50 protein-coding genes and 2 pseudogenes (1 of these 52 cut by a window edge) are annotated in these 56,216 nt (G+C 67.4%); 30 read left to right on the forward strand and 22 right to left on the reverse strand.

Annotation, left to right across the window (positions count from 1 at the left end; all coding sequences use genetic code 11):
* The first annotated feature begins 152 nt into the window (after positions 1-152).
* Entirely contained in the window at positions 153-1,919 is a 1,767-nt protein-coding gene (locus AB4Y42_RS06435) for a SulP family inorganic anion transporter (protein WP_368693696.1), read from the forward strand.
* 59 nt (positions 1,920-1,978) lie between these two features.
* On the opposite strand, the gene AB4Y42_RS06440 is transcribed toward AB4Y42_RS06435, so the two are convergent.
* Entirely contained in the window at positions 1,979-2,998 is a 1,020-nt protein-coding gene (locus tag AB4Y42_RS06440; protein WP_368691770.1) for an alcohol dehydrogenase, read from the reverse strand.
* Between the two features lie 117 nt (positions 2,999-3,115).
* The gene (locus tag AB4Y42_RS06445) at positions 3,116-4,063 is read right to left on the reverse strand and encodes a LysR family transcriptional regulator (RefSeq protein WP_368693697.1); all 948 of its coding nucleotides are present in this window, start codon (positions 4,061-4,063) and stop codon (positions 3,116-3,118) included.
* A 171-nt stretch (positions 4,064-4,234) separates the two neighbouring features.
* Here AB4Y42_RS06445 and AB4Y42_RS06450 point away from each other — a divergent pair, with 171 nt between their 5' ends.
* The 4 genes from AB4Y42_RS06450 to AB4Y42_RS06465 all read left to right on the forward strand — a co-directional run bounded on the left by AB4Y42_RS06450 (position 4,235) and on the right by AB4Y42_RS06465 (position 6,903).
* Entirely contained in the window at positions 4,235-4,573 is a 339-nt protein-coding gene (locus AB4Y42_RS06450) for a hypothetical protein (RefSeq protein ID WP_368693698.1), read from the forward strand.
* 67 nt (positions 4,574-4,640) lie between these two features.
* A complete protein-coding gene (gene gstA, locus AB4Y42_RS06455) occupies positions 4,641-5,252 on the forward strand; it encodes a glutathione transferase GstA (RefSeq protein WP_368693699.1) in 612 nt (203 codons plus the stop codon).
* Positions 5,253-5,273: 21 nt separating this feature from the next.
* A complete protein-coding gene (locus AB4Y42_RS06460) occupies positions 5,274-6,242 on the forward strand; it encodes an MBL fold metallo-hydrolase (protein WP_368693700.1) in 969 nt (322 codons plus the stop codon).
* A 28-nt stretch (positions 6,243-6,270) separates the two neighbouring features.
* The gene (locus AB4Y42_RS06465; protein WP_368691765.1) at positions 6,271-6,903 is read left to right on the forward strand and encodes a LysE family translocator; all 633 of its coding nucleotides are present in this window, start codon (positions 6,271-6,273) and stop codon (positions 6,901-6,903) included.
* A 68-nt stretch (positions 6,904-6,971) separates the two neighbouring features.
* Here AB4Y42_RS06465 and AB4Y42_RS06470 read toward each other — a convergent pair whose 3' ends face one another.
* A complete protein-coding gene (locus AB4Y42_RS06470; protein ID WP_368693701.1) occupies positions 6,972-7,871 on the reverse strand; it encodes a LysR family transcriptional regulator in 900 nt (299 codons plus the stop codon).
* Positions 7,872-8,060: 189 nt separating this feature from the next.
* On the opposite strand from AB4Y42_RS06470, the gene AB4Y42_RS06475 reads away from it, so the two are divergent.
* Positions 8,061-8,837 (forward strand): SDR family NAD(P)-dependent oxidoreductase, encoded by a 777-nt coding sequence (locus AB4Y42_RS06475; protein WP_368693702.1) that lies wholly within the window; start codon positions 8,061-8,063, stop codon positions 8,835-8,837.
* Here AB4Y42_RS06475 and AB4Y42_RS06480 read toward each other — a convergent pair.
* On the reverse strand, positions 8,822-9,442 hold the full coding sequence (locus AB4Y42_RS06480; protein WP_368691762.1) for a TetR/AcrR family transcriptional regulator: 621 nt from the start codon (positions 9,440-9,442) through the stop codon (positions 8,822-8,824). The two genes, AB4Y42_RS06475 and AB4Y42_RS06480, sit on opposite strands and share 16 nt — an antisense overlap.
* A gap of 181 nt (positions 9,443-9,623) precedes the next feature.
* Between AB4Y42_RS06480 and AB4Y42_RS06485 the strand changes: the two genes are divergently transcribed.
* The 4 genes and pseudogenes from AB4Y42_RS06485 (at position 9,624) to AB4Y42_RS06500 (ending at position 12,382) form a co-directional block, all read left to right on the forward strand.
* Positions 9,624-10,394 carry an alpha/beta hydrolase gene (locus tag AB4Y42_RS06485; protein WP_368691761.1) on the forward strand — a complete coding sequence of 257 codons (771 nt, stop codon included), beginning with the start codon at positions 9,624-9,626 and terminating at the stop codon, positions 10,392-10,394.
* A 142-nt stretch (positions 10,395-10,536) separates the two neighbouring features.
* Positions 10,537-11,012, forward strand: a pseudogene (locus AB4Y42_RS06490) (carboxymuconolactone decarboxylase family protein).
* Positions 11,009-11,866, forward strand: a complete 858-nt coding sequence (locus AB4Y42_RS06495) for a sigma-70 family RNA polymerase sigma factor (RefSeq protein WP_368693703.1) — start codon at positions 11,009-11,011, stop codon at positions 11,864-11,866. The pseudogene AB4Y42_RS06490 and the gene AB4Y42_RS06495 overlap by 4 nt, the downstream one beginning before the upstream one ends.
* 108 nt (positions 11,867-11,974) lie before the next feature.
* Entirely contained in the window at positions 11,975-12,382 is a 408-nt protein-coding gene (locus tag AB4Y42_RS06500) for a DUF2000 domain-containing protein (protein ID WP_028202441.1), read from the forward strand.
* Positions 12,383-12,398: 16 nt separating this feature from the next.
* Here the strand turns inward: AB4Y42_RS06500 and AB4Y42_RS06505 are convergent, their stop codons facing one another.
* From AB4Y42_RS06505 to AB4Y42_RS06520, 4 genes are all read right to left on the reverse strand, one after another.
* The gene (locus AB4Y42_RS06505) at positions 12,399-14,201 is read right to left on the reverse strand and encodes a chloride channel protein (protein ID WP_368693704.1); all 1,803 of its coding nucleotides are present in this window, start codon (positions 14,199-14,201) and stop codon (positions 12,399-12,401) included.
* 3 nt (positions 14,202-14,204) lie between these two features.
* Complete coding sequence (locus AB4Y42_RS06510; RefSeq protein ID WP_324157888.1) at positions 14,205-14,618, reverse strand: MarR family transcriptional regulator; 414 nt, start codon at positions 14,616-14,618, stop codon at positions 14,205-14,207.
* A 109-nt stretch (positions 14,619-14,727) separates the two neighbouring features.
* Positions 14,728-15,885: an HPP family protein gene (locus tag AB4Y42_RS06515; RefSeq protein WP_368693705.1), complete on the reverse strand. Its 1,158-nt coding sequence runs from the start codon at positions 15,883-15,885 to the stop codon at positions 14,728-14,730.
* Positions 15,886-16,162: 277 nt separating this feature from the next.
* Positions 16,163-16,681 (reverse strand): hypothetical protein, encoded by a 519-nt coding sequence (locus tag AB4Y42_RS06520; protein WP_368693706.1) that lies wholly within the window; start codon positions 16,679-16,681, stop codon positions 16,163-16,165.
* A gap of 345 nt (positions 16,682-17,026) precedes the next feature.
* Between AB4Y42_RS06520 and AB4Y42_RS06525 the strand changes: the two genes are divergently transcribed.
* Entirely contained in the window at positions 17,027-20,605 is a 3,579-nt protein-coding gene (locus AB4Y42_RS06525; protein WP_368693707.1) for an indolepyruvate ferredoxin oxidoreductase family protein, read from the forward strand.
* 15 nt (positions 20,606-20,620) lie between these two features.
* Here the strand turns inward: AB4Y42_RS06525 and AB4Y42_RS06530 are convergent, their stop codons facing one another.
* The 3 genes from AB4Y42_RS06530 to AB4Y42_RS06540 form a co-directional block, all read right to left on the reverse strand.
* The gene (locus AB4Y42_RS06530; RefSeq protein ID WP_368691754.1) at positions 20,621-21,379 is read right to left on the reverse strand and encodes a glycosyltransferase family 2 protein; all 759 of its coding nucleotides are present in this window, start codon (positions 21,377-21,379) and stop codon (positions 20,621-20,623) included.
* Positions 21,380-21,619: 240 nt separating this feature from the next.
* Positions 21,620-22,336 (reverse strand): 3-oxoacyl-ACP reductase FabG, encoded by a 717-nt coding sequence (fabG, locus tag AB4Y42_RS06535; RefSeq protein ID WP_368691753.1) that lies wholly within the window; start codon positions 22,334-22,336, stop codon positions 21,620-21,622.
* Between the two features lie 71 nt (positions 22,337-22,407).
* Positions 22,408-22,668 (reverse strand): phosphopantetheine-binding protein, encoded by a 261-nt coding sequence (locus tag AB4Y42_RS06540; RefSeq protein ID WP_133186676.1) that lies wholly within the window; start codon positions 22,666-22,668, stop codon positions 22,408-22,410.
* A 527-nt stretch (positions 22,669-23,195) separates the two neighbouring features.
* Between AB4Y42_RS06540 and AB4Y42_RS06545 the strand changes: the two genes are divergently transcribed.
* From AB4Y42_RS06545 to acs, 14 genes and pseudogenes are all read left to right on the forward strand, one after another.
* Positions 23,196-23,852, forward strand: coding sequence for a hypothetical protein (locus tag AB4Y42_RS06545; RefSeq protein WP_368693708.1), 657 nt, complete (start codon positions 23,196-23,198; stop codon positions 23,850-23,852).
* Between the two features lie 68 nt (positions 23,853-23,920).
* Positions 23,921-25,705, forward strand: a complete 1,785-nt coding sequence (locus AB4Y42_RS06550; protein WP_368693981.1) for an AMP-binding protein — start codon at positions 23,921-23,923, stop codon at positions 25,703-25,705.
* A pseudogene (locus AB4Y42_RS06555) lies at positions 25,702-26,607 on the forward strand (acyl-CoA synthetase); the annotation flags it as partial. The gene AB4Y42_RS06550 and the pseudogene AB4Y42_RS06555, both read left to right, overlap by 4 nt.
* A 224-nt stretch (positions 26,608-26,831) precedes the next feature.
* Complete coding sequence (locus AB4Y42_RS06560; RefSeq protein ID WP_368693982.1) at positions 26,832-27,401, forward strand: outer membrane lipoprotein carrier protein LolA; 570 nt, start codon at positions 26,832-26,834, stop codon at positions 27,399-27,401.
* Positions 27,401-29,944: an MMPL family transporter gene (locus AB4Y42_RS06565; RefSeq protein WP_368693709.1), complete on the forward strand. Its 2,544-nt coding sequence runs from the start codon at positions 27,401-27,403 to the stop codon at positions 29,942-29,944. The genes AB4Y42_RS06560 and AB4Y42_RS06565 overlap by 1 nt, the downstream gene beginning before the upstream one ends.
* Complete coding sequence (locus AB4Y42_RS06570) at positions 29,941-30,801, forward strand: polysaccharide deacetylase family protein (RefSeq protein ID WP_368693710.1); 861 nt, start codon at positions 29,941-29,943, stop codon at positions 30,799-30,801. The genes AB4Y42_RS06565 and AB4Y42_RS06570 overlap by 4 nt, the downstream gene beginning before the upstream one ends.
* 31 nt (positions 30,802-30,832) lie before the next feature.
* Complete coding sequence (locus tag AB4Y42_RS06575) at positions 30,833-32,038, forward strand: beta-ketoacyl-[acyl-carrier-protein] synthase family protein (protein WP_368693711.1); 1,206 nt, start codon at positions 30,833-30,835, stop codon at positions 32,036-32,038.
* A gap of 5 nt (positions 32,039-32,043) precedes the next feature.
* Positions 32,044-32,871 carry a beta-ketoacyl synthase chain length factor gene (locus tag AB4Y42_RS06580; RefSeq protein ID WP_368693712.1) on the forward strand — a complete coding sequence of 276 codons (828 nt, stop codon included), beginning with the start codon at positions 32,044-32,046 and terminating at the stop codon, positions 32,869-32,871.
* Entirely contained in the window at positions 32,868-33,386 is a 519-nt protein-coding gene (locus tag AB4Y42_RS06585; RefSeq protein WP_368691747.1) for a hotdog family protein, read from the forward strand. Before AB4Y42_RS06580 ends, AB4Y42_RS06585 begins: the two co-directional genes overlap by 4 nt.
* A gap of 22 nt (positions 33,387-33,408) precedes the next feature.
* Positions 33,409-33,702, forward strand: coding sequence for a hypothetical protein (locus tag AB4Y42_RS06590; RefSeq protein WP_368691813.1), 294 nt, complete (start codon positions 33,409-33,411; stop codon positions 33,700-33,702).
* Between the two features lie 285 nt (positions 33,703-33,987).
* The gene (locus tag AB4Y42_RS06595) at positions 33,988-36,321 is read left to right on the forward strand and encodes a putative bifunctional diguanylate cyclase/phosphodiesterase (RefSeq protein ID WP_368693713.1); all 2,334 of its coding nucleotides are present in this window, start codon (positions 33,988-33,990) and stop codon (positions 36,319-36,321) included.
* Positions 36,322-36,444: 123 nt separating this feature from the next.
* Positions 36,445-37,410 carry a chemotaxis protein gene (locus tag AB4Y42_RS06600; protein WP_368691745.1) on the forward strand — a complete coding sequence of 322 codons (966 nt, stop codon included), beginning with the start codon at positions 36,445-36,447 and terminating at the stop codon, positions 37,408-37,410.
* Positions 37,411-37,636: 226 nt separating this feature from the next.
* Positions 37,637-38,215, forward strand: a complete 579-nt coding sequence (locus tag AB4Y42_RS06605; RefSeq protein WP_368691744.1) for an acetate uptake transporter — start codon at positions 37,637-37,639, stop codon at positions 38,213-38,215.
* A 60-nt stretch (positions 38,216-38,275) separates the two neighbouring features.
* Positions 38,276-40,216: an acetate--CoA ligase gene (gene acs / locus AB4Y42_RS06610; RefSeq protein ID WP_368691743.1), complete on the forward strand. Its 1,941-nt coding sequence runs from the start codon at positions 38,276-38,278 to the stop codon at positions 40,214-40,216.
* A 2-nt stretch (positions 40,217-40,218) separates the two neighbouring features.
* On the opposite strand, the gene AB4Y42_RS06615 is transcribed toward acs, so the two are convergent.
* Positions 40,219-41,007 (reverse strand): aspartate/glutamate racemase family protein, encoded by a 789-nt coding sequence (locus AB4Y42_RS06615; RefSeq protein ID WP_368693714.1) that lies wholly within the window; start codon positions 41,005-41,007, stop codon positions 40,219-40,221.
* Positions 41,004-42,248 (reverse strand): D-amino acid dehydrogenase, encoded by a 1,245-nt coding sequence (locus AB4Y42_RS06620; RefSeq protein WP_368693715.1) that lies wholly within the window; start codon positions 42,246-42,248, stop codon positions 41,004-41,006. The genes AB4Y42_RS06615 and AB4Y42_RS06620 overlap by 4 nt, the downstream gene beginning before the upstream one ends.
* Before the next feature lie 273 nt (positions 42,249-42,521).
* On the opposite strand from AB4Y42_RS06620, the gene AB4Y42_RS06625 reads away from it, so the two are divergent.
* The 5 genes from AB4Y42_RS06625 to AB4Y42_RS06645 all read left to right on the forward strand — a co-directional run bounded on the left by AB4Y42_RS06625 (position 42,522) and on the right by AB4Y42_RS06645 (position 48,184).
* Positions 42,522-43,688: a branched-chain amino acid ABC transporter substrate-binding protein gene (locus tag AB4Y42_RS06625; protein WP_368691740.1), complete on the forward strand. Its 1,167-nt coding sequence runs from the start codon at positions 42,522-42,524 to the stop codon at positions 43,686-43,688.
* 16 nt (positions 43,689-43,704) lie between these two features.
* Positions 43,705-44,604 (forward strand): branched-chain amino acid ABC transporter permease, encoded by a 900-nt coding sequence (locus tag AB4Y42_RS06630; RefSeq protein WP_342922971.1) that lies wholly within the window; start codon positions 43,705-43,707, stop codon positions 44,602-44,604.
* Between the two features lie 3 nt (positions 44,605-44,607).
* The gene (locus tag AB4Y42_RS06635) at positions 44,608-46,467 is read left to right on the forward strand and encodes an ATP-binding cassette domain-containing protein (RefSeq protein ID WP_368693716.1); all 1,860 of its coding nucleotides are present in this window, start codon (positions 44,608-44,610) and stop codon (positions 46,465-46,467) included.
* Positions 46,458-47,219 (forward strand): ABC transporter ATP-binding protein, encoded by a 762-nt coding sequence (locus AB4Y42_RS06640; RefSeq protein ID WP_368693717.1) that lies wholly within the window; start codon positions 46,458-46,460, stop codon positions 47,217-47,219. The genes AB4Y42_RS06635 and AB4Y42_RS06640 overlap by 10 nt, the downstream gene beginning before the upstream one ends.
* 236 nt (positions 47,220-47,455) lie before the next feature.
* A complete protein-coding gene (locus AB4Y42_RS06645; protein WP_368693718.1) occupies positions 47,456-48,184 on the forward strand; it encodes a helix-turn-helix domain-containing protein in 729 nt (242 codons plus the stop codon).
* A gap of 27 nt (positions 48,185-48,211) precedes the next feature.
* On the opposite strand, the gene AB4Y42_RS06650 is transcribed toward AB4Y42_RS06645, so the two are convergent.
* The 9 genes from AB4Y42_RS06650 to AB4Y42_RS06690 form a co-directional block, all read right to left on the reverse strand.
* Positions 48,212-49,111, reverse strand: coding sequence for a LytR/AlgR family response regulator transcription factor (locus AB4Y42_RS06650; RefSeq protein WP_368691736.1), 900 nt, complete (start codon positions 49,109-49,111; stop codon positions 48,212-48,214).
* On the reverse strand, positions 49,108-50,244 hold the full coding sequence (locus AB4Y42_RS06655; RefSeq protein ID WP_368691735.1) for a sensor histidine kinase: 1,137 nt from the start codon (positions 50,242-50,244) through the stop codon (positions 49,108-49,110). Before AB4Y42_RS06655 ends, AB4Y42_RS06650 begins: the two co-directional genes overlap by 4 nt.
* Complete coding sequence (locus AB4Y42_RS06660) at positions 50,241-50,618, reverse strand: DUF2306 domain-containing protein (RefSeq protein ID WP_368691734.1); 378 nt, start codon at positions 50,616-50,618, stop codon at positions 50,241-50,243. Before AB4Y42_RS06660 ends, AB4Y42_RS06655 begins: the two co-directional genes overlap by 4 nt.
* A gap of 154 nt (positions 50,619-50,772) precedes the next feature.
* On the reverse strand, positions 50,773-52,296 hold the full coding sequence (locus AB4Y42_RS06665) for a response regulator (protein WP_368691733.1): 1,524 nt from the start codon (positions 52,294-52,296) through the stop codon (positions 50,773-50,775).
* Positions 52,293-53,702, reverse strand: coding sequence for a sensor histidine kinase (locus tag AB4Y42_RS06670; protein ID WP_368693719.1), 1,410 nt, complete (start codon positions 53,700-53,702; stop codon positions 52,293-52,295). Before AB4Y42_RS06670 ends, AB4Y42_RS06665 begins: the two co-directional genes overlap by 4 nt.
* Entirely contained in the window at positions 53,695-54,819 is a 1,125-nt protein-coding gene (locus tag AB4Y42_RS06675) for an ATP-binding protein (protein ID WP_368693720.1), read from the reverse strand. The genes AB4Y42_RS06670 and AB4Y42_RS06675 overlap by 8 nt, the downstream gene beginning before the upstream one ends.
* Entirely contained in the window at positions 54,804-55,229 is a 426-nt protein-coding gene (locus AB4Y42_RS06680; RefSeq protein ID WP_342922961.1) for an anti-sigma regulatory factor, read from the reverse strand. Before AB4Y42_RS06680 ends, AB4Y42_RS06675 begins: the two co-directional genes overlap by 16 nt.
* Positions 55,230-55,271: 42 nt before the next feature.
* Positions 55,272-55,631, reverse strand: coding sequence for an STAS domain-containing protein (locus AB4Y42_RS06685; RefSeq protein WP_368691730.1), 360 nt, complete (start codon positions 55,629-55,631; stop codon positions 55,272-55,274).
* Positions 55,632-55,670: 39 nt separating this feature from the next.
* Positions 55,671-56,216, reverse strand: partial view of an STAS domain-containing protein gene (locus tag AB4Y42_RS06690; protein ID WP_368693721.1) — the 3' portion only. 321 nt of this gene lie beyond the right edge of the window; 546 of the gene's 867 nt are visible here — the last part of the coding sequence; its start codon lies beyond the right edge, outside the window; the stop codon is at positions 55,671-55,673.

Consider the following 56,216-nt stretch of genomic DNA (forward strand, 5'->3'; position numbering starts at 1 on the left):
GGTGTGAATTCGTGGTCAGGATTCCAGAGTCGGGACAGGCGCACGCGGCTTCTTTTGTGACACGCATATTTCACCTATTCTTTTTAGCGCACGCCGTCGGCTCCACGATTCCCAGCGCCAGCATTCTCATGACAATTAACCGGCCAATGGAAATGGAAAGACCTGCCTCTCCCAACGCACAGCCTGCCAGTGCAACCGCAAGCCAGCCCTGGCTGCGCTGGCTGCCCGGCGTCACGTTGCTCAAGACTTATCAACGCGCCTGGCTGCTCAACGATCTCGCTGCGGGACTGGTGCTGACCACCATGCTCGTGCCGGTCGGCATTGCCTACGCGGCGGCGTCCGGCGTGCCCGGTGTCTATGGCCTCTATGCCACGATCATTCCGTTGCTGGCCTACGCCATTTTCGGGCCCAGCCGCATTCTCGTGCTCGGCCCCGACTCCGCGCTTGCCGCGCCGATACTCGCTGTGGTGGTGCAGGTCGCGGGCGGCGACCCCGCACGCGCCATCGGTGTGGCGAGCATGATGGCGATCGTGTCCGGGCTCGTCTGTGTCGTCATGGGGCTGTTGCGTCTCGGCTTCATTACGGAGCTGCTGTCCAAGCCCATTCGATACGGCTACATGAACGGCATCGCGCTAGCCGTGCTCATTAGCCAGTTGCCGAAGCTCTTCGCCGTCTCCATCGACGAGCAGGGCCCGATGAGAGACCTGCTCAGCCTCGCTCAGGCGCTCGCGCGCGGCGAGGCGAACTGGTACAGCTTCGCCGTGGGTGCGGGAAGCCTCGTGCTGATCCTCGTGCTCAAGCGCTTCGACAAGGTGCCCGGCATCCTGATCGCCGTGATCGTGGCCACGCTCTCGGTCAGTCTCCTTCATCTCGACACCCTGGGTGTGAAAGTGCTGGGCACGATTCCCCAGGGCTTGCCTGGACTCTCGCTGCCGTGGGTCGCCAACGTGGACCTGGTCAAGATCGTGCTGGGCGGCGCAGCCGTCGCATTGATCGCTTTCGCCGATACGAGCGTGCTTTCGCGCACCTATGCGGCGCGCTTTCATGCGCGCGTCGACCCGAACCAGGAGATGGTGGGCCTCGGCGTGGCGAACTTCGCAGCCGGCTTGTTCCAGGGCTTTCCGATCAGCAGCAGCGCCTCGCGCACGCCGGTTGCCGAAGCCGCGGGCGCCCGCACACAGCTAACCGGCGTAGTCGGCGCGCTCGCCGTGGCGGCGCTGCTCATGGTCGCGCCCAATCTGTTGCGCTATTTGCCCAATAGCGCGCTCGCCGCCGTGGTGATCGCCGCCGCGCTCGGGCTGTTCGAAATCGCGGATCTCAAACGCATCTACCGGATTCAGCAGTGGGAGTTCTGGCTGTCGATCGGTTGCTTCGCGGCGGTCGCGGTTTTCGGGGCGATTCCCGGCATTGGCCTCGCTGTCCTGATCGCCGTGATCGAATTCCTCTGGGACGGCTGGCGGCCTCATTTCGCGGTGCTCGGCCGCGTGGAAGGGTTGCGCGGCTATCACGACATCGAGCGCTATCCCGAAGCCGTGCGCACGCCGGGGCTCGTGCTGTTTCGCTGGGACGCGCCGTTGTTCTTCGCGAATGCCGAGTTGTTCCAGCAGCGCCTGATGGAAGCGGTGGAAGCGTCGCCCACGCCCGTGCGCCGGGTCGTGGTGGCGGCGGAGCCCGTGACGAGTGTGGACGTCACGTCCGCCGACATGCTGCGCGAACTGACCCATGCGCTGCGCGAGCGCGGCATCGTGCTGCATTTCGCGGAGATGAAGGACCCGGTGCGCGACAAGCTCAAGCGCTTCGATTTGCTCGAAGACATCGGCCCGGACCGCTTCGATCCGACCGTGAGCAGTGCTGTCGATCGCTATGTCGACGAGACCGGCCTCGCGAAGGACGAAGCCGGGCCCCAAGCAGGACGGTAGTGAAAAGCCGATGCGGTGCCGGCCTCGTAGCGCCGCACCGCACTTCGCCTCGATGCCCGTCAGGCGCCGGGCTTGAGCACCACGCGAAAGCGCGCCTTGCCGCTCATCATCCGCTCATAGGCTTCTGCCGCGCGCGACAGCGGATATTCCTCGATCATCGGCTTCACGCCCGAGAGCGCGCTGAATGCCAGGGTATCCTGAGAATCGGCGGCGGTGCCCGAGGGCCAGCCCTGCACCGAGTGGCGGCCCATGATGAACTGCGTGATCGGCACTTCCACGGGCTCCTCCGACACGCCGATCATGATCAGCTTGCCGTTCAGGCCAAGCCCGCCCAGCGCAGCGCTCATGGCTTTGCCGCTCGTGGCCGTGGCGAGGATCACGCGCGCGCCGCCCAGCGCGAGCAACGCTTGCGCGACGTCCTGCGAGGAACTGTCGATGTAGTGATGCGCGCCGAGCTGTTTCGCGAGCGGCGCCTTGTCCTGGCCGCGCGCGATGGCCACGGTGACGAAGCCCATTCTGCGGGCGTACTGCACGCCGAGATGGCCGAGGCCGCCAATGCCGAGAATCGCCACGACATCGCCCGCGCGTGCGCCGCTGTGGCGCAGCGCGTTGAAGGTGGTGATGCCGGCGCACAGGAGCGGCGCGGCGTCGACGTCGGAGAGGTCGTCGGGCATGCGTGCGAGCGCCTCCTGCGGCGCCACCATGTAGTCGGCATAGCCGCCGTCGTAGCTGATGCCGGGAATCTGGCCGTTCTTGCAGAGCACGAAGTCGCCGTGGCGGCAGTGCTCGCAATGGCCGCAGTGGCCGCCGTGCCAGCCCACGCCGATGCGCTGCCCGACCTTCCATTCGTCGACGCGCGCGCCGAGCTTTTCGATCACGCCTGCAATCTCGTGGCCGGGCACGCGAGGAAACTGCAGCCCGGGCCACTGGCCTTCCTTCGTGAGCGAATCGCTGTGGCAGATCCCGCAGGCCTGCACCTTGACGAGGACGTGTCCCTCGGGCGGCTCGGGAATATCGCGCTCGACCAGTTCGAGAGGGGCCCCCGGTTTTGCTACCTGCACTACGTGCATCTTTGGCATCGTCTGCTCCTGGGAAAGTGAGGTTTCCGCCGATGATGTCGTGGCGACGTGTGGCTACTGCGACATTGTAGGACGATGGTGCGGGCGCTTCGCGCTGCGCGGCGTGGTGGATGTTTGTTAGCGTTTGGCTCCCGCTTTTACGCGGACTTTTCCATCGCCCGCCGTGCGGCTCTTCATATGATCGATGAACGCGCGCAGTTTCGGCATGACCTGTCGTCGGCCCGAATAGCAGAGAAACACCCCGGGCCTCACCGGCGCGTAGGCCTCCAGCACCTCGATCAGTTCACCCGCTCTCAACCCGACAGCGGCCAGCGGCTCGGGTACCTGGGCGAGGCCCAGTCCTTCTAACGCAGCGCCCAGCACGGTGGGAAAGTCACTGGCGATGAGGGGGCCGGATACGGCAATCTCGAGCGGCTGGTCTGCGTCGTTGAACGACCACAGGGCGAGCGCGCCGTTGGAGCGCCGCCATCGCAAGCAGGCATGCTGGCGCAGGTCGTTCGGGTGAGCGGGCGGGCTTGACCCGGCGAGGTAGGCAGGGCTGCCGACGACGATGAGACGGAATGGCGGCGTCATCGGCACCGCGACCATATCGGGAGCAACGAGATGCCCTTGCCGGATAGCGGCGTCGAAGCCTTCGGCGGCCAGGTCGGTCACCTCCTTGCTCGCAGCAAGCTCCACCTCGATCTCGGGATAAGCCTTGCAGAACGATGTGACCAACTCAAGCAGCGTGGGGATCACCGCGCGCGGCGCGGAGAGACGCAGCAATCCGGCCGGTCGCTGGCCGAGTCCACGCGCCACCTCACTGGCGGCGACCAGTTCCTCGAAGGCGGGCTTGGCGCGCGCGAAAAACTGTTCGCCGGCTTCGGTCAAGCCGACACTGCGCGAGTTGCGGATGAAGAGCGCTGCGCCAATGCGCGCTTCGAGGACACGCACCGTCTGGCTGATCGCCGAGGGCGTCACACCGAGTTCCGCGGCTGCCTTGCGAAAACTGCGATGCTCGGCAACGCGCAGGAACACCTCCACGCCGTCCAGCGCGCCCTGCCTGACTGTGAAGTTCTGCTTCATGGCCCGTCAACAATGTGATGAATAGGCGCTTGCGAATAGCGATGATACCTTGGCACCAGCCATTGGGCCGGAGCATCAGCGGCTCGCACCACGGTAACTGGCCGCTGAATGAAACGCCTTCTTCTCAATTTGACCATAGCCTCTGTGCTGGTCGCTTCTGCTGGAGTTTCCATGTCGCAAACCACGCCTATGCCCGCCACGCCAACCACGAAGATTCTGGCGATTGGCACTTTTCCGCCGGGCACGGACATGCAACTTGTCCAGCACACGCTTCCGACCGAAGTGCGCGAGACGGCGCAGCTCTACCTCGAGGGCAAGATTGACCAGTGGTATTCACTGCAAGACCGGGCCGGGGTGGCGTTCATCCTGAACGTAACGGACGTCGATCAAGCGCATGACATGCTCGAGGCACTGCCCTTGGGGAAAGCGCATTTGATGACGTTCTCGCTCTTCCCGATTGGCCCGCTCAAGCCGTTGAGCAAGCTCTTGAATCCGCCTTCGCCCCAGTAGCAAGCGCTGGAGCGTGCGGGGCTGCAGCGCCGTTGGTTAATGATTGAACTCGTTGTCGGGATCGAACATGAAGCTTTATTACTCGCCGGGAGCATGCTCGCTTGCGTCGCATATCGTCGCACGCGAAGCGGGGATCGCAATTGAACTCGAGAAGGTGGACATGGCGTCGAAGCGCACGCAAGGCGGAATCGACTTTCTCACCATCAATCCAAAGGGAAACGTGCCGGTGCTCGAGCTGGACGACGGAGCATGGCTTACGGAAGGTCCCGCCATCATGCAGTTTCTCGCGGACCTGAAGCCGGAACGCGATCTCGTTCCCCTTAACGGGACGATGGCGCGGTACCGTCTGCAGGAATGGCTTGGCTTCATTAATTCCGATTTGCACACGAGCTACGCGCCGCTCTTCAATCCCGCGATGCTCGGCCTGATCCGCAGCGAAAAGCGCGAAGCGCTCTTCAAATATTATGCGGTGGTAGAGCGATCCCTGACGCACCAGCCATGGTTGCTGGGAGAGCAATTCTCGGTTGCCGACGCCTATCTTTTCACCGTCACAAACTGGGCAAGGCACGTTGGCATGGATTTATCGCGGCTGCCCGCGATCAGCGCATTTCAGCAACGCGCGGCGGGTCGCCCGCAGGTCAGGGCAGCGCTGCTGGCGGAAGGTTTGCTGCGGGACTGATCGATACCAGGGAGTGTAGAGATGATTGAGCCAATCGACAGCCTGGAGATTACGGTCATCGTCGATAACGTGACCGACATCCTTTCATCGAATCCGGCGTACGTGGAAACAGAGCTTGCCGGAGCCTGGCGGCGCGGGATGAAATCGCTGGGTGGAGGATGTCTCTGTTGCGCCGCTCACGGCTTGTCCTGTCTGATTACTGCCCGAACGGGCGACACGTCGCGCTCAGTGCTGTTCGACACGGGGCCGGACGAGTGGGTATTCGAACGTAACGTCGGCAGGCTCGGCCTCGACCTCGGCACGGTCGGCGCGATGGTGCTTTCACATGGACATTGGGATCACGCCGCGGCAATGCCACGGGCATTGCAGATGATCACGCTGGCCAACGGTGGAAAGCCTGTCCCGACCTACCTGCACCCGGAGATGTTCGCGTCGCGAGCGGTCAGGAATGCGCAAGGCCGCATGATGCCAATGGAGGATATTCCAGGCCAGCAGGTGCTTGCCGGTAACGGGGCGGAACTCGTGATCACGAGAGTCGAACAGGCGGTTCTGTCGAAGTCGTTCTACGTCAGCGGAGAAATCCCGCGAGTGACGAGCTTCGAGCGCGGCATGCCCGGCCAGCACAGGCGTGGCCCCGACGGTGCATGGGAACTGGACGAAGTGCTCATGGATGAACGATATGTTGCCGTGCATATCGCTAACAAGGGTTTGTTCGTGTTTACAGCCTGTTCACACGCAGGTCTCATCAACGTTTTGACTCACGCGGGCAATCGCTTTCCTGATGTGCCGATCTACGGGGTGCTGGGCGGCTTCCATTTGTCAGGCGCAACGGAAAGCATCATTCCGGACACTGTCGAAGCGCTGGAACCGTTCAATCCTGCTTTGATCGCCCCCGCGCATTGCACTGGCTGGCGGGCAATCGGCGCACTGGCAACACGGTTCAAGGATCGGGTCGTCCCGTCGGCGGTAGGCAAGCGCTTCGTTCTTTGACTAACGATCTATTCTTCCTCTTCCACTCATGACTGGACACGCCTTCATCTCGACCAACCTGCTGCTTGCCTACACCGCGTATTTCGTCGGCACGGCGAGTCCCGGGCCGAGCAACCTTGCAATCTTGTCCATCGCGGCCAGTCACGGCCGTAAAGCGGCGATGACGTTCGCGCTCGGTGTCATCTCGGGATCGATGTTCTGGGCGACGGTGGCCGCGCTGGGCGTGTCGGCTGTCTTGATTGCCTGGTCTCAATTCATCGTTGCAATCAAGATCTTCGGTGGTCTCTATCTCCTGTGGCTCGCCTTCAAATCCGGACGCAATGCGCTTTCGAGCGCCGCCACCTCGGCAGTGGAGGTGGAACGCGCACCGACACTGACGAGCGTCTACCTCCGCGGCGTGACGCTCCATCTCACCAATCCCAAAGCGATCCTCGTGTGGGTTTCCATTGTCGCGCTGTCGTCGAACGGCACGGGGTCTGCCCATAGTGCGGTCATCGCAGGTTGTGCGGCCATCGGATGCCTGGTGTTCGGCGGTTATGCCGTCCTGTTTTCGACGGCTTCGGCTCGCAGGCTGTACGTGCGGACCCGTCGCGCGCTGGAAGGATGCCTGGCCGTGGTATTCGGGATCGCCGGAATCAAGCTTCTCTCGACGAGGATCTAGCTTCCAGTGTCGCTCGGGCCATTCGCTTTCGCGTTGAACCGACGTGCGTTCTTAGCGGCGCGCGCTCCCTACCCACGCAACGTCGCCAGCGGAAGTCTGGCGACCAGCTCGTCGAATACGACACGCACTCGCCTCGATACCGGGCCGCGTTGGGGACGGTAGACGTATAGCTTCCAGGGTTCGGGATCGAGGCGGGGTAGAAGCCGGACGAGCTGACCTCGCTGAACATAAGGCCGAATCAGATATTCGGTGCATTGGCTGAAGCCAATGCCCGCGCAAGCCGCTTCGATCTCCACGGAAGTGTCGTTGGTTACGAATGCGGGCGCAGCGGGCTGGAAGTGACGTTCTCCGCGGAACATCCATGGCCACGGTCGACCGCTTGCGGGGTCGATCAGGCACGTCACTGGTAGTGCTTCGAGGTCCTTCAGGTTTTTCGGTTCTCCCACCCGTTCGATCAATGCAGGTGAGGCGACGGTCCATACCGGTAGCGGACCGATCGCGCGCGCGACAAACCGGTTGTCGCCAATGGCGCCCACGCGCACGCCTACGTCGATCTGCTCGTCCACGACGGCCGAGGGGGCGTCCGCAAGTCTGAGGTCGGCAATCAGACCGAGATGGCGGGCCATCAATTCCATCAGGATCGGCTGTACGTAGTAGCGACCCAGGGCCGACGGCGCAGTAATGCGCACAATGCCCATGGCGTCGTCGCTCATGCTTGCCTCGCCGAACAGACCGTCGACGCCGGCTAACGCAGCCTGAGCGCGTGCGACGAACGACTGGCCGAACGTCGTGATCTGCACGCGCCGCGTATTCCGGTGGAACAGGGTTTCCCTCAGTTGCTCCTCGAGTTCACGCACCGCGCGCGTGACGACTTGCGGCGAAACGCCGAGTCGCGCGGCGGCTTCGCGAAAGCTCGTACACGATGAGGCGGCGAGGAAGATCCTCAGGAGATCAAGGCGATTGAGCATGATGATTCCTGCGCTGGGAACGATGCGTCATTGTCGTGGAAAATTCCCAAAGCAGGAATTGTGAATGCGCAATTATTCCATTCACCTTCGAGCGCTCGATATCCATACTTCGTTCCAGGCGTGAGGCAAGGTAGCCGTGAACAGCGCGCCAGACTCTGCGCAATATCCACTGGAACAAAGGACGACATCATGAACACGATCAGCACACAACGGCAGCTCGAAGGCAAGATTGCACTCGTGACCGGCGCCAGCTCCGGCATCGGCCGCGCTTCGGCCGTCGAACTCGCCCGCCGCGGCGCAAAGGTCGTCGTGGCGGCCCGCCGCAAGGACGAACTCGACCAGCTCGTGCAGCAAATTTCGGCCGAGGGTGGCGAAGCGTCGGCCTTCGTGGCGGACGTTTCGAAAGAAGCCGACATCAAGCGACTCGTCGACTACACGGTGCAGACCTATGGGCGGCTCGACATCGCCTTCAACAACGCGGGAACCGAGGGCGTCTTCGCGCCGCTCATCGAACAGGATTCCGAAAGATTCGACATGGTCTTCGAGCTGAACGTGCGCGGCGTGTTGAACTCGATGAAATACGAAGCGGAAGTCATGCTCGGGCAAGGCTCGGGCAGCATCATCAACAACGCCTCGATGGGCGGCCTGATCGGCTTCGCGAACGCGTCGGTGTATATCGCCAGCAAGCACGCGGTAGTCGGCATGACCAAATCGGCGTCGATCGAATGGTTCCGCCAAGGCATACGCGTGAACGCACTGTGCCCGGGGTTGATCGAGACGCCGTTCCATCATCGCGGCATCTGGCCATCGGCCGAAGTGCAGCAGCAGTTCGCCGCCGGCACGCCCGCCGGCCGCTGGGGCACCGCCCAGGAGATGGCGACGATCGTGGCGTTCCTCGCCTCCGACGACTCGAGCTACGTATCGGGCCAAGCTCTGGTGGCCGACGGCGGCTACTCGGTCGCCTGACCGGTGGAGCGTGCGCGTTTGCGCGGCTTCACCAGTCTTTCGACCGCACCCCCGGTCACCTGCTTGAACAGCTCGACGTTCGCATACGCGCGCGCAGCGAGCATGGCGCCGTAGACCAGCGAGACGAGCGTGGCCGCTTCGGCGTGAACCGACGAATCCAGTTTGAGGAGATCGCCCTTCACGCCGGCTTCGAGCACCCGTTCAAGCCACGCAGTCAGATGATCGAAGAACGTCTTCACCCCTTGAGCCACTTCTTCAGGCAGCGAAGGGAGCTCGGCGCCCAGCATGCCTGCGACACAGAACGGCGCCGTGTCGTCGGCAATGCAGCGCTCCCAATGGCCGATGTAGGCGCGCAACTGTGCGATGGCGTCCGCGCCGCTCGCCTCCAGCGCCGCCACATCGGCGTCGAGCGCTTCCTGCCACGCGTTGAGCACGGCAACGACGAGATCGGTCTTGGCGGGGAAGTGGTGGTGAATGCTCGCCTTGCGAATCTCGATTGCATCCGCGATGTCGGCATAGCTGAACCCGTTGTAGCCGCGCCGCATGATGAGCTGCCGTCCCGCCGCCATGATCCTGTCGGCCGTCAGTTCGCCGCTTACTGTCATTTTGCCTACCATCTAGTCGGTTGAATTACCGATAGCTTACGCGGAGCGGGGACCAATTTCCACCCCCGAGCCACCTCCAAAATTTTTCTTGCTTCTCAGCCATCCTACTAGTAGGATGGCTTCATCGAACAGGCGATGTCCTGTCGATTTCTCAAATCACCTCACGCCCTGGAGCATGAAAATGAAGATTTCCTCATACGTAACCCGCATCGCCGCCGCCGTTGCCCTTTCCGCCGCCGCGCTCGGCTCGCAGGCCGCCACGGCCGCGCCGGTCAAGAACATCGTGCTCGTGCACGGCTACTTCGCCGACGGTTCGGGCTGGCAGGCCGTGTCGAAGATCCTCACGCGCGATGGCTACAAGGTGTCCGTGGTGCAGGAGCCGGAAACGTCGTTCGACGACGACGTGAAGGCGACGACCCGTGTCGTCGATGCCCAGGACGGCCCGAGCATCCTCGTCGGCCATAGCTACGGCGGCGCGGTCGTGACCGAGGCCGGCAACGACGACAAGGTCGCGGGTCTCGTCTATGTGGCCGCGTTCCAGCTGGACACGGGAGAATCGCCGCTCGAACTGACGAAGAAGACGCCGCCGGCCACCCAGGCGATCAAGGCCACCGCCGACGGCCACCTCTATATCGACCCGGCCAATTTCCACGAGGATTTCGCCGCCGACCTGCCCGCCGCCGAGGCCCGTTTCATGGCCATCTCGCAGGTGACGCCCGCCGCGCAATCGTTCGGCGTTCCGATCACGCACGCCGCCTGGAGAACGAAGCCGAGCTGGGCCGTCGTGGCGACGGCGGACCGCGCGATCAATCCCGATCTGGAACGCTTCATGACCCAGCGTGCAGGGAGCAAGACGGTCGAGATCAATTCGAGCCACGTGGTCTACATGTCGCATCCGGCGGAAGTGGCGAAGGTCATCGAGCAAGCCGCAGCGCAGTCGGGCAAAGAGTGATGCTGCGTGACGAACCGCCTCCGGCTGCGCTACCGGCCGAGGCGGCTCAGTTGTCGCCGCCAAACTTTTTTTGCCCCAATGTCACACGCGGCCCAGGCTGTCTCGTCATGTCATGGCAACCCAACCGAAAGGAGATGTAACCATGACTGCCAAGCTCGACCTGTTCGCCGCCGCCCCGACCCTGATGAAGTCCTGGATGGGCACTTCGCTCGCCGTGTCCGGGAGCCTCGAGCCGAGCCTCATTGCGCTGGTGGAGGTGCGCGCGTCGCAAATCAACGGCTGCGCGAATTGTCTTAACATGCATACCGCCCACGCACGCGAGGAAGGCGAGACCGAACAGCGTCTCTACCTGCTTTCCGCGTGGAAAGAAGCGCCTTGCTACACCGACCGCGAACGCGCGGCGCTCGGCTGGACCGAGGCCCTCACGCGCCTGTGCGAAGGTCATGCACTGGAAGAAGCGCGCGCGGCGCTCGCCGGCCACTTACCGAGGAGGAGCAGGTGAAGCTCACGCTGATGATCAATGTGATCAACGGCTGGAACCGCCTTGCGGTCGGCTTCGGCTTGTGGGTCGATCCGGCGGCGGCGAAGGCCATGGCCAAACAGATGGTCGCCGCATGACGGACCCGGGCCTGAGGGACGCCGCAGCGAGTTTCGACCCGCTGCGGCGCAAGCTGATCCGCGTGGCGTACCGCATGCTCGGTTCGGTCGCCGACGCCGAGGACATCGTGCAGGACGCGTTCATCCGCTGGGCGGACGTGGAGCGCGACGACGTGCGCGTGCCCGAGGCCTTCCTGCGCCGCATGGTGATGCGCATGTGCCTCGACCAGCTCAAGTCGGCGCGGCATCAGCGCGAAACCTATATCGGTCCGTGGCTGCCGGACCCGGTCGTCGAAGAGGACGAGCAGGAGGACGTCACGCTGCCGCTCATGCTCGCGCTCGAACGTCTTTCGCCACTGGAGCGCGCGGCGTTCCTGCTGCACGACGTGTTCGGTCTCGAGTTCGACGAAGTCGCGGCCACGATCGGGCGCGAGGGCGCCGCCTGCCGCCAGCTCGCGGCGCGCGCCCGCGCTCACGTGAGAGAAGCGCGCCCGCGTTTTCATGTGGAGAAAGGGCGCGGCCTCGAACTGGCGCAGGCGTTCTTCGCGGCGTCGCGCAGTGGCGACATGAGCGCGCTGGGCGCCATGCTCGCCGACGACGTGAGCCTGCACGCGGACGGCGGCGGCAAGCGCCCGGCGCTCGGCCACCCGGTGTTCGGCTTCGAGAGTGTGATGAAGTTCCACGCGCAGCTAGCCGGCCTGTTCCGCAAGAATGGCTCGACTTTCGTGCGTGCGGGTTTCATCAACGGCCTGCCCGGCTTCGTCACGCGCGAGGCCGATGGCGAGTTGCAGACCACCGCGCTCGAGATCGAAGGCGGCAAGGTCACGGCCATTTATGTGATGCGCAATCCGGACAAGCTGCGGCATCTGCACTGAGATGTGCGGCTTCCGGGCGGCCCAGGCTGCCCCAAGCCGCCGTGCACAAACGTTCCAGACTTGCAGCCGCGTCTCGCGGATCATGACTGCCTCGAAAAAGGAGGCAGTATGTTCGATACGAAAGTCGCGCTGGTCGTGCGGGAAAACCTCGCGGTCTGGCAAAAGCTCAATGTGACCGCGTTTCTCGCCACGGGCATTGCGGCGGCGGTGCCCGAGGCGCTTGGCGAGCCCTACGAAGACGCGCGCGGGCAACGCTACGGCAGGATGCTGGGCCAGCCGATGATGATCTATGGCGCCGATGTCGAAGGTCTGCAGGCGGCGCTGCGGCGCGGCGTGTCGCGCGAACTCACGATCGTGCCGTATGTGCACGCCATGTTTTCGACGGGCCACGACGCGGCGAACCGCGAGGTCTTTCGCGCCGAGGACCCGGAGAATCCCGATCTGGTGGGAATCGCGCTATACGGCCCGAAAAACGCGGTCGACAAGGCCGTGAAGGGGTTGGCGCTGCATCAGTAGACGCGCGCCATTTTCATCACCCGGCCTTGCGCACCGGCGGAAAGCGCCGCTTGCTGTTGCCCACGGAAATGCGGCGGAAGCGCTCCTTCTTGTGCTCTTCCTCGAAGTGCGAGAGCGAGAGCTTGACGAGGTCGCTGCGCGAGACGATGCCCACGAGCTGCCGCGATTCGCGGTCGGCCACCACGGGCAGGCGCTCGAGCCCGTGAATCGCGAGGCGCGTGGCAACCTGCCGGCAGGTCTCCGCGGGCAGCGCCATGTCGGGGGAACGTTGCGCGAGCAACGAGCCGAGCGGCGTATCGAGGGCTTCGGTCGCGGCGCTCGCGCGCACGGCGTCGAGCATCGCGCGATCCACCACGCCGAGCACCGCGCCGTCGCGCAGCACCGGGAAGGCGCGGCGCTGCTGGGTCGAACCGAAATAGCGATCGAGGGCTTCGCGCACGGTGACGTTCGCGTCGATCGTATCGACGGTGCGAGTCATCACTTCATCGACGTAATGGCGCTCGAGCGGATCGACGCCGTACTCGCGATAGATGTGATAGCCGCGGCGCGCGATCTTTTCGGTCATGATCGAGCGCTTCATGACGACCGTCGCGAAGCCGTGCGCCACCAGCGTGGCCGTGAGCAGCGGCAGCAGCGCATTGGTGTCGTGCGTGAGGCCGAACGCGAACACGATGGCCGTGAGCGGCGCGCCGAGCGTGGCGCCGAGCGTCGCCGCCATGCACACGAGCGGCCACAGCGCCGGGTCGCTGCCGGGCAGCACGTGGCTCAGTACCGAGCCGAGCCCCGCGCCGAGCATGAGCAGCGGGGCGAGCACGCCACCCGAGGTGCCGGAGCCGAGCGCCACGACCCAGATCACGGCTTTCACCACCAGAATCGCGATGGCGACCTGAAGAACGATGTGCTGATGCAGCAGGTCGCCGATCACGTCGTAGCCCACGCCGAGCGCGCGCGGCTCGATGAAGCCGCCGATGCCCACCACGAGCCCGCCGATGGCCGGCCACCACGACCAGTGCAGCGGCAGATGGCCGAACAGGTCCTCGACCTTGTAGAGCGCCGCCGACAGCCCCGACGCGAGCGCGCCAGCCAGCAGCCCGGCGATGATGCACGAGAAGAGCGCCACGGCGTGCGGCGGCAGGGTCTGCATGGGGAACAGCGGCGCCGTGCCGAAGAACACGGAGCGCGCGAAGCCGGCCACCGCGCACGCGAGCGCGACGGGCAGGAAACTGCGCGGGCGCCATTCGAACAGCAGCAATTCGACGGCGAGCAGCACGGCCGCGACCGGCGTGCCGAACACGGCGGTCATGCCCGCGGCCGCGCCCGCCACGAGCAGCGTCTTGCGCTCGGCGGAAGTGACCCGCACGCACTGCGCGAGCAGCGAGCCGAGCGCGCCGCCCGTCATGATGATCGGGCCTTCCGCGCCGAACGGGCCGCCGCTGCCGATCACGATGCCCGACGAAAGCGGCTTGAGCACGGCCACCTTCGGCGACATCTTGCTCTTGCCGAACAGAATGGCTTCGATGGCTTCGGGAATGCCGTGGCCGCGAATTTTCTCGGAGCCGAAGCGCGCCATCATCCCGACGATCAGGCCGCCAATCACAGGCACGACGATGACCCACGGCCCCAGCGTGTTGAGCGCGGGCGAGCGGTCGGCGAACGAGAACTGGCCGAAGAAAAACAGGTTCGTGAACCAGTGGATCAGGCTCAGCAGCACGAACGCCGCGAGCGTGGCCAGTACGCCGATCACGGCGGCCAGCACGCTGATGCCGGGCAGGCGTGCGTTCGCCGAAAAGTCGCGCTTGTGGGAATCGTCGGAATGCATGGTTTAAAGATCGATATGCGGAATGGTGAATGCGCCGTCGAGCGATCTCAACTCGGCGCGATGCAGTTCGGCCAGGCGCGCGAGCAGCTTTTCGCCGGCGGCGAGCAGATGCACTTCCACCTGGCGGCGGTCGCGCTCGCTCACGCGGCGCTCGACGAGCTCGATCGCCTCGCAGCGCGAGACGAGCGCCACCACGCCGTGATGCTGCGCCTGCAAACGCTCGGCCAGCTCGCCGATGGTCGCCCACGTGCGGCCCGGGTAGCCTTTCACATGCAGCAGCAGCAGGTATTGCAGCGGCGTGATGCCCTCGGCCTGCGCGGCCTGCTCCGAGAAGCGCTCGAAGCGGCGCATCTGGTAGCGAAATTCGGACAGCTGTTCAAAGTCGACCTTGTCGAGGTCGCGCGCGTTTTTTTTCATCGGGAGTCCCTGGAACGGTGTAGTCTCCTAATATATCACGATGTGATATTTCGTCCCGAAAACGCCCGTCACATCAGCATCGCGGCCAGGTGTGTGGGCGCGAACCGGCTCAGGCCGGCGCCTGCTGCGGCGTCTTCGCCTGGTGATAGAGCCCCGAGATCAAGTCGGCCTGCGTGATGATGCCCGCGAGCCGGTGTTCGTGATCGACCACCGGCACATGATGGTGCCCGCGGCCCGCAAAAATACGCACGAGTTCGACGATCGGCGTCGTGTTCGCGACGGTCAGCACATGCGTGGTCATCAGCGTGGCGACGTTCTGGCCGGCCTCGGCGTGCGGCCGGAACAGGCGCGCGATCGCATAGAGCATGAGACGCAGCGGATGCCGCTCGCGCCCGTCGTCGGCGAGGTCCGCGCGCGTGACGATGCCCTTCACCTGGCGATGCGCGTCCACCACGGGCAGCGCCTTCACGTCGTGGCGCTTGAGCAGCGAGCGCGCTTCGCCCACGGTCGTCGCGGGCGTGATGCTCACCACATTGGCCGACATGACATCGGCGCAGGTCAGTTCGCCGAAGCTGCGCGCGTAGGCGCGGATCTCGGCGTCCTGCAGCACGGCTTCGAGGTCGTCGGTGTCGATGTCGAGCATCTCGTCGCGCTCGCGCAGCACCGCTTCGAGGTCGGCGCGCGTGAAACCGGCTTGCGCGGGGACGGGGCCGGCCACCCGCGGGCGTCGCGCGGCGTGCGGGTAGCGATGCCCCGTGGCGGCGTGATAGACGAGCGCGGCGCCGAGCAGCAGGAACGACTGCAGCGCGACGGGCACGAACACGAATTCATAGCCGAGCGCATGCACGGCCGGGCCGCCCAGCACCGCGGTCAGCGCGACCGCGCCCGAAGGCGGATGCACGCAGCGCAGCGTAAACATCGCGACGATGGCCACGGCGATGGCCACGGCGGCGGCCGGTACGGGGTCATGGATCCAGATCGCCGCGGTCACGCCCACGGTGGCGGACACGAGGTTGCCGCCGATGATCGACCAGGGCTGCGCGAGCGGGCTGGCGGGCACGCCGAACAGCAGCACGGCGGAGGCGCCCATCGGGGCGATCAGGTACGGGATGCTGGGATCGCCGCCGAGCAGCCGGTGCGCGAGCGCGCCCGTCAGCGCGATGCCGACCAGCGCGCCGCCGCCCGAGCGCAGGCGCTCGCGCCATGTGATGGTGACCCTGGAGGGGCTGAAGCGGGTGAGCCAGCGAAGGACCTTGAAGCGTGACACGATTCGGAACGGAAACGGGTGAGGAGCGCAGACGGCTCGGCGCCGCCCAAAGAAAAGGGATTATATCGCGATGTGATATATATCGCGACACTTAGTCGCGGCGGTGTTGGACCGAGGACGGGCTTCAGGCGGGAATTTTGGGGACGCAACCGTAGCCGCGCAGCGAGTGGCGGCAGGTGAGGCAAGGGAGGAAGCGCCGCCGCAGGCGGGCGGCGACGCCTTCGAGGCCGGCCAGCGAACGCTGGCGGACGGTTCGAACTTCAGGCCTTAGTTGGCATTAACCGGCATGCGGCGGCTGACCCGCGAAACGCGGCGCAGGCGCGGCGTTGGGATGGCCATCGGGGTGGCGGTGATGGCCGGCATTGGCATTCGCGCTGGCGTTCGCGTTGCGGTTCGGCGCAGGCGGCGGGCGATGCTGGGCGGTGTGCGCCGGCGGGTGCCCGCCCGGCTGCGGCCGGTAGCCATGCGGCGGCGTGCCGTGCGGCTGCATCGTCACGCGCACGCGCTGTGGCTCGGGCATGCGCGCGTGCTGCATCGGCAGATGGCCTTCGTTGTGCGCCATCACCACGCGCAGTTCCGCGCGGCGGTGCAGGACTTCGCCGCGCAGGTCGCCGCGGCCGTAGTAGCGGCGCTGGCGGTGGCCGTCCGGCCCCACGATCCAGATATAGGTGCTGCCGCCGGCGTAGACCACGTCGCGGTCGAGCACGACCGAAACATAGGCGTCGTACGGCTGCGGCACATAAACGGGTTGCGCGACGACGACAGGCGGGGGCGGCGGCGGGGCAGCGACAACCACTGTCGTGGGGCGCGCGGGTGCCGTGGCGACGCGGGGGCTGGAGGCGCAGCCGCTGATCAGCAGGGTTGCGGCCAGGGTTCCGAACAGGACAGATGCAGATGGCAGAGCGCGTGGTTTCGCGTGCAAGCGGGACTCCGGAATGAGTGGTTGCTGGTCCCGTGTGTTAACGGCAAATGGCCGAAGCGCTTGAGCAAGCGCCCCCCAATCCACGGTTTTCTACGCGCATAGCCATCCGTTTTTCGCATACCAGTGTTCCCAATTTGTGATTTTACGATGGCATATCGGCTTCCTATACTCGCCCGGAAAACGTACCGATGAAGTACCGATTCCGGAGACAGCCCCGCCATGAACGCCCCAGACCGTGCCGCCGTAGACGCCGCATCGCTAGCCGCATCCGTTTCGCTCGACGACAAATACACGCTGGAGAAAGGCCGCGTGTACATCAGCGGCACCCAGGCGCTGGTGCGCCTGCCCATGCTGCAAAAGGCGCGCGACCGCAAGGCCGGCCTGAATACCGCGGGCTTCGTCTCCGGCTATCGCGGCTCGCCGCTCGGCGCGCTCGACCAGTCGCTCTGGAAGGCGAAAAAGCATCTCCAGGCCCACGACGTCGTGTTCCAGCCCGGCGTGAACGAAGACCTCGCCGCCACCGCCGTGTGGGGCACGCAGCAGATCAATCTCTGGCCGGGCGCGCAGCGCGACGGCGTGTTCGGCATGTGGTACGGCAAGGGCCCCGGCGTCGACCGCACCGGCGACGTGTTCAAGCACGCCAACTCCGCCGGCAGCGACGCGCGCGGCGGCGTGCTCGTGCTCGCGGGCGACGACCACGCGGCGAAGTCGTCGTCGGTCGCGCACCAGTCCGAGCACGCGCTCATCGCGGCGGGCATTCCCGTGCTCTATCCCGCGAACGTGCAGGAATATCTCGACTACGGTCTGCACGGGTGGGCCATGAGCCGCTACTCGGGCCTGTGGGTCGCCATGAAGTGCGTGACCGACGTGATCGAGTCGACGGCGTCGATCGACCTCGACCCGGATCGCGTGGCAACCGTCACGCCCGCCGACTACACCATGCCCGAAGGCGGCCTCAATATCCGCTGGCCCGATACGCCCCTCGCCCAGGAAGCGCGTCTGCTCGACGAGAAGTGGTACGCCGCGCTCGCCTATGTGCGCGCGAACCGGCTGAACCGCGTGGTGATCGATTCGCCGCGCGCCCGCTTTGGCATCATGACCGCGGGCAAGGCGTATCTCGACGTGCGCCAGGCGCTCACCGACCTCGGCCTCGACGACGAGACCTGCGCGCAGATCGGCGTGCGCGTGCTCAAGGTGGGCTGTGTGTGGCCGCTCGACGCGCAGGACGCGCGCGGCTTCGCCACCGGGCTCGAAGAAATTCTCGTGGTGGAAGAAAAGCGCCAGATTCTCGAATACGCGCTCAAGGAAGAACTCTACAACTGGCGCGAAGACGTACGCCCCAAGATCTACGGCAAATTCGACGAGCGCGACAACGAAGGCGGCGAATGGTCGGTGCCGCGCGGCAACTGGCTGCTGCCCGCGCACTATGAACTCTCGCCCGCGCTGATCGCCAAGGCCATCGCGCGGCGTCTCGCGCGCGCCGACGTGCCCGAGGAGGTGCGTGCGCGCATGCTCGCGCGCGTGGCGATCATCGAGGCGAAGGAGCGCGAGGCGGCCAGGCCGCGCGTGACGGTGGAGCGCAAGCCGTGGTTCTGCTCGGGCTGTCCGCACAACACCTCGACGAATGTGCCCGAAGGCTCGCGTGCGCTGGCGGGGATCGGCTGCCACTACATGTCGATGTGGATGGACCGCAAGACCGAAACGTTCAGCCAGATGGGCGGCGAGGGCGTGGCGTGGCTCGGCCAGATGCACTTCTCGGGCGACAAGCACGTGTTCGTCAATCTCGGCGACGGCACCTACTTTCACTCAGGACTGCTGGCGATTCGCGCGGCCATCGCATCGAACGCCAACATCACCTACAAGATTCTCTACAACGACGCGGTGGCGATGACGGGCGGCCAGCCCGTGGACGGCGTGCTCACCGTGCCGCAGATCGCGCACCAGGTGCATGCCGAAGGGGCGAAGCGCATCGTCATCGTCACGGACGAGCCGCAGAAATACGCCGCGAAGATCGTATTGCCGCCAGGCGTGGACGTTCACCATCGCGACCAGCTCGATAGCGTGCAGCGCACCTTGCGCGAAATCGCCGGCACCACCGTGCTGATCTACGACCAGACCTGCGCCACCGAAAAGCGCCGTCGCCGCAAGCGCGGCGCCTATCCCGACCCGGCGCGCCGCGCGTTCATCAACGACGCCGTGTGCGAGGGCTGCGGCGACTGCTCGGTGCAATCGAATTGCCTGTCCGTCGAGCCGCTCGATACGCCGCTCGGCACGAAGCGCAAGATCAACCAGTCGTCGTGCAACAAGGACTTTTCGTGCGTGAAGGGCTTTTGCCCGAGCTTCGTGACGGCCGAGGGCGCGCAGTTGCGCAAGCCGCGCGCGGCAAATGTGTCCAGCGCCGCCTCGATCGATTTCGACGCGTTGCCCATGCCCGTGCTTCCGCAACTGGCGAAGCCTTACGGCATTCTCGTGACGGGCGTGGGCGGCACGGGTGTCGTGACCATCGGCGGCCTGATCGGCATGGCCGCGCATCTTGCGGGCAAGGGCGTGACCGTGCTCGACATGGCCGGGCTCGCGCAAAAGGGCGGCGCCGTGCTGAGCCACGTGCAGGTGGCGGCGACGCCCGCCGCCTTGCACGCCACGCGCATCGCCACGGGCGAGGCGCGCCTCGTGATCGGCTGCGATGCGATCGTCTCCGCTTCGGGCGACGTGCTCTCGCGCACCCAGCATGGCGTGACGGTCGCGGCGATCAACAGCGGCGCGACGCCGACTGCGGAATTCGTCAAGAATCCGAAGTGGACGTTCCCGGGCGCGCAAACCGAGACGGAACTGCGCGCGAGCATCGGCGAGGGCTGTGCGTTCGTGGACGCCAATGCTCTCGCGCTGGCCTTGCTCGGCGACACGATCTACAGCAATCCGCTGCTGCTGGGCTATGCGTGGCAAAAGGGCTGGCTGCCGCTCGAACTCGCGCATCTGCGCCGCGCGATCGAACTCAACGCCGTGGCCGTGGAGAAGAACCAGCAGGCGTTCAACTGGGGGCGCTACGTCGCGCATCATGGCGAAGCGGTCGTGCGCGCGCTCACCAAAACGCCGGCAGAACCGCAGGCCATCGTTCTGCGCATGCCCGAATCGCTCGACAAAGTGATTGCCGCGCGCGAAGCGTTGCTCACCGCGTATCAGAACGCCGCCTATGCGCAGCAATATCGCCGCGTGGTCGAGCACATTCGCGTGAAAGAGACGGCGCTTGGCGGCGACGCGAAGCTGCCGCTCACGCGCGCCGTCGCCGTGAATCTCGCGAAGCTGATGGCCTACAAGGACGAGTACGAGGTCGCGCGTCTGTATGCCGATCCTGCGTATCTGCAGAAGCTGCGCGAGCAGTTCGAAGGCGAGCCGGGACGCGACTACAAGCTGAACTTCTGGCTCGCGCCGCCGCTGCTCGCGAAGCGCGACGAGCACGGTCATCTCGTGAAGCGCCGTTTCGGTCCGTGGGTGCTGCCGGTGTTGCGCACGCTGGCCCGCATGAAGGGGCTGCGCGGCACCGCGTTCGACGTGTTCGGCAAGACCGAAGAGCGTCGCGACGAACGCCGCTCGATTGCGCAATACGTGGCGCTCGTGGACGAATTCTGCGCGAGCCTCGACGCGCAGCGCCTGCCGGTCGCGCTGCAGCTGGCGGCGCTGCCCGACGAGATTCGCGGCTTCGGCCACGTCAAGGCGCGCAATCTCGCGGCGGCCGGCAAAAAACAGGAGCGCTTGCTGGCCGACTACCGCACGCCTGCTGCGCAGCGCGCCACGGCGTAACAAGCCAACCAGCGATCAGGGCAACAGGCGCCTGCCGAGCAAGCGCGGCAGGCGCAGCGCGAACCCGCTCACGAGCCGCAGATGCATGCCCGCGAGCAGCAGGTTGTCGCGCACGTAGTTGAAATGCGAGACCCCGCCTTCATCGGCGCCGAAGTAACGCACCGGCGCTTCGATCTGGATGGGCCGCACGCCGGCCCAGCACAGGCGCACGGCCGCTTCGGGATCGAAGTCGAAGCGGCGCATCCACGTCTGGCGGTGCATGATCGCCTTGAGCGGCGCGATCGGGTACACGCGAAAGCCGTACAGCGAATCGCCGATGCCGGCCCACAGCGTCTCGAAGTCGGCGAAGAAGTTCGACAGGCGCCGTCCCTGCACGCGCAATTGCGGCGCGCTCGCGTCGAACTTCGGCAGGCCCAGCACCATGGCTTCGGGCGCGGCCTGCGAGGCGGCCATGAATTCGGGAATCAGCGCGGCGGGGTGCTGGCCGTCGGAGTCCATCGTCAGCACGTGGGTGAATCCGCGCGCCGCGGCGGCTTCGAGCCCCGCGAGCACCGCGCCGCCCTTGCCCCGGTTGTCGGGCAGCACGATGACGTGCAGGCCGGGGTCGTCGTTGGCCATGGCCTGCAAGCGCGCGGCGCTGCCGTCCGTGCTGCCGTCCACCACGACCCACACGGGGTTCCATTGCGCGCGTGCGCCGCGCACGGTCTCGTCGAGCTTGGCGCCCGGGTTGTAGCTCGGGATCAGGACGAGATGCGTGGACGAAGGCGTGGCCATGGCAGCGGGGGCTTCGACAGCGTGAGACCCTGAAAAAATTCTAGGTCGCGCCGCTGCGCGCGCATAACCGCCTGGGCGGACGTCCGGCGCATCGTGCGCGGGGACGTCGTATCCGGATGCTTCGGCGCTCGCGCCCGTGCTGGTGCCGGGCGCGGAGCGCGACTGCCGCTTTGCGTCGAAGGGTTGCACAGACACTCGTATTTCCTCAGAGGATGCAGCAGCGGAAAACGCGCCGCGTGTTCAGGCCAGGCCGCCGTTGATCGAGAGCACTTGCCCTGTCACATAGGCGGCCGCATCGGACACCAGGTATGCCACCATGCCCGCGACTTCCGCCGGCTGGCCGGCGCGCTGTGCGGGCACGAGCTGCTTGATGCGCTCGGCGGGAAACGCGTGCTCCGCCATCGGCGAAGCGATGATGCCGGGCGCCACGGCGTTCACCGTGATGCCGCGCGAGGCCAGCTCCAGCGAGAGCGATTTCGTCGCGCCGATCAGCCCGGCCTTCGCGGCCGCGTAGTTCGCCTGGCCGCGATTGCCCATCACACCCGCGAGCGAGGCGATGTTGACGATGCGCCCGTGGCGCGTGCGGATCATCGGCATGAGCAGCGGCTGCGTCACGTTGAAAAAGCCGTTGAGCGAGACGTCGATCACGCGGCGCCATTGCTCCCGCCGCATGCCGACTAGCGGCGCGTCGTCGTGAATGCCCGCGTTGTTCACCAGGATCTGCACGGGCGCGTCTTCCACGAGCCGCGCGAGGGCGGCTTCGGCCGCGTCGGCGTCGGTCACGTCGAAGGCGATGGCGTGTGCGCTGCCGCCCGCCGCGGCGATGCGCTGCGCGACGGCCTCGGCTTCGGCCAGACGCCGGTTCGCGTGCACCCAGACCTCGTGGCCCGCCTGCGCGAGCGCCACGCTGATGGCCTGCCCGAGTGCGCCGCTGCCGCCTGTCACGAGTGCACGCATGGGTGTTCCTCCCTCAATCCTGGCCAGGTGCTGGCCGGCGCCGGCAGTCATGGCACCGTGCGCCGCGCACGTCAGCGCACGCGGTGCGCCGCGACATAGGCGGCCAGCGAGCCGAGCGTCGCGAAGATCTTTTCGTTTTCCGGATTGTCCGAGCGCAGCTCGAAGCCGTACTTCTTCGAGATCAGCAGCGCAATTTCCAGAATGTCGATCGAGTCGAGCCCGAAGCCTTCGCCGTAGAGCGGAGTGTCGGCACTCACTTCGTCGAGCGAGACATCTTCGAGATTCAGCTCTTTCACGATCTGCGTGGCGAGCTCTTGTTCCAGTGCGTTCATCATGCGTGGGCTCTCCGGGCGTGCGGGCCGAAAGCGCCGGCCACCCGTTTTTAGGGTTCGTTTGATGTAAAAGTTACCAGGATTCTAAGTGAAGGGTATCGGTGCGTATACCGTGCTCCCAGGCGAAAGGGTTACAGAGGGTCGGTGCCAGGCGGCGCGCATTTTTGGGATCGGAACGCGCGAGACGCTTGCACGGCTTCGGGCCTGTCTCGATCGGACAAAAGCCCTGCCTGGCGCGATTCCGAACATTCAGTTACAAACCGGCGTCTGGCAGGACAGGTGATCGGGTCCCGCCAATCTTAAAATGTGCGTGCCCGAGCGAGCTTGCAAGAAACCGGCCCGATACTTGCGTTTCTTATGATGTTTCGTGGCGCTTGCCGAACCCTACGATTCACTTACGACTGTATTTGCGATATTTGCCAGATGCCTTCTTCGCTCAGCCAGACCGCCCCGGGTCGCACCGGGGCCAACCGCCCGCCGGCGCCGTGCTCACGGCGCCCCGGCGTGAGCGTGCGCGGAGTCAGGCGATGAGCGCGCTGGCTGCAGCGGCGCGCGCGGCGCTGGGCGTGGCGGCCGTGGCCGCCTGGCAAATCGGCGCGCATTACGCGGTGGCGACGCCGGGCGCGCACGGTTTCGGCCTGGCCATGGCGCTCGTGCCCCCGCTCGCGATCGCACTGGCCGCCGCCGCGCGCTCGTCGCGCCGGGCGTGGCTGCTGCCGCTGTGGACGCTCGTGGTGCTCGCGCTGTGGTTCATGCGCACGCCGCTTGCTTTGCACTTTGAATGGGGACTGTATCTGGAGCATGTGAGCTTCAACCTCGCGATGGCGCTGCTGTTCGGGCGCACGCTCGCGGCGGGGCGCGTGCCGCTTTGCACGCAGTTCGCGTCGATGATCCACGGCGGCGCGCTACCCCCGGCCGTCGCGCGCTATACGCGCCAGATCACGCTCGCGTGGACGCTCTTTTTCGTCGCGATTGCCGGCGTTTCGACGCTGATGTTCGCGGTTGCACCGATCGTCGCGTGGTCGACGTTCGCCAACTATCTGGCGTTGCCGCTCGTGGCGGTGATGTTCGTCGCCGAGCACGCATGCAGGCGTTTCGTGCTGCCGGGCGAGCCGAATGCCGGCATGCTCGACGCGATTCGCGCATACCGGCAGACGACCCAGGCGCACGCGGAGCATTCCTGATCATGGATGCCGCTCGCCAGCCTGAGTCAAAGCAGGAAACAACGCAGGAATCCGTATTGACTGAAGTTATGCAGACTCATCCGCTCGTTTTTCATACGTCGCCCGACCAGGTCATGGCCTGGCGCGACGGCGCGCCCGTCACGGTGCGCGCGTTCCTCGCCGATGTCACGCGTGTGGCCGCGGCGCTGCCGGCGGGCGGCCACGTGTTCAACGTTTGCCGCGACCGCTACCGTTTCACCGTGGGCCTGTGCGCGGCGCTCGTGTCCGGGCGCATCAGCCTGCTGCCCTCCACGCAGACGCCGGAGACGGTGCGCCAGCTCGCCTCGTTCGCCCCCGACGCGTTCTGCCTGCACGACGCGCCCGATTGCGCGATCGACCTGCCGCGTTTCGCGTATCCCGAAGCCCGGCAGGAAGCCGATGCGCACGTGCCGTTCGTCGTCCCGCAGATCGACGCCTCGCGCGTCGCGGCCTACGTGTTCACGTCGGGGTCCACCGGCGCGCCGGTGCCGCATGCCAAGACCTGGGGCGTGCTGGTGGCGGGCGTGCGCGCGTCGGCCGAGCGGCACGGCCTGCTCGCCGCGCCCGACTGCACGATCGTCGGCACGGTGCCGCCGCAGCACATGTACGGCTTCGAAGTGACCGTGCTGCTGCCGCTGATCGGCGGCTTCGCGTTCAGCAACCGGCTGCCGTTCTATCCCGTCGATATCCGCGACGAACTCGAAGCGGTGCCGCACCCGCGCGTGCTCGTGACCTCGCCGATCCATCTGCGCGCGCTGCTCGCCACCGATCATGCGCTGCCGCCAGCCGAGCTGGTGCTCTCCGCCACCGCGCCGCTTTCGGAAAAGCTCGCGCTCGAAGCGGAAGCCCGCCTGAAGGCGCCGCTCGTGGAAATCTACGGCAGCACCGAAACCGGCCAGATCGCGACGCGCCGCACCGCGAAGGGCGCAACGTGGCAACTGTTCCCGAAGGTTCGCTTCGAAGCGCGCGCAAGCGCGGCTGAGGACGACGAAGGCCCGACGATGTGGGTCTCGGGCGGCCACGTGGAAGAACCGGTGCCCATGGGCGACGCCATCGAGCTGCTCGACGCGCAGCGTTTCCTGTTGCACGGGCGCAAGGCGGACCTCGTCAACATCGCGGGCAAGCGGACCTCGCTCGCCTACCTCAACCATCAGCTCAACGCGATTCCGGGCGTGGTGGACGGCGTGTTCTTCATGCCCGCCCACCTCGAGCACGATGTGCACACGGGCCACGACGTCGTGCAGCGCCTCGTCGCGCTCGTGGTCGCGCCCACGCTTGCGCTCGCCGATCTGCAGCGCGCGCTGCGCGAGCGCATCGATCGCGCGTTTCTGCCGCGTCCGCTCCTGTTCGTCGATGCCCTGCCGCGCAACGGCACCGGCAAGCTGCCGCACGACGTGCTCGCGGCGTTCGTCGCGCAGCAGCTGCGCGGCGGCCTCGCGCCGGCCGCGCAGGAAACGGGCGACGCTTTGGCCAAACCCGCGTCCACGCTTTCGTTCACGATTCCGGCCGATCATCCCGCGCTGCCTGGGCACTTCCCGGGGCACCCGATCGTGCCCGGCGTCGTGCTGCTCGATCACGCCATCGACGCGATCGGCGACGCGCTGAACCGGCCGTTCGACACGTTCACGCTCAGCACCGCGAAATTCCTGAGCCCGGCCGCGCCCGGCGAAACGCTCGACCTCGCGTGGGACGCGGCGGCGAGCGGCGCGATCCGCTTCACGCTGCGCGCGGGCGCGCGCGATGTCGCGAGCGGCGTCATCAGCGACGAACCCGCCGCTGCACCCGGCGCTGAGCCGCTCACGCGCGCGAGCGCGCAAACCGGAGCGCAGCGATGACGAAGCGCACCGACTGGGCGAACCAGCAGGAGCGCAGCAACACGCTGCTCCTGCGCGTCATGACGTGGCTCTCGCTGCGCCTCGGCCGCCGCGCGGGCCGCGCGCTGCTGCATTTGATCGCGCTGTATTTCGTGCTGTTTTCGCCGCGCGCGTGCGCGGCCTCGCGCGACTACCTGCGCCGCGTGCTGGGCCGCCCGGCGCACTGGCGCGACATCTATCGCCACGTGTTCACGTTCGCCTCGACGATCCACGACCGCATCTATCTGGCGAACGCGCGCTTCGACATGTTCGATATCCGCCCGCACGGCCATACGCTCGTGGACGAGACGCTCGCCAAGGGGCGCGGTGTGTTCCTGATGGGCGCGCACCTCGGCAGCTTCGAGATCGTGCGCGCGCTCGGCCGCACGCGGCCCGACCTGCGCGTGGTCGTGACGATGTACGAAGAGAACGCGCAGAGGATCAACGCGACGCTCGCGGCCGTGAATCCCGCGGCGAAGCCCGAAGTGATCGGGCTCGGCCAGGTCGGCTCGATGCTGAAGGTGCACGAGCGTCTCGACCAGAACTGCATGGTGGGCATGCTCGCGGACCGCACGCTGCTCGCCGACGACGCCGCCACCATGCGGCGCATGGCGTTTCTCGGCGAGCCGGCGGCGTTCCCGCTCGGGCCGCTCTACATGGCCGCGATGCTCAAGCGCCCGGTGCTCTTCATGACGGGTCTGTATCGCGGCGGCAATCGCTACGACGTGCACTTCGAAACGCTGGCGGACTTCACCGACGTGCCGCGCGAGGCGCGCCAGCGCGCCATCGACGCGGCGCTCGTGCGCTACGTCGCGCTGCTCGACCGCTATTGCCGCAAGGCGCCGTACAACTGGTTCAACTACTACGACTTCTGGCAGGGCGGCAGGCAGGGCGCGATGGTTGGCACACCGGCATCGGCAACGGCGGCGGCAAGCGCCGCGGCCCGTGCGCCGGCCCCGGCCCCGGTGCGCCGCCGCGAAACGCGCCCCCATGCCGAGCTTCCCGTGCACGAGGTGACCGACGCATGAGGGCGAACCGCCGTTGCGCAACCTTGCGCGCCCGCTGCCTGCGCGCGCTGGCGAGCGCCGCTTTCATCGCCGCGGCCACCATGACGGCGGCCGCGCCTGGCGTGCCGGCACAGGCTGCCGAAACCGCGCAGCCCGCCTGGACGCTCGACCGCCTGATGTCCACGCTCGCGCAGCACAAGTCCGGCCGCGCGAGCTTCACCGAGACGAAGTACCTCTCGATCGCCACGCAGCCCGTGGAGTCGTCGGGCGAACTCGTGTTCGTCGCGCCCGATCATCTGGAAAAGATCACGCAGAACCCCAAGCCCGAGCACCTCGTGGTGGACGGCGACATGCTGACCGTGCAGCGCGAGAACCACAAATACACGCTGGCGCTCGCGCGCTATCCCGAGCTGGGCGCGTTCATCGAGAGCATTCGTGCGACGCTCGCGGGCAACCGCTTCGCGCTGGAGCAGGTGTACAAGGTCGCGCTCACGGGTGAGGGCGACGACTGGACGCTCACGCTCACGCCGCTCGACTCGCGCATGCGCAAGGTGGTGAACACCATCACGATAGACGGCACGCGCGACGCGATGCGCAGCGTCGCGATCCAGCAGGCGGACGGCGATCATTCGGTGATGCGCCTGCACGCCCTTTCCGCGGACGCGAACTGATGGACCCGCGCGCCCATCCGGTCCTTGCGCGCGGCTTCGCGCTCGTGCAGCGCCGCGCCGTCGCGGTGTGGCTGCTGTGCCTCGTCGCGTGCGCGGTGGCGATCGGCCGCGCGAATTTCACCGCCGATCTCTCGGCGTTTCTGCCGCGCTCGCCGAGTCCCACGCAGCAAGTGCTCGTCGATCAACTGCGCGACGGCCTGGCGTCCCGGCTCATTCTGATCGGCATCGACGGCGGCTACGAGAGCACGCGCGCGGAGCTTTCGCGCCGCGTGGCGGCGAGCTTGCGCGCCGACCCGCAATTCGTGGCGATTCACAACGGCTCGGGCCAGAACGACGCGCGCGACGAGCAGTTCATGTTCGCGCACCGCTATGTGCTGAGTCCGGCGGTCACGCCGCAACACTTCTCGGAACAGGGGTTGCACGAAGCGCTGGGCGAGAGCCTCGATCTGCTGACCTCATCGGCGGGGCTCGTTGCCAAGGACCTGCTGCCGCGCGACCCGACGGGCGAAGTGGCCGCGATGGTCGGACAGCTCGACAGCGCGGCGCAGCCCGCGAGCCGCGGCGGCGTGTGGGCCTCGCGCGACGGCCGGCGCGCCGTGCTGGTGGCGCAAACGGCGGCCGCCGGCTCCGACACCGACGCCCAGTCGCACGCCATCGACGCCGTGCGCGCCGCCTTTGCCGCCGCCACGCGCAGCTTGCCCAATGCTTCGGCCTACCAGGTATCGCTGACGGGGCCGGGCGTGTTCGGGGTCGCCACGCGCGACGCCATTCGCCACGACGTCGAACGCCTCTCCACGCTGAGCCTCGTGCTGATCGTCGCGCTGCTGCTCACGCTGTACCGCTCGCCGCGCACGCTGGGGCTCGGGCTCTTGCCGGTGTTCTCGGGCGTAGCGGCGGGCATTGCCACGGTTTCGCTCGTGTTCGGCACGGTGCATGGCTTGACGCTCGGCTTCGGCACGACGCTGATGGGCGAGGCGGTGGACTACTCGATCTACCTGTTCGTGCAGTCGTCGCAGGGCGGTCCCCGCGGTGCGCCGCAGGGCCGCGAGACGATGCGGGCCTGGCTCGCCGCTTACTGGCCGACCATTCGCCTTGGCGTGCTGACCTCGGTGTGCGGCTTCGCGACGATGCTGTTCTCGGGCTTCCCCGGCCTCGTGCAACTCGGGCTCTATTCGATCGCGGGCCTCGCGAGCGCCGCGCTCGTCACGCGCTTCGTGCTGCCGCAGCTGTGCGGTGGCGCAGTCGCGATTCGCGATGTGTCGCGCATCGGCGCAGCGCTCGCGCGTCTGGCTCACGCCGCGCCGCGCCTGCGCTGGCCGCTCGCGGCGCTCGTGCTCGCCGCGCTGGCGTCCCTCTGGCTGCATCGCGACGACCTCTGGAGCCACGAGCTTTCCTCCTTGAGCCCCGTGCCCGCCGCGAGCCAGGCGCTCGACACGCGCCTGCGCGCGGACGTGGGCGCGCCCGACGTGCGCTATCTCGTGGTGATTCCGGCCGCGAGCGAGCAGGCCGCGCTCGAAGGCGCGGAGAAGGTCGGCGCGCAGTTGCAGCCGCTCGTCGAGCGTGGCGTGCTCGGCGGCTTCGAGAGCCCCGCGCGCTACCTGCCGAGCGACGCCACCCAGCGTGTGCGCCTCGCGAGCCTGCCCGGCAAGGACGTGCTCACGGCGCGCCTGCAAGAGGCGATCAAGAACCAGCCGGTGGACGTGAGGCCCGACGCCTTTACGCCTTTCCTCGCCGACGTCGAGGCGGCGCGTAACGCGCCGCTCGTCACGCGTGCGGACCTCAAGGGCACGTCGATGGCGCTCGCCGTCGACGCGCTCCTGACCCAGCGCGACGGCCAATGGAGCGCCATGCTCGCCCTGCGCGCGCCGCGCAATGCACAGAGCGCACAGGCCGCGAATACGCCGAGCCTCAACGCCGGTTCCGTGAGCGACGCCGTCGCCCGCGCGGACGTGCCGGGTGCACTCTTCGTCGACCTGAAGGCCGAAGCCGACCGCATGTACGTGGACTACGTGCACGAAGACATTCGCCTCTCGCTCGCGGGTTTCGTCGTCATCGTCGTGCTGCTGGTGTTCTCGCTGCGCTCGTTCTCGCGCGCGGCGAGGGCGCTCGCGCCGCTCGTCGCGGCGGTGCTGGTCGTGGCGGCGGGATTCGCGCTGGCGGGCGTATCGCTCACCATCCTGCACCTGGTCGGCATGCTGCTGATCGTCGCGGTGGGCTCGAACTATGCGTTGTTCTTCTGCAAGCGCAACGACGCAGCGGGCATCACGCCGCGCACGCTCGTCTCGCTGCTCGTCGCCAATCTCGCGACGGTGGCGGGCTTCGGCCTGCTCTCGCTGTCTCATGTGCCGCTGCTCGAAACGTTCGGGCTGACGGTCGGGCCGGGCGCGATGCTCGCGCTCGTGTTCGCGGCGATTCTCGCGCCGCCGCTCGTGCACAGCGGCGCCGAGGCGCGCGTGAGCGCCGATATCCGCGACGAGCGGCGGCCTGCTCGCCCGCGTAGCGAACGCGCGCAGATGACCCACCCGCACGGAGGCCGCGCATGAACTCGGCTTCGTTGCGCGCTACGCATGTGACGCCCGCGTCCGCCACGGCGCGCCGCTGGAAGCCGTCGCCCTACATTTACGGCGCGGCGGCGTTGCACGCGGGCGCCGCCGCCGCCGCGGTCGCACAGCCGCACGCGTGGCCGTGGGCCGCGGGCAGCGTGGTTGCCTCGCATCTCGCGCTGACCGCCGCGGGTCTGTGGCCGCGCAGCGCGCTGCTCGGCCCGAACTGGACGCGCCTGCCCGAACACGCGGCGCAGCGCATCGCGCTCACCATCGACGATGGTCCGGACCCCGAAGTGACGCCGCGCGTGCTCGACTTGCTCGACCGTTTCGATGCGCGCGCGACGTTCTTCTGCATCGGCGATCTGGCGCGCCGCTACCCGCATCTGGTCGAAGCGATCGTGGCGCGCGGCCATGCCGTCGAGAACCATAGCCAGCGCCATCGGCATACGTTTTCGCTCTCGGGGCCGCTCGTGATGAAGCGCGAGATCGCGGCGGCGCAGCGCACGCTCACCGAAATCGCGGGTACGCCGCCGCGCTTTTTCCGCGCACCGGCGGGCCTGCGCAATCCGTTCCTCGAGCCGGTGCTGTGCGGTCTCGGCCTGCACCTCGCGAGCTGGACGCGGCGCGGCTTCGACACCTGCGCGAAAGAGGCCGGCACGGTCACGCACCGTTTGCTCGATGGCCTCGCTGCGCGTGACATCCTGCTCGTGCACGACGGGCACGCGGCGCGCGACGCGCGCGGCAAGCCGCTCGTGCTCGACGTGCTGCCGCCGCTCCTGCGCGCCGCCGCCGAACGCCAGCTGCAGTGGACCACGCTGCGCGCGTGCCTCGACGGCGAAGCCGGTCAACCCTGATTCCACCGCTGCGCCAAACGGAACGACTGACGTGAAACCACTGATCCTTTCGCATTTCACCGCTACCAGCTGCCTCGGGCGCGGGCTCGACGCGACGCTCGACGCGCTGCGCGGCAAGCGCGGGGGCCTCGCGCGCTGCGACTTCGCGCGCGCGGACCTCGATACGTGGATCGGCGAGGTGGCGGGCCTCGACAGCGAGACGCTGCGCGCCGATCTCGCGGACTACGCGTGCCGCAACCACCGTCTCGCGCAGATCGGCTTCACGCAGGACGGTTTCGCCGAACACATCGAGGCCGCCGTCGCGCGCTATGGCGCCGAGCGGGTGGGCGTGTTCGTCGGCACCAGCACTTCGGGCATTCTCGAAACCGAAAACGCCTACCGGCAACGCGACCTGGAAAGCGGCGCGCTCAAGCCTGGCTTTCACTATGCGCAGACGCACAACCCGTTCGCGTTGGCCTCGTTCGTGCGCGCGTACTTCGGCCTGCGCGGCCCGGCCACGTCGATTTCTTCGGCCTGCTCTTCGGGCGCGAAGGTGTTCGGCTCCGCGCGCCGCATGATCGAAGCGGGGTTGATCGACGCGGCCGTAGTGGGCGGCGTCGATTCGCTCTGCCTGACGACGCTGTACGGTTTCAACTCGCTCGAACTGCTGTCGCGCGATCCGTGCCGCCCGTTCGACGTGAACCGCAATGGCATTTCGATCGGCGAGGCCGCGGCGTTCGCCTTCCTCGAGCGCACGCCGGACAGGCTGGACGACGACGCGATCCTTCTGCTCGGCGTGGGCGAATCGAGCGACGCGCATCACATGTCGTCGCCGCATCCCGACGGGCTCGGCGCGCGCGCCGCGATGGCGCAGGCGCTTTCCACCGCGGGCGTGGCCGCCGGCGAAATCGGCTACATCAATCTGCATGGCACGGCCACGCCGAGCAACGACGTCGCCGAAAGCCGCGCGATCAACGCGCTGTTCGAGCGCACGCCGTGCAGTTCGACCAAGGGCGCGACAGGGCATACGCTCGGCGCGGCGGGCGCGCTCGAGGCCGTGATCGCGGCGCTCGCGCTGCGCCATCGCTTCGTGCCCGCCGGCGTCAACACCACGCAGCCCGACGCCGCGCTCGGCCTCGACTATGTGCTGGAAAGCCGCGAGGCGCCAATCGGCGCCGCACTGAGCAATTCATTCGGGTTTGGCGGCACGAACTGCAGCCTCCTGTTCGGCCGCGCGGACCGCGCACATCACGGATGACCGCCATGAGACTTTCCGCATTCATCGAGAGCGTCGGCGTGATCGGCCCGGGTCTCGCCAACTGGCCGCAGACGGCCGACGTGCTCGCCGCGCGCACGCCCTACGCGAGCGCACGCACGGTGCTGCCGCCGCCGGAAGGGCTGCCGGCGGCAGAGCGCCGCCGCACCGGGGCCGTCGTCAAGACCGCGCTCGCCGTGGGCCACGAAGCCGTCGCGGCGAGCGGCCGCGATGCGACGACGCTCGCCGCCGTGTTCGCGGCCTCGGGGGGAGATGGTCAGAACTGCCACATAATCTGCGACGCGCTGGCCGGCGACGACCGCCTGCTTTCGCCCACGCGATTTCACAACTCGGTGCACAACGCGCCCGCGGGCTACTGGAGCATCGCGACGCGCGACCGGGCCGCATCGAACGTGCTGTGCGCGCACGACGGCAGCTTCGCGGCGGGGCTGCTCGAAAGCGCGTGCCAGGTGGCCGTGGACGGCGTACCCACCTTGCTGATCGCCTACGACGCCGACTATCCCGAGCCGCTGCACACGTTGCGTCCCGTGGCCGATGCATTCGGCGTCGCGCTCGTGCTCGCGCCGCAGGCGAGCGCGGCGACGCTCGCGCGCCTGGACATGACGCTCACCGAAGCGCTGGCGACGCCGCTCGCCTCGCCCGAACTCGAAGCGCTGCGCACGAACAATCCCGCCGCGCGCGTGCTGCCGCTGCTCGAAGCGCTCGCGTGCATGGACACATCCGGCCGGCCTGCGAGCGTGGTCATCGACTACATGCCGGAGTTGCGCGTGCAAATCGACGTCACGCCCCTGGACGCCTCTGGAGAGGGGGCATGACGACGCAAGCCACCCTGCCGGCTACGCTCGCGGACGTGATCGCGAACACCGCGCCGGGCGCGCCGCTCGACCGCGCGTGGATTGCGGCGCGCATCCCGCACAGCGGCGCGATGTGCCTGCTCGACGCGGTGCAGGCGTGGGACGAAACGCGCATCCGCTGCGTGGCGACCAGCCATCGCGATCCGCGCAACCCGCTGCGCTCGCGCGGCCGCCTCGCGGCGGTGTGCGGCGTGGAGTACGCGGCGCAGGCCATGGCGGTGCATGGCGCGTTGCTCGGCGCACTGGATGGCGCAGCCGCGGGGCGCCCGCGCGTGGGTTTTCTGGCGAGCGTGCGCAGCGTGGTGGCGCATGTCGAGCGCCTCGACACGCTCGCCGCGCCGCTCGCGATCGAAGCCGAGCGCGTGAGCGGCAGCGGCAATACGATACTCTATGGTTTTACGGTGCGCGGCGCGGGCCGCGTGCTGCTTACGGGACGCGCGGCGGTCATGCTCGACGCGTCCGCAGTCATTCGATGACAATACAAAAGGGAGCCCGATGATGAAATCCAAACGGTTCATACTTGCCGCGCTCGTGCTGGGCATGGCCAGCACGATGGCGCACGCCGACCTTCACGAAGTGAAGGAGAACATCAAGCACGACTCGAAGGAAGCGGCCACGAAAACCGGCCACGCCGCCCGCGACTTCGGCCACGCCACCGCGCACGCGGCGAAGACGGTGGGCCACGGCATCGCGCATGCGTCGCGCGAAGGTTACGAGGCCACCAAGCGCGCGACCAAGCGCGTGTTCCACAAGGACGGCAGCAGCGAAAGCAGCGAGAAGAGCCAGGCGTGAGGTGATTTTTGCTATGTGCCGGCGCGCGTAGTCGTTTACCCTCGCGACGACCCACGCGCCGCGCATCCCCGCCCACCCGGCGCACCTTCCCGTCCGCTCCCTGTTAACCAGCTCGCCGCCGGCTTCCCAACGCTTCAAGAATCGCGCCGCCCTTGCCGTTAACGCAGGGGCGGCGCAATCGCTCGCCTGACGGCGGGCGGTTTGCCGCGCACCACACTAGAGATCGAGCCGGCCGCGGGCGCTACCTGCACCACACGCACCGCGGCAACAAGAGGGGAAGAAGGTATGGTCTATTCCCAAGCGGCGGGAGCGTTCGGCGCAGCGGGATCAGGGGGCGGTCAGTCGGAGGTGTCGAGAGAATCGGACGGGGCAACCAGCGGCGCCGCGAGCGGAACAGACGCGGCGCTCGCCCAGGAGCGCAGCGTATTGCGGCTGGTGTCGCGCAGCATGCCGCTGCCGGAACTGCTGGCGGAGGTCTGCGGCCGCGCCGGGCGGCTGCTGGGCGCGGGCGCGAACTGCGCGGTCCTGCAACTCGATGCCGACGGCCAGCGCCTGCGCATCGGCAGCGCGCCGTCCTTGCCGGCGCAGTATCACGCCGCGTTCGACGGCACGCCGGTCGGTTCCGGCACGAGCCCGTCCGGCACGGCGATCGCCGAGCGGCGCACGGTATGCGTGGAGGACTACGAACTCGCGCACGAGTGGGGCGAGTACCGCCGCATCGCGCTCAACAGCGGCCTGCGCGCGGTCTGGACCACGCCCCTCGACGACGACAGCGGCGGCGTGCTGGGCGCGCTCGCCGTGTACCAGAGCCGGCCCTGGCGGCCCAGCGCGGCCGAGGAGGCGCTGCTGTGCGACATCGCCCGCAGCGTCGCGGCCATGCTCAACCAGCAGACCATGGCCGAGCGCCTCGCGCTCAGCGAAGAGCACCATCGCCTCGTGGTGGATCACCTCAACGAAGGCATCGTGATGCAGGCCCGCGACGACACCGTGCTCGCCTGCAACCGCAGCGCGCGGCGTCTCCTGCGCCTGCCCGAGGACGCCATCGGCCTGAGCATCATGAAGGTGATTCCGCGCGTGCTCGACGAAAGCGGCAAGCCCCTGCCCATCTCGAAGCGCCCGAGCATGAAGGCGCTCGAAACGGGCAAGCCGGTGCTCGGCGAGACGGTCGGCCTCGAACTCGCGGACGGCGAGATCGTCTGGGTGAGCGAGAACGTGCTGCCGATCTTCCGGCCCGGCGAAAGCGAGCCGATCTCCGTGGTGGTCTCGTTCACGGATATCGGGCCCGTGCGCGAGGCGCAGCAGCAATTGCGCTACCTCGCCACGCGCGACGCGCTCACGGGCCTGTACAACCGCACCTTCCTCGCCGAGCGCATGCACGCGATGCTGGAGCGCGCCACGTGTTCGGCGAAGCCGGCGCTGCTCTTCGTCGATCTCGACGGCTTCAAGAAGGTCAACGACACGGGCGGCCACGAAGCTGGCGACTCGCTGCTGCTCGACGTGGGGCGGCGCCTCACCGGCTGCGTGAGCGAGGCGGACACGCTCGCGCGCGTGGGTGGCGACGAGTTCGTGATCGCGGTGTGCTGCTACAAAAGCGTGGACGAACTCGTCGGGCTCGCGCAGCGCGTGCTCGGCGCGCTTGCCGCGCCGTTCGCGGTGGCGGGCAACGAGTACTACCTGGGCGCCTCGATCGGCATCAGCCTCTATCCCGACGATGGCCGCAGCGCCGCCGCGCTCATGCGCAACGCCGACTCGGCCATGTACGCGGCCAAGCAGCGCGGCACCAACCAGTTCCAGTTCTTCACGACCGAGCTGCGCCAGCGCCTGCAGCGCCGCTTCCAGATCGAGCGGGGGCTGCGCCGCGCGCTCGCTTCGGGCGAACTGCGTCTCGTCTATCAGCCGATCGTGGATGGCGAAAGCGGCCGCATGATCGGCGCGGAGGCGCTGCTGCGCTGGGAGAGCGAGGAGCTGGGCCAGGTCTCGCCGGTGGAGTTCATCGCCGTGGCCGAGGACACCGGCATGATCATCCCGATCGGCCAGTGGGTGCTCGAGCACGCGTGCCGTCAGGCCGCGCAGTGGCGGCGCCTCTTCGCGCCCAACTTCGTCATGGCGGTCAACTTCTCGCCGCGCCAGATCGCGGACGGGCTGGTCGAGCAGGTGGAGGGGTGCCTCGCGCGCACGGGGCTCGCGCCCGATGCCCTCGAAGTGGAGATCACCGAAGGCATTCTCATGAGCGACAGCCAGAGCGTGCTGCCCCTCCTGCATGCGCTGAACGCCATTGGCGTGCGCATTTCGGTGGACGACTTCGGCACCGGCTACTCGTCGCTCGCGTATCTGAAGCGTTTTCCGCTGCATCACCTGAAGGTCGATCGCACGTTCGTGGCGGGCCTGCCCGACAACCGCGATTCCGTCGCGATCACCCAGGCCGTCGTGGCGATGGCGCATTCGCTCGGCATGCGCGTGACCGCCGAAGGCGTGGAAACGCCCGAGCAGGCGTCGTTTCTGCGCTCGCTGCGCTGCGAACGGCAGCAGGGCTACCTGTTCGGCAGGCCGGTGAGCGCTCAGGCCTGCGCGGTGCTGCTGCGCGAGCATGCCGCCGGCCGCGTGCGCGAGGGCGTGTGACGTCCTGATCCGGCACGGTCGTGCGGGAGCGGCAGGCTCAAGATTTCCCGCGCCAGGCCGTAGACGTTGGCAGGGAGCGGATGCCGGACGCATCGCGCCACACGTAAAGGACACGAGAGAATCATGGATAGCGGCTTCGCAATCGACGAACGAACCCGCCTGACAAGCACGAACCAGTTCGAGCTGCTGCTTTTCCGTCTCGGCGCGGCGCCGGGCAGCGAGGTTGGCGAAGTCTTCGGCATCAACGTTTTCAAGGTACGGGAAATCCTCAGCATGCCGGCGATCACGCCGATCGCGGCGTCGTCCCCCTACGTACTCGGCGCGGCGAACATCCGCGGCCAGGTGATGCCCGTGATCGACCTGCCGCGGCTCATGGGCTGCGAGCCGGCCACGGGCCGGAACATCCTGCTCGTGACCGAATTCGCGCGCTCTACCCAGGGCTTCGCGCTCGAAAGCGTGGACGAGATCGTGCGGCTCGAATGGAGCCAGGTGCTGACCGCCGACGTCACGATGGGCAACCGCGTGACGAGCATCGCGCGGCTCGAGAACGACCCCGAGAGCAAGAAGCTCGTGCAGGTGGTGGACGTGGAGCAGGTGCTGCGCGACGTGTTCCCCGCGCAGCACGGCGCGGTCGTGCCGGAAGACGTGGGCGAGCCCGCGATGATTCCGCCGGGCGCAAAGGTGCTGGCCGCCGACGACTCGGGTTTCGCGCGCGAGCTGATCGGCCAGAGCCTCAAGGCGCTCGGCGTGGAATACACGATGGCGAAGACGGGCCTCGAGGCGTGGAAGCAGCTCGACGCGATCGCGACGAGCGCGGAGCGCGACGGCGTGCGCGCGAAGGATCGCATTGCGCTCGTGCTGACCGACCTCGAAATGCCGGAGATGGATGGCTTCACGCTGACGCGCAAGATCAAGGCGGACCCGCGCACCGTGGATATTCCCGTGGTGATTCATTCGTCGCTCACGGGTACCGCGAATGAAGCGCACGTGAAGAACGCAGGCGCGAGCGGCTATGTGGCGAAATTCGCCGCTGGCGACCTCGCGGGTGCGATTCGCAGCGCGCTCGCCGGCAAGCCCATTTACGCCTGATTTCTTCAGCTTATGTTCGCGCCGGTGCGCAATGCGCCGGCGCGTCTTCCAACCCGATTCCTCATACCTGTGCCTGCCAGGCATGCCCTATGCGCGCTATCGAGCGCCACATTGTCGGCATAAATATCACGTTGTGATATGTTGCCTATAATGACTTGGCAGGTGCACTTATTTTGCGCGCTTGTGGCCATGTCGATGGCCGACTGTCTGCGCGAGGAGGAGGATCATGGGTGGCAATCTTTCCAACCCGGCACCGCTAGGCCTTGCCGGATTTGCATTCACCACGTGGATGCTAAGCATGATCAACGCGGGCTGGTACAGCGCCGATTCGATGGGCCTCGTGCTGGCGCTCGCGTTCGCATTCGGCGGCACGGCGCAGATGATCGCCGGCGTGATGGAGTTCCCGCGCGGCAACACGCTCGGCACCGTGGCGTTCCTGAGCTACGGCGCATTCTGGTGGTCCTTCGCGCTATTCGCCGCGTTCCTTGGCACGAAGGTGCCCGAGTCGTTCGTCGGCTGGTATCTGCTCGTCTGGGGCGTGTTCACCTTTTATATGTGGATTGGCTCCATGCATACGAGCACCTCGGTCCAACTCGTGTTTCTCGCGCTCTGGATTACATTCGGACTGCTTGCAATCGGTATATGGAGTGGCATGACGATGATCACGCGGCTGGGCGGCTATGCGGGCCTCATCACCGCCGTGCTGGCCTTCTATGCCTCCGCGGCCATGGTGATCAACGAGAGCTTTGGGCGCATCGTGCTGCCCACGCATCCCTACGTCGCGCCGCAACCGCGTGCGGCTTGAGTGTTCCCGACGCCGCCGCGCCGTTGCGGCGCGGCGGCGCCTCATCCCGAGGAGTGAATCATGGATGAGCATCGGGTCTTTCCGCCGCCCGCGGAATGGACCGCAAAAGCATGGGTCGATCAGGCCGGATACGAAGCGATGTACCGCCGCTCGATCGAGGACCCCGAAGCATTCTGGGGCGAGCAGGGCAAACGGCTCGACTGGATCAAGCCCTATACCCAGGTGAAAGACGTGTCGTTCGCGAGCCGCGATCTGCACATACGCTGGTTCTACGACGGCACGCTGAACGCCAGCAGCAATTGCCTCGACCGGCATCTGGCGACGCGCGGCGATCGTCCCGCCATCATCTGGGAAGGCGACGATCCCAAGGTGAGCCGCACGCTCACGTATCGCGAGTTGCATGCACAGGTCTGCAAGTTCGCCAACGCGCTGAAGTCGCTGGGCGTAAAGCGCGGCGAGCGCGTGACCATCTATATGCCGATGATTCCCGAGGCCGCCGTGGCCATGCTCGCCTGCGCGCGCATCGGTGCGATCCATTCGGTCGTGTTCGGCGGCTTCTCGCCCGAGGCGCTGGCCAACCGCATTCAGGACTGCGCCTCGACCATCCTCATCACCGCGGACGAAGGCGTGCGCGGCGGCCGCACGATCGCGATGAAGGCCAGCGCCGACGACGCCATGGCGAAATGTCCCGACGTGACGACGTGCGTGGTGGTGCGGCGCACCGGCGGCAAGGTCGACTGGCGCGAAGGACGCGACCACTGGTATCACGATCTGATCGATCGGAGTCCTGCGGATTGTCCACCGGAAGCGATGAACGCGGAGGATGCGCTCTACATCCTGTATACCTCCGGATCGACGGGCAAGCCCAAGGGCGTCGTGCATACCACGGGCGGCTATCTGACTTACGTGTCGCTCACGCATCAGTATGTGTTCGACTATCACGACGGCGACATCTACTGGTGCACGGCGGACGTCGGCTGGGTGACGGGGCACAGCTATATCGTGTACGGGCCGCTCGCCAACGGCGCGACCACGCTCATGTTCGAAGGCGTGCCGAACTATCCGGACAGCTCGCGCTTCTGGCAGGTCTGCGACAAGCACAACGTGCAGATCATCTACACGGCGCCGACCGCGATCCGCGCGCTCGTGCGCGATGGGGAAGGGCCGGTCAAGCGCACGTCACGCAAGTCGCTGCGGCTGCTCGGCACGGTGGGCGAGCCGATCAACCCGGCGGCGTGGCTCTGGTATTACGAGGTGGTGGGCGACAAGCGCTGCCCGGTGGTCGACACATGGTGGCAAACCGAAACGGGCGGCATCATGCTCACGCCGCTGCCCGGCGCGACCACGCTCAAGCCGGGCTCGGCCACGCGGCCGTTCTTCGGCATCCGCCCGGCTATCGTCGATGAAAAGGGCACCGTGCTCGAAGGCGCGGCGGCGGGCAGCCTTTGCATGCTCGACTCGTGGCCGGGGCAGATGCGCTACGTCTATGGCGACGCGGACCGCATGCGCCAGGTCTACTACAGCCAGTTCGAAGGCAAGTACTACACGGGCGACGGCTGCTATCGCGACGCCGACGGCGACTACTGGATCACGGGCCGCATCGACGACGTAGTGAACGTCTCGGGCCACCGGCTCGGCACGGCGGAGGTGGAGAGCGCGCTGGTCTCGCATGCCGACGTGGCCGAGGCGGCCGTGGTGGGCTTCCCGCATTCGCTCAAGGGGCAGGGCATCTATGCCTATGTGACGCTCAAGGCGGGCGTGGAGCCCAACGAAACGCTGCGCGCCGATCTGGTCGCGCTGGTGCGCAAGGAGATCGGGCCGATCGCCAGCCCGGACTGCATCCAGTGGGCGCCGGTGCTGCCGAAGACGCGCTCGGGCAAGATCATGCGCCGCATTCTGCGCAAGATCGCCGATGGCGATTACGACAATCTCGGGGACGTTTCAACGCTTGCCGACCCGCGGGTCGTGAAGGAGTTGATCGATCATCGCGTTGCGCATTGAAGTCACTGGCGCGTGAACAGGCGCCCCAGTTGCGGCTCGCTATCCTGCACCCCCGCGAGCCGCAGCGCGTGCCACGCCATCGCATAGTTGCTCGACAGCACGGGCTTGCCGGTCTGCGCTTCGATCTGCGGCACGAGCGCGGCCACGCGCAGGCTCGTGCACGACACGAACACCGCATCGGCATCGTCGTGGCGCGCCAGCGTTTCTATTGCACTGCGAATCGAATTCGCGTCGATGCGCGCCACCTCGTTGTCGTCCGCATGCTCGAACGAAGCCATGCGCGTGACGGTCACGCCGCGCGCCTCGATGTAATCGCGCAGGAAGTCGTTGATGGTGCGCACGTAGGGCGTCAGCAGCGCCACGCGGCGCACCTCGAGCGCCTTTAGCGCGGCGAGCGCGGCCGTGATCGGCGTGGTGCAGGCAATCTCGGGCCGGGCCTCGCGGATGCGCGCCGCGACCTTCTCTTCGCCTATCACCATCGAAGCCGACGTGCAGCCGAATGCCACCACGTCGAGGCGCTCGCCGGGCAGCATGAGGCTCACGGCGGGGGCGATGCGCGCCTCGATTTCCGCGAGGCGCGGCGGCGTGATGTCCGGCGAATTCTCGAGGCGGCTCTCGTAGAATGCGACGCCCGGCTGGCGCAGCAGGTCGCGCCATTCGTATTCGATCGTGTGATCGGTGGCCAGCACCACGAGGCCGATTGCGGCGCGGCGGGCAATGCCGCCGTCGAGCGCGAAATCGAGCTTCGTGTAGGCATCCTCGTGATTTTGCGGCGGTGCGGTAATGGTCATCTCAGCGTCAGTCCCGTCATGTCGAGTTCGGGCTCGCGCCCGGCCATGATGTCGGCGAGCAGTTTTGCGGTGCCGCACGCCATGGTCCAGCCCATGTGTCCGTGACCCGTGTTCAGAAAGAGGTTGCGGTGGCGCGTGCGGCCGATCAGCGGCGTGCCCTCGGGCGTCATCGGGCGCAGCCCGGCCCAGTACGCCGGCTGCGTGTAGTCGGCGCCCTGCGGGAAGAGTTCGCGCGCCGCCTGCATCATCGAAGTGAAATCGCCGGGCGTGTGCCGCGTGTCGTAGCCCGCGAAATCCGCGGTGGCCGTGAAACGCAGGCGTGCGCCAAAGCGCGCCCATGCCACGAGATGGTTCTCGTCCACCCCGCCCATCTCGGGCGGGCGATGCTCGGGCCCGCACGGAAACGTGGCCGAATAGCCCTTCACAGGATAGACCGCGATGCGGTAGCCGAGCGGCCGCGCGAGGATCGGCGACCAGGAACCGAGCGCGAGCACGTAGTCGTCGCCCTGGATCACGCCGGCGCTCGTGCGCACGCCCGCAATGCGGTCGCCGGCGGCTTCGATGGCTTCGATCGGGGCGTCGAACACGAAGCGCACCCCCATACGTTCGCAAACCTCCTTGAGCCCACGCGTGAAGCGGTGCGCGTCGCCGCTTGCGTCGCTGGGGCAATAGATCGCGCCCGCGATGCGCCCGCGCGCGTGGGCGAGCGCGGGCTCGCGTGCCGCGACCGCGGCGGCGTCGAGCGTTTCGAGCGGCAGTCCGTTTTCCACGAGGATCGACATGTGGGCGCGGCCGCGCTCGAACGAGGCGGCGTCGCGATAGAGATAGAGCAGGCCCCGGCTGATGAGGTCGTATTCGAGCTGCTCGCGCGCCGTGACCTCCTGCAGTTGACGCTGCGAATAGCGGCACAGCCTCACCTTGCGCGAGGTGTTCTCGCGCGAGCGCGCCTCGGTGCAGTTGAGCAGGAATTGCGCGCACCAGGCCCACATGTGCGGATCGGCCTTCAGGCGCAGGCGCAACGCCTGGCCCTCGACGAACAGCGATTTGAGCAGGATTTTCGGCGCGCGGGGCGAGGCCCACGTGTACGAGTGGCCCGGCGCGACGAGCCCCGCGTTGGCGAAACTGGTTTCGAGCGCAACGCCTGCGCGCCGCTCGATCACGGTGACGTCGCGGCCGTCGCGCGCGAGGTAATACGCGCTCGTGACGCCCGCGATGCCGCCGCCCAGTACGATGGTCTTCATTCGCGCCCCTCCGTGCGTGTATACAAAGTACCTTCACGCTGCCGCGAGCGCACGCAATTTGTATACGCGCATACCCTATGGCAGCTAAACGGTTGCATGCATCTATCATGGATAAGTCGTTATGCGCCGGTACCCATGCAAGCTGCGCGCCATGAGCGCGCGAGGCCTGCAGGGCATCGCACCGGACGAATTATTTCGTTTCGCTAACTGACCGCGCGGGCTCGCCTGCGTTGCGGCATCGCCCGGTCGGGTCCACGCTCAGGAGCCGCTCATATGAATCCTCAGAACAATGGCGCGCTGCACGCAACCCTCGCGCTCACGCTCTTTTCGCTCGCTGCGCTGGCGCCTGGACTCGCCCAGGCGCAGACCATCAAGATCGGCGTGCCGGTGCCGCTTTCGGGCAGCAGCGCCGCAGCAGGCACGGATATCCTGAACGGCGCGAAGCTCGCGGCCGCGAAGATCAACGCGGCGGGTGGCGTGCTCGGCAAGCAGATCGAACTCGTACCCGAAGACGACGCGTGCGACGCACAAACGGCGGTTCAGGCCGCACAGAAACTCGTGGACGCGGGCGTGGTTGCCGTGGCGGGCGGCTACTGCTCGAGCGCGGCACTGCCCGAATTGACCGCCTTCCACCGCGCCGGCATTCCCTACGTGCTCGATGCCTCGACCAATCCGAAGCTCACGGAAATGGGCTACGACAACGTGTTCCGCACGATTGGCCGTGACGACGAGCAAGGGCCTTTCGCGGCCAGCTTCATGAAGAATTCGCTGCACGTGAAGCGCGCGGCGGTGATCGACGACAACACGACCTATGCCAAGGGTCTCGCGCAGAACACCGTGGAATCGCTCAAGAAGATGGGCGTGGACGTCGTCTACGCCGACTCGATCACGCCGGGCCAGATGGATTATTCGCCGACGCTCACCAAGGTTTCCTCGCTCAAGCCGGACGTGATCTATTACACGGGCTATTTCTCCGAAGCGGGTCTGCTCGTGAAGGAAGCGCGTCAGGTGGGCCTGAAGATGACCTTCATGGGCGGCGACGGCACCAATGACCCCACGCTCATGAAGACGGCAGGGCCGGCCGCCGACGGCATGATCATCACGACGGCACCGCTCGCGCAGTTCCTGCCGGGCGCGCACGACTACCTCGATCAGTACACCAAGACCTATGGACAGGGGCCGGGGCCGTACTCGGTGTACGAGTACGACGCCGTGGGCGTGACCGCCAAGGCCATCGCCGACGGCAAATCGGCCAAGCCCGCCGACATCAGCACCGCGCTGCACAAGATCACGAACTACCAGGGCGCCACGGGGACGATCGGCTTCAATCCGAAGGGCGACCGCAGCCGCGCCGTGTACATCACGGTCGTCGTGCACAACGATCAGTTCGAGCCTTACCAGCGCCAGGATGCCAACGGCAAGTGGGTGGCAATGAAGTAAGCGCCCCGGGCCGCTCATGAGCACCTTTTTCCAGTTCGTCATCGAGGGGCTGACGATCGGCTCGTTCTACGCGCTCGTCGCCCTCGGCTACACGATGGTCTACGGCATCATCCGGCTCATCAACTTCGCACACGGGGATCTCTTCATGGTGGGCGCGTTCGTGGGCTGGACCGCGCTCGCAGTGCTGGCGGCCGCGCGCCTGCCGCTCGCGCTCGCGCTGTTCGTGGCCTTCGCGGCGGCCATGCTCGCGACCGGCGTGCTCGGCGTGGCGATCGCGCGCGTGGCCTATCAGCCGTTGCTGCGCGCGCCGCGCCTGTCCATTCTCATTACGGCGCTGGCCGTTTCGCTGCTGCTGGAGAACGGCGTGCTGATCGCCTACGGCGCGGGCTTTCGCACCTACCCGCACCTGCTCACGCATACCGGCTTCGACGTTGCGCAAGTGCACATCACGTTTGCGCAGATCGGCATTATCGCGGCCAGCTTCGCGCTGATGATCGCGCTGTATTTGTTCGTACACCATACGTTCGTCGGCACGGCCATGCGCGCACTCGCCATCGACCAGGATGCGGCGCGGCTCATGGGCATCGACGTCGAGCGGCTCATCCAGCTCACGTTTTTCATCGGCTCGGCGCTCGCCGCGGTCGCCGGCGTGATGGAAGGGCTCTTCTACACGCAGATCAACTTCTTCATGGGCTTCGTGCTCGGGCTGCGCGCGTTCACGGCGGCCGTGCTCGGCGGCATCGGCAATATTCCGGGCGCCATGGTCGGCGGCTTCCTGATCGGCTTGCTGGAGGCGTTCGGCGCGGGGTATGTGTCCTCCCAATGGACCGACGTGTTCGTGTTCGGCGTGCTGATCGCCGTGCTCGTGGTGAAGCCCACCGGGCTGTTCGGCGAACGCGTGGTCGAGAGGATGTGAGCCATGCGCGCGCGGGCCACGGACACCTCATGGGTCGTTTCCGGCGTGCTGATCGCGTTGGCGATCGCGCTGCCCAAATTCGCGAGCGGCTATATCGTCGACGTCGGGCTCACCATCATCACCTACGCGATTCTGGGCCTCGGCTTGAACATCGTCGTGGGCTATGCCGGCTTGCTCGACCTCGGCTACGCGGCGTTTTTCGCCATCGGCGCCTATACCACGGCGCTGCTCGAAACGCTGCTGCACTTCTCGTTCTGGGCGACGCTGCCGTTCAGCCTGGTGTTCGCGGGCGCTTCCGGTGTCGTGATCGGCTATCCCACCTTGCGTCTGCGTAGCGACTATCTCGCCATCGTCACACTCGGCTTCGGCGAGATCACGCGCATCGTCGCCACCAATCTCGACATTACCGGCGGGCCGAATGGCATTTACGGCATCGAGCCGCCGAACCTGTTCGGCTTCGAGTTCAGCTCGCCGCGCTCGGTGTACGTGCTGGGCATGGCGTTCTTCATCGTCGTGCTGGTGTTCGCCGTGCGGCTCGGTCGCTCGCGCCTCGGGCGCGCGTGGACCAGCATCCGCGAGGACGAAGCCGCCGCCGAGGCGGTGGGCGTCGCGACCCTGCGCGTGAAGATGCTCGCGTATGTGATCGGCGCGCTGATCGGCGGTCTCGCGGGCAGTCTGTTCGCCGCGCGCTTCGGCACGATCGACCCCACCGCGTTCACCTATCTGCAGTCGGTGACGATCCTCATCGTCGTCGTGATGGGCGGACGCGGCAGCATTCCCGGCGTGATACTCGGCGCGCTGATCGTCGCGGGCCTGCCGGAAATGCTGCGCTTTTTGAACCTGTGGCGTATTTTCGGCTTTGCCGTGGCGCTCGTCGTGCTCATGTTGTTGCGCCCGCAAGGACTGTGGCCCGCGCGCGTGAGGCGCGCCGCGCCGCGGCCCGAGGAAGAGACGGTGGCGCACGAAGCGGAAGCCGCGGAGGCGGCGGGCAAGGAAACCGAGGCGGCCGTTTCCATTGCCGATAGCGGCGGCCTCGAAGCCGCCGCCGCGCGCGAGACCCTGCTCGAGGTGCATGACCTCGAGCGCCGCTTCGGCGGCGTGCGTGCGATCGGCGGCATCACCTTCCAGGTGCGCAGCGGCGAGATTCTCGCGTTGATCGGCCCGAACGGCGCGGGCAAGACCACGGTGTTCAACTGCCTGACGGGCGTGATCCGCCCGAGCGGCGGCCGCCTCGTCTGGCGCGGCGAGCCGCTTGGCGGCGGCGCGCCCCATCGCAACGTGCATCGCGGCATCGCGCGCACGTTTCAGGGCATTCGCCTGTTCAACCATATGAGCGCGTTCGAGAACGTGCTGATCGGCATGGATCATCGTCTGCACACGGCCCTCGTGGCGGAACTGGTGGGCACGCGCGCGGCGCGCGCCGAGGCGGCCGAGCACGGCGCGCTCGGGCAGCGCTGGCTCGATCTCGTGGGGCTAGGCGCGCGCGCGAGCGAATATGCCTCTGACCTCCCGTATGGCGATCAGCGCAGGCTGGAAATCGCCCGCGCGCTGGCGAGCCAGCCACGCCTGTTGCTGCTCGACGAGCCCGCCGCCGGCATGAACCCAACCGAAAAGCACGCGTTGATGGCGCAGATCCGCGGCATCCGCGACCTCGGCGTGACGGTGCTGCTGATCGAGCACGACATGGCGCTCGTGATGGGCGTGTCCGACCGCATCATCGTGATGGACCATGGCGAGATCATTGCGCAGGGCACGCCCGCGCAGATCCAGAACGACCCGGTGGTGATCGACGCCTACCTGGGCACGGCCGAGGAAGACGACGGGCCCGACGCCACGGACGGGGAGAAGTCGCTATGGGGGTAGACGCGGCCGGCAAACTCCTCGACGTTCGCGACCTGCGCGTGAACTACGGCAACATCGAAGCGCTGCATGGCGTTTCGCTCGATGTCGGGCCGGGCGAGATCGTCGCGCTGCTCGGGGCCAACGGCGCGGGCAAGACCACGACGCTGCGCACCATCTCCGGGCTGCTGCGTCCGCGCGGCGGCAGCATCGCGTTCGAGGGGCAGGCGCTCGTCGGGCTGCCGTCGCATCGCATCGTCGCGCTCGGGATCGGGCACGTGCCGGAGGGGCGCCGTATTTTCGGCGGGTTGACGGTCGAGGAGAACCTGCGCCTGGGCGGCTACCTGTTGCGGCGCGACCCCGGCGCGCTCGACCAGGGTATTGCTCAGGCCTACGAAACGTTCGGCCGGCTGCGCGAACGCAAGGACCAGCTCGCCGGCACGCTGAGCGGCGGCGAGCAGCAGATGCTCGCGATTGCGCGCGCGCTCATGCTCAAGCCCAAACTCGTGCTGCTCGACGAGCCTTCCATGGGGCTCGCGCCCAAGCTCGTGCGCGCGATCTTCGAAGTGATCGCACGCATCAGCCACGCGGGCACGGCGGTGCTGCTCGTGGAGCAGAACGCGCGCCAGGCGCTGCGCATCGCGAACCGCGCCTATGTACTGGAAGGCGGCCGCGTGGCGCTCGCGGGTTCGGCCCATGAACTGGCCGACGACAACCGGGTGCGCGCCACCTATCTCGGCGGCAGCGCGGCGGCGCAGGAGGGAGGCGCCGTCTAGGCAGCGGAATCGATTCTCTTGAATATTCATTGAGAGTATAGAGAATCATTATCGTTTGCATTAGCAATTAATCGTCATCCGATGCAAAATACGAGGCACGGCGTGGCGCGATGCGCATGGCATAAATTGCGCAAAACAGCTATTTTTCTGGAAAATCAGCGAAGGAATTCCCGATTGTGGATCAGATCTGGCGGCAACGGCCTGAAGTCCCGCACCGCAAGCCCGAACGGCCAATCATGGCGGCAAGCTCCGAATACGACGCTGCCCAGCGGGGATCGTGGTTTTCGCACGACCAGGGGCGGTTCGTCTTTACGGAGAGCGGGGTGCTGCGGGTGACGACGCCCATCGGCATGTGGACGCTCGGGCCGCAGCGCGGAATGTGGATCGCTCCGCGCGTGCGCCACGAAATGATCGCGACGAGCGCGGTGAGCCTGCATAGCGTGTCGTTCGAGCCGGAGGCGTCGCCGTGGCCGGAATCCGCATGCCACGCGGTGCGGGTTTCGCCGCTGTTGCGCGAACTGGTGGCGGCGCTGGTCGAAGACCGCCAGCGCGGCCCCGAGTGCCGCTACGCGCTCATTGCACCGCTGTTGCTCAGCGAAATGCGCGATGCGCGCGAGGCCTCGGGCGGCGGGTTGCCGCTGCCGCTCGACCGGCGTTTGCGGCAGATCTGCGATTTCCTGCTGGCGGCGCCGGCCAACGGCGACTCGCTCGCGACCTGGGGCGAGCGCGTGGGGGCGAGCGAGCGCACGCTCGCGAGGCGCTTCAAGAACGAGACCGGGTTGACGTTCGGCCACTGGCGCCAGCAGCTGCGCATCGTCGAAGCCGTGTCGAAGCTCGCCCAGGGCGTGCGCGTGGCCGAGATCGCGGCCGAACTCGGCTATGCGAATTCGAGCGCGTTCATCTCGATGTTCCGCAAGACGATGGGCGAGCCGCCCCAGCGGTATCTGAAAAGCGAGCCGCGTTGAAGGCGTGTGCCGTTGTCGCGGCGCGCGTCACATCTGCTTGAACAGGTGCGCGTACTGGCGGCTCACGTCGAGGGCGCCCGCGTGGCCGCGCAACCGCAACGTCATCTTCCCGATCGCGCTGACCGAGGCGCATTCCACCTGGTCCACGTTGACCACCGTGCCGCGGTGAACCTGCCAGAAGCGCGCCGGGTCGAGTTGCGCGCATAACTCGCGCAGGCTCGTGCGGATCAGCAATTCGCCGCTGCGCGTCGTGACCACGACATATTTGTCGGCGGCTTCGAAGTACAGCACATCTTCCACCGGCACCATGCGGATGTCGTTGCCGCTGGAGGCGCGCAGATACCGCAGCGGCGCCCCGCGCGGGGCGCTATCGGCATTGCCCGCTCGCGCACCGGCGCGCGCTTCGCGAACGTCCTGGGTGATCGTTTCCAGCTGGCGCAGCACGCGTTGCAGATCGGCCTGCATCTGCGGTGCCTCGGCGTCGTTCGCCGGCGAGCGCGCGAGCCGGGCGCGCAGGCGCTCCACCGTGCGCGCGAGCCGCGCAGCCTCCACGGGCTTGAGCAGATAGTCGATGGCCGCGGCCTCGAAGGCTTCGAGCGCATAGGCGTCGTAGGCGGTCACGAACACGATTTGGGGCGGCGCGGCGAGATTCGCGCAGGCGCGCGCGACATCGAGGCCGGTCGCGCCCGGCATGGCGATGTCGAGGAACGCGACGTCGGGCGCGAGCGCGCCGATGCGTTCGATGGCTTCCTCGCCGTTGCTGGCCGTCGCCACGATGCGCAGTTCCGGCCACACGGCGGCGAGTTCGCGCTCCAGGGCGGCGGCGATCAGCGGCTCGTCCTCGGCGATCAGTGCGGTCGGGGTGTCGGGCGAGCGGCGCGGGGCGTCGCTGTGTTGCGCCGTATCGGCGGGCGCGTGGCGTTTCATGATCCGGACTCCTGCACGCTCACGCCAACGGTGTCGCGCAGCGGCAGCCGGACCTGCGCAACGAGGCCATGCGGAACGTTCTCGATCAGCGTGAGCGACGCCTGCTCGCCGTAGAGCGCCGCAAGCCGCTCGCGCACGTTCACGAGCCCGACGCCCGCGCCCTGGGTGCCCGGCGTCGCGCCGAAGCCCGGGCCCGTATCGGTCACGCTCAGTTCGACATGCTCACCGTCGCGCCGGGCGAGGACGTCGATTCTGCCGCCCTCGAGCGCCCCCTGGATGCCATGCTTGAGCGCGTTCTCCACGAGCGGCTGCAACAGCATGGGCGGCACCGGGAGGTCGGCGCAATCGCGCGGCAGGTCGAGCGCATAGGCGAGGCGCGGGCCGATACGCATGGCGTGCACGGCGAGCATCGAGTCGAGCACCTTGAACTGCACCGCGAGCGTTTCGCTTTGCGCGCGCGAGGCCTCCAGCGTCGCGCGCAGGAAGCGGTTGAGGCTCGCGAGCAGCTCGCGCGCACGCGGCGGGTCGGAGGCGATCAGGCTGTCGAGCGTCGCCAGCGTGTTGAAGAGAAAGTGCGGCTCGATCTGCGCCTGCAGCGCCTGCAGGCGCGCACTGAGCGCCGTGCGCTCGGCGGCTTCCTTTTGCCATGCCGTGCGCGCGACCTGTTCGCTCAACTCGGCTATGCGCGTGCGCGACCAGCCGTACCAGGTCACGAGCAGCGTGGCGGTCAGCGCGATCCAGCCGGTGAGCGCGAGATCCTTCGTCGCGAATGCGTTGTGCAAGCCGATGCCGAGCACCACGCTCGCGATGCCGCGCCCGAGCGACGCGCCGAGCACGATGGCGAGCACCATCGCGAGGGCGAGCCGCGGGCCCGTGAGCGCATTGTGGCGTTGCAGGAAAAAGCGGCCGACGTCGAGCAGCAGCATGATCGACAGCCCGATCGCCTGGCTGAAGACGAGGTTGTCGATGAATCGCTCGTGCACGCCCGCGGCGGTGAGCGCGACCGCAATCAGCGCGTTGCCGATCACGACGATCACGGCCTCACGCGCGAATCCGGCGAGCAGGACATTGGCCGCCGGCGCGGGGAGGCGGGCGGCGGCGTTCGGAAACTCGACGTGCGTGCCAGGAATCATGCGATCCAGCTCGTGACGATGAGGTTGAGCAGCCGGTGCGGCGTCGCAATGGCAGCGAGACCGGCCGCGATGAGACTGAAGAACGAACCGCGCATGGCGAGGCGATGGCCGCGGACGTTGCCGTGGCGGATCGCCCAGATGGCGCGCCCGACGCTCGCGAACGTCAGCAGCGACAGGCCGTGCACCCAGGACAGATGCCCCGGATGCAGCTCGCGGATGTCGAACGAGCTGAGCGCGGCGGCGAACATCGTCAGCGCCCAGAGGCGGCCGAGCCATTTGTGCCGCGCGCTGCCCTTTTCGGTCAGCATGACGGCGGTTCCGAGTATGACAGAAAGCGTTGCGGCGACGACGTGCGCGGCAATGATGGCAGACATGCGGCTCTCCTTGGCGGGTCGAGCGGGGGGCGATGTCTGCAGTGTGGTGAGTGGGGGCGGGGCGGGCGAGGGGGATGCGACGAAGCGCGGGGAAACGGGCGCGAACGGGAATTCGGTGGCGCGAACGGTCGGCAGGCGAAGCGCACGGCGCCACTCAATCCGGCGGCGCGCTTTCGATTTCCCGCAGGATCTCGTCGTACGGCGCCGGCTTGACCAGATGCCGGTCGAAGCCCGCATCGCTCGCCGCCTGGCGGTCGCGCTCCTGGCCGTAGCCCGTAAGCGCGATCAATTGCACGTGGGCGGTGGCCGGCTCGGCGCGCAGCGCCTTCGCGAGCGCATGGCCATCCATGCCGGGCAAGCCGATGTCGAGAATCGCCACGTGGGGCAGGAAGCTCTGCGCGAGCGCGAGCGCGCTCGGACCGTCGTGCGCGACGCGCACCTCGTGGCCTTCGAGTTCCAGCAGCATGAGCAGCGAGGAAGCGGAATCGACGTTGTCGTCGGCGATCAGCACGCGGCGGCGCGCGGGCTCAGTCTGGTGCCCCGCGCCTTGCGATTTGCCGAGCGGCGCTTCGCATTGCGGCACCCGCGCGAGCGGCAGACGCACGACGAATTCCGAGCCGTGCCCCAGCCCGTCCGAATGCGCGCTCACCGAGCCGCCATGCAGTTCCGCGAGTTCGCGCACGAGGGCGAGGCCGATGCCGAGGCCGCCGTCGGCGCGCTTCACGGCTTCGCGCGACTGCATGAAAAGCTCGAACACATAGGGCAGCTCGTCGGGCGCGATGCCGATGCCGTTGTCGCGCACGCGAATCAGGATCTCGTAGACGTCCGCTTCGAGCCGCAGCGCGATCTGGCCGCCTTCGGCCGTGTACTTGGCGGCGTTGGAAAGCAGGTTGCTGATGATCTGCGCCACGCGTATCGCGTCGCCGGTCACGTGGCACGGCTCGCAGTCGATCTCGACCGTGAGCGTTTGCGATTTCGCGTCGAGGAAGGGCCGGCTCGTTTCCACGGCGACCTGGACGATCTCGCGCAGGTCGAGCGTGCTCATCTGCAGCGCGATCTTGCCGTGCGAGATTCGCGAGACGTCGAGCAGGTCGTCGACGAGGCGGCCGAGATGCTCGACCTGGCGGCTCGCGATCTGCCGCGCGTCGGCGCGCATGGTGTCGTTCGCGCCGTGGCGCGGGTCGAGCAGTTCGATGGCGTTGCGAATCGGCGCGAGCGGATTGCGCAGTTCGTGCGCGAGCGTCGCGAGGAAGCGGTCCTTGCGGCGGTCGGCGTCGCGCAGCGCCTTTTCGGCAGCGTAGAGGCGCAGGAGCGCGCGCACGTTCGCCACCAGCTCGGCGGGCTCGACGGGCTCGGTGAGGTAGCTGTCGGCGCCGCCGTCGAGCGCGAGAATCTTGTCGCGCGTCTGCACCGCGGCGGCGGAGGTCTGCAGCACGAGCGTGGAGTTCGTCTCCGGGTCCGCCTTGATGAGGCGGCACACCTCGATGCCGCTGATGTCGGGCAGCTTCACGTCGAGCAGGACGATCGCAGGCGCCTGTCCGCGCACGGCTTCGAGCGCGGCCTGGCCCGTCGCGGCTTCGATCACGGCGTAGCCGGCGTGGCGCAGCACGCGCGACTTCACGTAGCGCGCGCCTTCGTTGTCGTCGACGTTGAGGATGAGTGTGGCGTGCGCGTTCATGGCGCCGCGTCCCCGGAGATCTCGGGTTCGTTCTCGACGGACATGGCGAGGCGCACCGGCAGGTTCAGGCGGAACGTCGAGCCCACGCCGGGCTCGCTTTCCACGCCCACTTCGCCGCCCAGCAGCGCCGCAAGCTTGCGGCACAGCGGCAGGCCAAGGCCCGTTCCCTTCACGCGCTGCTGGAGGCGGTTCTGCACCTGGCCGAACTCCTCGAAAATGATCTGGTGGTGCTCGGGAGCAATTCCGATGCCCGTGTCGGCGACGAAGAAAGTGATGCGCGCTTCGTCGCCGTCGCCGGGCATGCACTGGGCGCCCACGCGAATCTGCCCGCGCTCGGTGTACTTCAGCGCGTTCGAAACGAAATTGCGCAGGATCTGCGTGAGTTTGGGTTCGTCGGTGTAAAGCTGCGGCAGGCCTGCGGTGGAGCCGAATTCGAGCGTGACGTCGGGCGTGTCGAGCAGCGGCATGAGCATCGTGCGCAGCGCGGCGAAGAGGTCGGCGGGCTCGAACCACGCGGGCACGACTTCGGTCTTGCCGGCTTCGATCTTCGCGAGATCGAGCAGGTCGTTCACGGTCTCGCCCAGGCTTTCCGCAGACGAAAGAATCAGCTTGACCTGGCGTTCCTGCTCTACGCTCAGGTCGCCGTCCAGCCGGTTGAGCAGCAGGTTGGCGAGCGCGCGGATCGAACTGAGCGGCGTGCGCAGCTCGTGGCTCATGTTCGAGAGAAAGCGCGTTTTCATCATGTCGGCGCGGCGCAGTTCCTCGGCGCGCTCGTCGAGTTCGGCGTAGAGCGCCACCACGCCGCGGTTGGTCGCTTCCAGCTCCTGCGTGAGGCGCGAGAGTTCTTCCTGGCGCTCGCGCAGTTCGTCGAGCGCCGTCACGAGTTCGCGGTTCTGCTGCTGCAGTTCTTCGAGCGAGTCGCCGTGTGCGCCTTCCTGCGGACTGCGTGCAGCCAGTTCGCGCACGATGCGCTCGAGTTCCGCGCCGCTCGCCTCGCTGCGCTCGTGCGGCAAGTCGCGCGCCATGGTGACGGTCGTGCCGCCGGCCGACGAGCGAATCTCGAAGCGGTCCATCAGACGGCGGCTGCCCGTGATGCCGAGGCCCATGCCGCCGGGCGATCGCCAGGTGCCGTCGAGCACGGCTTCGAGCTCGCGCACGCCGGGGCCCTGGTCGCTCACCTGCACGGCGAGCGCTTCGCGCGGCCGCTCGCCTTCCAGCGCGAAGGCGACTTCGCCGCCGCCCGCATATTCGAACGCGTTGCGGGCGATTTCGGAGACGGCGCTCGCAATGCGCGTCTGGTCGAGCGGCGAGAAGCCGAGCCCGGCGGCCAGCTCGCGCGCGCGGCGGCGCGCGGCGACGACGTCCTGGGCGGTTTCCAGCCGGATGCGCAGCAGGGGCTTATTCATGGTTCAACTGTACTCCGGGGCGTGCGCGCACGACGACGACGGTGGCGTCGTCGCGCCGGCGCGCGAAGTCTCGGTAGAGGACGGCCGCGATCACGACGGCGGGCTGGTTGGCGAGTCCGGGCCAGGCGGCGAGGTCCCAGCGGGTGGCGATGCCGTCCGAATGCAGGACGAGCAGCGCGTTCTCGCTCCACGTCAGTTCGAACTCCTGGATGCCGCGCATCGTGTGGCCCACGATGCCGTTGCGCGAGACGAGCTGATAGCACTCGCGCGCGGACGGTGCTGCGCTGGCGGGCCGATGCGTGTGGCCGCCTGAAACGCGGTTATCGATGGGGCGGCCCGCGCCATACGCGACCGCCGAGATGTTGCCCGTGCCGCAGAACGCGAGCGCGCCGCGCGCCAGGTCGATGCGCACGAGCGCGAGCGCCGCGCCGCGCGTGGGGCGCAGGGCCGCGTGCGAGAGCTCCATCAGCGCGGCGGGTGCGAGGCCGGCGCGGCGGCGCAGCACGTCGAGCGCGGCCACGGCGGCCACGTGGGCTTCGGCGCCGTGGCCGAGGCCGTCGGCGAGTGCGAGCGTGAGGCCGCTCTGGTCGGCCTGCGCCCGCCAGCCGTCGCCGCTGACTTCCTCGCCGGGGTGTGGCACGCACACGGCGCCGACCTCGGGGCCGGTGAATGCCGCGCGCGCGGCGTTGCCGCCGCTTTTCTGCACCAGCACGCGCAACACGGTGCCTACGCCCGGCTGCGAGTAAATGGCGAACTGGTTCGAGAGCCGCCGGATCGCGCCGAGCCCGGTGCCGGTCGTGCCGGTCGTGGAGTGGCCGTCGGCGAGCGCGGTGCCCACGTCGGGCATGCCGGGGCCGCTGTCGAGCGCGATCAGCTCCACCGCGCCCTCCAGCGCGCACACGAGCAGTTCGCCGTGGCCGGCATGCTTGAGGATGTTGGTGGCCGCTTCCGTGAGCACGATTGCGAGGCGGCCGGCGTCGGTCTCGCCGAGCGCGGCAATGCGCGCGGCTTCGCTGGCGCCGCGGCGTGCAAAGGCGACGCCGCTGGCGTCGCTGACCTCGAAGGAGCGGTGGGTGCCGCCGGCTGAACCGGCCGCACCGTCTAGCGTACTTTCCATTTCGTGATGGTGACCGTCGTGCCGCCACCCGGAGTCGATTCGATCGTGAAGTCGTCGCACAGGCGCCGCGAACCGCCCAGGCCGAGGCCCAGGCCATTGCCGCTCGTGAAGCCGTCCTGCAGCGCGCGCTCGATGTCAGCAATCCCCGGACCCTGATCGACGAACGAGAGCTGCAGTCCCACGCGCACGCCTTTTTCCAGCACTTCGAGGCGCGCATCGCCGCCGCCGCCATGCTGCAGCGTGTTGCGTGCGAGCTCGCTCGCCGCCGTCACGAACTTGGTCTGTTCGATGAGCGAGAAACCCTGCGCGATGGCGGCGTCGCGCACGATCTGCCGCAGCCGGACGATTTCCTCGTCCGATCTCAGGCTCACCTGGGCCGCAAGCCTGCCGGTCGTGTCGTTGCTATTCATGATCGAACGCAAGAGACGTGCTAGCTAACGGAGTAATGGGACTCAACGGAGCTCACGCTGCTTGAGCAGCGCCATGCCTTTTTCGACGTTCAGCGCGGTGCGCACGCCCGACAACGTGAGGCCGAGCTCCACCAGCGTGATCGCCACGGACGGCTGCATGCCGACCACCACGGTCTGCGCGTCGAGCACCATCGCCATGGCGGCCGTGTTGCCGATCATGCGGCCGATGAACGAGTCGACCACGTCGAGCGTCGAGATGTCGATCAGCACGCCCTTGGCCGACTCTTTGACGATGCGCTCGGTGAGGTCGTCCTGCAGTGCGATCGCGAGGCGGTCGTGCATGTCCACCTGGATCGTGACGATCAGGCAGTCGCCGAGGCGCAGAATCGGAATGCGTTCCATCGTGTGCGGTTCCCGTGCTTCAGTGGCGCTGCGTGGCGCTCAGGCCGCGGCCTTCGGCGAGAGGATGGTCGCGCCGATGCGCTGCAGCGCGATGACGAAGGCGTCGGCGAGCGTGGACTTGGTCGTGACGTTGGTGAGATCGACGCCCAGGTGCACGATGGTCTGCGCGATCTGCGGGCGGATGCCGCTGATGATGCAGTCCGCGCCCATGAGGCGCGCGGCGGCCACGGTCTTGAGCAGATGCTGCGCGACGAGCGTGTCGACGGTGGGCACGCCCGTGATGTCGATGATCGCGAGGCCCGCGCCCGTGTCGACGATCTTCTGCAGCAGGCTCTCCATGACGACCTGGGTGCGCGCGGAATCGAGCGTGCCGATGAGCGGCAGCGCGAGGACGCCTTCCCAAAGCTGCACGACGGGTGTGGAAAGCTCGAGCAGCTCTTCCTGCTGGCGCGCGATGATCGCTTCGCGGCTCTTCTGGAAAATGTCGGTGGTATAGAGGCCGAAGCCGTCGAGCAGCAGGCTCACCTGCCAGCTCAGCTGGGCGAGTTCGGCGGGATCGTGCGCATAGGCCGAGCGCAGGCGCGC

This window comes from Paraburkholderia sp. EG286B (assembly GCF_040965655.1).
Classification (GTDB): domain Bacteria; phylum Pseudomonadota; class Gammaproteobacteria; order Burkholderiales; family Burkholderiaceae; genus Paraburkholderia.

Coding starts and splice junctions, on each gene's coding strand:
- AB4Y42_RS06435 (WP_368693696.1), top strand. CDS start 153: ATGGAAAGACCTGCCTCTCCCAACGCACAGCCTGCCAGTGCAACCGCA.
- AB4Y42_RS06440 (WP_368691770.1), bottom strand. CDS start 2,998: ATGCCAAAGATGCACGTAGTGCAGGTAGCAAAACCGGGGGCCCCTCTC.
- AB4Y42_RS06445 (WP_368693697.1), bottom strand. CDS start 4,063: ATGAAGCAGAACTTCACAGTCAGGCAGGGCGCGCTGGACGGCGTGGAG.
- AB4Y42_RS06450 (WP_368693698.1), top strand. CDS start 4,235: ATGTCGCAAACCACGCCTATGCCCGCCACGCCAACCACGAAGATTCTG.
- gstA (WP_368693699.1), top strand. CDS start 4,641: ATGAAGCTTTATTACTCGCCGGGAGCATGCTCGCTTGCGTCGCATATC.
- AB4Y42_RS06460 (WP_368693700.1), top strand. CDS start 5,274: ATGATTGAGCCAATCGACAGCCTGGAGATTACGGTCATCGTCGATAAC.
- AB4Y42_RS06465 (WP_368691765.1), top strand. CDS start 6,271: ATGACTGGACACGCCTTCATCTCGACCAACCTGCTGCTTGCCTACACC.
- AB4Y42_RS06470 (WP_368693701.1), bottom strand. CDS start 7,871: ATGCTCAATCGCCTTGATCTCCTGAGGATCTTCCTCGCCGCCTCATCG.
- AB4Y42_RS06475 (WP_368693702.1), top strand. CDS start 8,061: ATGAACACGATCAGCACACAACGGCAGCTCGAAGGCAAGATTGCACTC.
- AB4Y42_RS06480 (WP_368691762.1), bottom strand. CDS start 9,442: ATGACAGTAAGCGGCGAACTGACGGCCGACAGGATCATGGCGGCGGGA.
- AB4Y42_RS06485 (WP_368691761.1), top strand. CDS start 9,624: ATGAAGATTTCCTCATACGTAACCCGCATCGCCGCCGCCGTTGCCCTT.
- AB4Y42_RS06495 (WP_368693703.1), top strand. CDS start 11,009: ATGACGGACCCGGGCCTGAGGGACGCCGCAGCGAGTTTCGACCCGCTG.
- AB4Y42_RS06500 (WP_028202441.1), top strand. CDS start 11,975: ATGTTCGATACGAAAGTCGCGCTGGTCGTGCGGGAAAACCTCGCGGTC.
- AB4Y42_RS06505 (WP_368693704.1), bottom strand. CDS start 14,201: ATGCATTCCGACGATTCCCACAAGCGCGACTTTTCGGCGAACGCACGC.
- AB4Y42_RS06510 (WP_324157888.1), bottom strand. CDS start 14,618: ATGAAAAAAAACGCGCGCGACCTCGACAAGGTCGACTTTGAACAGCTG.
- AB4Y42_RS06525 (WP_368693707.1), top strand. CDS start 17,027: ATGAACGCCCCAGACCGTGCCGCCGTAGACGCCGCATCGCTAGCCGCA.
- AB4Y42_RS06530 (WP_368691754.1), bottom strand. CDS start 21,379: ATGGCCACGCCTTCGTCCACGCATCTCGTCCTGATCCCGAGCTACAAC.
- fabG (WP_368691753.1), bottom strand. CDS start 22,336: ATGCGTGCACTCGTGACAGGCGGCAGCGGCGCACTCGGGCAGGCCATC.
- AB4Y42_RS06540 (WP_133186676.1), bottom strand. CDS start 22,668: ATGAACGCACTGGAACAAGAGCTCGCCACGCAGATCGTGAAAGAGCTG.
- AB4Y42_RS06545 (WP_368693708.1), top strand. CDS start 23,196: ATGAGCGCGCTGGCTGCAGCGGCGCGCGCGGCGCTGGGCGTGGCGGCC.
- AB4Y42_RS06550 (WP_368693981.1), top strand. CDS start 23,921: ATGCAGACTCATCCGCTCGTTTTTCATACGTCGCCCGACCAGGTCATG.
- AB4Y42_RS06560 (WP_368693982.1), top strand. CDS start 26,832: ATGACGGCGGCCGCGCCTGGCGTGCCGGCACAGGCTGCCGAAACCGCG.
- AB4Y42_RS06565 (WP_368693709.1), top strand. CDS start 27,401: ATGGACCCGCGCGCCCATCCGGTCCTTGCGCGCGGCTTCGCGCTCGTG.
- AB4Y42_RS06570 (WP_368693710.1), top strand. CDS start 29,941: ATGAACTCGGCTTCGTTGCGCGCTACGCATGTGACGCCCGCGTCCGCC.
- AB4Y42_RS06580 (WP_368693712.1), top strand. CDS start 32,044: ATGAGACTTTCCGCATTCATCGAGAGCGTCGGCGTGATCGGCCCGGGT.
- AB4Y42_RS06585 (WP_368691747.1), top strand. CDS start 32,868: ATGACGACGCAAGCCACCCTGCCGGCTACGCTCGCGGACGTGATCGCG.
- AB4Y42_RS06590 (WP_368691813.1), top strand. CDS start 33,409: ATGAAATCCAAACGGTTCATACTTGCCGCGCTCGTGCTGGGCATGGCC.
- AB4Y42_RS06595 (WP_368693713.1), top strand. CDS start 33,988: ATGGTCTATTCCCAAGCGGCGGGAGCGTTCGGCGCAGCGGGATCAGGG.
- AB4Y42_RS06600 (WP_368691745.1), top strand. CDS start 36,445: ATGGATAGCGGCTTCGCAATCGACGAACGAACCCGCCTGACAAGCACG.
- AB4Y42_RS06605 (WP_368691744.1), top strand. CDS start 37,637: ATGGGTGGCAATCTTTCCAACCCGGCACCGCTAGGCCTTGCCGGATTT.
- acs (WP_368691743.1), top strand. CDS start 38,276: ATGGATGAGCATCGGGTCTTTCCGCCGCCCGCGGAATGGACCGCAAAA.
- AB4Y42_RS06615 (WP_368693714.1), bottom strand. CDS start 41,007: ATGACCATTACCGCACCGCCGCAAAATCACGAGGATGCCTACACGAAG.
- AB4Y42_RS06620 (WP_368693715.1), bottom strand. CDS start 42,248: ATGAAGACCATCGTACTGGGCGGCGGCATCGCGGGCGTCACGAGCGCG.
- AB4Y42_RS06625 (WP_368691740.1), top strand. CDS start 42,522: ATGAATCCTCAGAACAATGGCGCGCTGCACGCAACCCTCGCGCTCACG.
- AB4Y42_RS06630 (WP_342922971.1), top strand. CDS start 43,705: ATGAGCACCTTTTTCCAGTTCGTCATCGAGGGGCTGACGATCGGCTCG.
- AB4Y42_RS06635 (WP_368693716.1), top strand. CDS start 44,608: ATGCGCGCGCGGGCCACGGACACCTCATGGGTCGTTTCCGGCGTGCTG.
- AB4Y42_RS06640 (WP_368693717.1), top strand. CDS start 46,458: ATGGGGGTAGACGCGGCCGGCAAACTCCTCGACGTTCGCGACCTGCGC.
- AB4Y42_RS06645 (WP_368693718.1), top strand. CDS start 47,456: ATGGCGGCAAGCTCCGAATACGACGCTGCCCAGCGGGGATCGTGGTTT.
- AB4Y42_RS06650 (WP_368691736.1), bottom strand. CDS start 49,111: ATGAAACGCCACGCGCCCGCCGATACGGCGCAACACAGCGACGCCCCG.
- AB4Y42_RS06655 (WP_368691735.1), bottom strand. CDS start 50,244: ATGATTCCTGGCACGCACGTCGAGTTTCCGAACGCCGCCGCCCGCCTC.
- AB4Y42_RS06660 (WP_368691734.1), bottom strand. CDS start 50,618: ATGTCTGCCATCATTGCCGCGCACGTCGTCGCCGCAACGCTTTCTGTC.
- AB4Y42_RS06665 (WP_368691733.1), bottom strand. CDS start 52,296: ATGAACGCGCACGCCACACTCATCCTCAACGTCGACGACAACGAAGGC.
- AB4Y42_RS06670 (WP_368693719.1), bottom strand. CDS start 53,702: ATGAATAAGCCCCTGCTGCGCATCCGGCTGGAAACCGCCCAGGACGTC.
- AB4Y42_RS06675 (WP_368693720.1), bottom strand. CDS start 54,819: ATGGAAAGTACGCTAGACGGTGCGGCCGGTTCAGCCGGCGGCACCCAC.
- AB4Y42_RS06680 (WP_342922961.1), bottom strand. CDS start 55,229: ATGAATAGCAACGACACGACCGGCAGGCTTGCGGCCCAGGTGAGCCTG.
- AB4Y42_RS06685 (WP_368691730.1), bottom strand. CDS start 55,631: ATGGAACGCATTCCGATTCTGCGCCTCGGCGACTGCCTGATCGTCACG.